The following is a 57,671-nucleotide window of genomic DNA, read 5'->3' as shown; positions in this document are numbered from 1 at the left end:
GAAAAGTGCAGTTGACGCCCTTTTCCCCGAGGAAGCCACAGGATGGCGCCCCGTTTCCGGTCATTCCCGTACTCGTTACCGTAAAAAACCGCTTTCCCAACCCAAAAATCAGTTACAGCTTGCGCCGGCTGAACTTCACCCCCCGTATACACTCCAACAACTTCGTCTACTCCGCAGGATTACTAGATTCATGCGCCTTTATCTCCCCTCACTGTCGCGCCAGCTGAAAGTTCTGCTTTTTTCCTCGTTCATCGCCTTCCAGGCCGGCGCCGCGACCGTGCCGGATGGCGTCACTGAAACCAGTACGGTAGAGGGGATATCCGAGTTTCGCCTCGGCAACGGCCTGCGCATCCTGCTGGCGCCGGACGATTCCAAGCCCACCACCACGGTCAACATGACCTATCTGGTGGGCTCGCGCATGGAGAACTATGGCGAAACCGGCATGGCCCACCTGCTGGAGCACATGCTGTTCAAGGGCACGCCGACCACCCGCAATGCCCTGGGCGAATTCAACCGCCGCGGCCTGCAGGCCAATGGCAGCACCTCGTCGGACCGCACCAACTTCTTCGCCAGCTTCGCGGCCAACCCCGACACCCTGAAGTGGTATCTGGGCTGGCAGGCCGACGCCATGGTCAATTCCTTGATCGCCCGCGCCGACCTGGACACCGAGATGCCGGTGGTGCGTAACGAGATGGAACGGGGCGAGAATTCCCCCTTCAACATCCTGATGCAGAAGATGCAAGGCGTCGCCTACCAGTGGCACAGCTACGGCAAGGTCACCATCGGCGCCCGCTCGGATGTGGAAAACGTCGATATCGACCAGTTGCGCGCTTTCTACCACCAGTACTACCAGCCTGATAACGCGGTGCTGATCGTGGCCGGCAAGTTCGATCCCGACAGCACCCTGCAGGCCATCAGCGAAACGCTGGGCAAGCTGCCCAAGCCCTCCCGCAAGCTGCGCCGCGAATACACCGTCGAGCCCGTGCAGGACGGCGAACGCGCCGTCACCCTGCGCCGCGTCGGCGGCACGCCCCTGGTGGCCGCGATGTATCACATCCCCGCCGCCGCCAGCCCGGACTTCGCGCCGCTGGACCTGGCCACCACCATCCTGTCGTCCGAACCGTCCGGCCGTCTCTACCATGACCTGGTCACGCGCAAGCTGGCCGCCGGCACCTTCGGCTTCACGATGGACCAGCTGGATCCCGGTATCGCCATGTTCGGCGCCCAGCTGGAACCGAGCATGAACCAGGACGTCGCCATGAAGACGCTGACGGCGACGCTGGAGTCCGTCAAGCAGAAGCCCTTCACGCAAGAAGAACTGGATCGGGCCCGCAGCCGTTGGCTGATCGACTGGGACCGCACTTATTCCGATCCTGAACGCATCGGGGTCGCGTTGTCGGAGGCCATCGCCTCCGGCGACTGGCGCCTGTTCTTCCTGGAACGCGACCGCGTGCGCGCCGCCAAGCTGCCCGACGTTCAGCGTGTGGCCGAACAGTACTTCCTGCGCAGCAATCGCATCGAGGGCCGCTACATCCCCACCACCGCGCTTGAGCGCGCGCCGGCCAACACCCGCGTCGACCTGAGCGCCGTACTCAAGGACTACAAGGGCGACCCGGCCAATTCCCAGGCCGCCGCCTTCGACGCCTCGCCGGCCAATATCAACCAGCAAACGCTGCGGCGTACCCTGGACCTGCCCAACGGCAAGGTCGACCTGGCGCTACTGTCCAAGCCCACGCGCGGCCACCGCGCGCATGCCAAGCTGCTGCTGCAGTTCGGCAATGAGCAGACCTTGCGGGGCCAGCGCACCGTGGCCGACGCGGTGGCCGACCTGCTTACCCGCGGTGCCGGCAAGCTGAGCCGCCAGGCCATCGACGACCGCTTCGACCAGCTCAAGGCGGACGTCCACTTCAGCGGCTCGGGCACCAATCTGTCGGTGGTCATTTCGACCACGCGCGAGAACCTGCCGGCGGCGGTGAGCCTGGCGCTGGAAGTGATCCGCAACGCCAACTTCCCCAAGGACCAGGTCGACGAATACAAGACCCAGGTCACCACCGCCATCCAGAACGCCATGACCGAACCGCCGGCCCTGGCCCTGCGCACCCTGGCACGGCACGACAATCCGTGGCCCAAGGACGACATCCGCTACGTGCCGACGTTCGATGAGTCGCTGGCATCCGTACGCGGCCTGACACGCGACAAGTTGGTGGCCTTCCACAAGAAGTTCTATGGCACCGGCACCATCGCCTTCTCGGCCGTGGGCGACTTCGATGCCGACGCCGTCCAGGCGGCGCTTAAGAAGAGCCTGGCAGGCTGGCAGCGCGGCGCGCCCTACACGCGCATCGCGACGCCTTATCACGCGGTGCCGGCCAAGGACTACAACCTGGAGACGCCGGACAAGGCCAATGCCTTCTTCGCGGCCTATCTGCCGTTGAAGGTGCAGGACACCGCGCCGGATTACCCCGCGCTGTACCTGGCGAACTATCTGCTGGGCTCCTCGGGTTCCTCGCGCCTGTGGGACCGTATCCGCGAGAAGGACGGCTTGTCCTATGACGTCGGCAGCACCCTGGACATCTCTTCCTTCGAGCCGCAAGGCAGCTGGACCATGCGCGCCATCTACGCGCCGCAGAACCGCGATCGCCTGCAGCAGGCGCTGTACGACGAGACCACCCGGGTGCTGAAGGATGGCTTCACCGCGCAAGAACTGAAGGACGGCGTCAACTCCCTGCACAACTACTTCCGTCTGGCGTACTCGCAGGACGGCGTGGTGGCTGACACCTGGATCCGCTACATCCGTCGCGGACGCGACTTCACCTGGGTCGCCGACATGGACCGCAAGATCGCCGGCTTGACGCTGGAGCAGGTGAACGAAGCCATGCGCAAGTATTTCGACCAGGCCGCTTTCACCACGGTGTACGCGGGTGATTTCGACAAGTACCAGGGCAAGGCCGAAGACAAGGCTGAAAAGCAGGACAAGAAGTAGCCTGGAAAGGAATCCCGGGGCGCGTCCCCAGGACATCCACCGACCAAGCCATGGGCCGCGCGAGCGGCCCATGGCTTTTTTACGTCCGCGGAGGCATCCGACGGGAACGCAGCGGGCCACTCCGACCACAGACGTGCCGCGTGCGGAGTCAGAACGCCGCGCCGCCGGTCAGCACTGCCGGTCCCCATAACATCCCAGGGATTCCCTTTATGCCTCTCGTTTTTTCGGGGCTGTCGCGCCGACTGCCCGCCCTGCTCTTCATGTCGTTCATCAGCTTGCAGGCCGACGCCGCCAGATTGCCGGAAGGCTTGGGCAAAGCCTATGGCAAGCCCATCACCGCCGAGGGCATCACCGAGTACCGGCTGGACAACGGCCTGCGCGTCGTGTTGGCACCCGACGCGGACCAGACGGTCACCGCCATCGACCTGACCTACCGGGTGGGTTCGCGCAACGAGCACGAAGGCCAGGGCGGGATGTCGCATCTGCTGGAGCACCTCGTGCTGGCAGGCACGCCCCGCCAGCCCGCCGTTGCCGACGAATTCCAGCGCCGTGGCATGGACGTCAAGGCCAGCACGTCGGCCGACCGCACCCGCTACGTCGCCACGTTCCAGGCCAACCACATGGACCTGGCCTGGTATCTGGGCTGGCACGCCGCCGCCATGCTGCACAGCGCTTGGCGGCGTGCGGACGTGGAAGCCGCGCTGCCCGTCATCTTCGCGGAACTGGAGGTCAGGGATAAGACTCCCGAACGGGTATTGCGGCAGAAGATGCGGGGCGCCGCCTTCCATTGGCATAGCTACGGCAACGATCCGATGGGCACGCATGCGGATATGGCGAATGTCCGCCTGGACCGGCTGCAGGCTTACCAGGCGGAGTACTACCAGCCGGACAACGCCGTGCTGACCATCGCCGGCAGGTTCGATGCCCCGCTCACGCTGTCGGCCATCGCCGATACGTTGGGCAAGCTGCCGCGGCCCCGCCGCAACGTGCCGGAGGATTACCGGGTCGAGCCGCTGCAGGACGGCAATCACGCCGTGACGCTGCGGCGCGTGGGTGGCTATCCGCTGGTGGCCACCATGTATCACGTGCCCGCTACCGGCAGCCGCGACCATACCCTGTTGCTGCTGGCCGCCGACATGCTGGCGGCGAGCGGCGCCCATCGGCTGCAGGATGAACTGGTGGCGACGGGACTGGCCGGCAAGGTGAGTACCCAGGCGCTGGGATGGCGCGACTACGGCCTGATCGAATTCCGCGCCGCCCTCAAGCCCGCCATGGATACGGAGAGCGCGCAGCGCGTCCTGAATCGTGTGGTGGAGACGTTGCGGCTGCATCCGTACACGCAGGAGGAACTGAACCAGGCCCGGCGCCGTTGGCTGGATACGCGGACGCGAACGTTGGCCGATCCGCAGGCGCTGACCGACGCGTTGTCCAAGGCGAGCGTGAACGGTGACTGGCGTCTGATCTTCCTGGAACGCGACCGGGTGCGGGATGCCACGCTGGTGGAGGTGCAGCGGGTGGCGGATCATTATCTGACGCGGGCCAATCGCAACCAGGGGCGGTATATACCCACTGCGTCGCCGGAACCGCAGCCTGCCAGCGCGCCGGTGGATCTGGGGCCTGAGCTGAGGCGCTACGAGACGGATGTCGATTGATGCGCCGTCGGGTAGTCAGTCGGGAAGCGGGGTGTCCGCCGATGCGTTGGGTGCGGGTGCGGGTGCGGGTGCGGGTGCAGCGGCCGTCGTGGGCATGCGGGCGACGCAGTCGAGCAGGGCCGGCACGGCCGGGTTGTCCTGCGGCATGCGCCAGGCCAGGTACATGTCGGCGCGCAATGCGCAGTCCTCCAGGTCGGTGAAATGCACGCCATCGAGGCGCAGTTCGCGTGCTGACGCGGGCACGATGCCCACGCCCAGGCCCGCGCGGACCAGCGCCAGCAGGGTGTGCGTCTGGCTGGCGTGCTGCACGACGTCGGGCCGCACGCCGGCCTGCCCCAATGCGGCGGAAATGCGTTCGTGGAAGTACTTGCCTTCGTTGGGCGAGTAGGAGATGAAAGGCTGGCCGTCGAGCGCCTGCAGGGGCACGGTCTTGAGCCGCGCCAGGGGCCAGCCGCGCGGGACCGCCAGCATCAGCGGCTCGCGTTCCAGCAGGCGGTGGCCCAGGCCGGCCACGCGCGGCAGGTGGCGGATCAGGACGAGATCCAGGTCGCCGGCCACCAGCAGACGGCCCAGGTCGATCGAGACCATTTCGCGTAACTGGATATCGACGTCGGGTAATTCACGGCGCGCCTGGGTGACGATGGCGGGCATCAGGCGGTAGGCCGCCACGGCGGTGAATCCCAGGGTGACATGTCCGGCCGTGCCGGTGGCGGTGCGGCGCGCCTGCAGGGCGGCGTGGCTGGAGAACTCCAGCAGATGGCGGGCGTCGCGCAGGAAGCTGCGGCCGGCGGCGGTAAGGGTGACCACGCGGCTGCTGCGTTCGAACAGGGTGACGGCCAGGCTGCGTTCGAGCATCTGGATCTGGCGGCTTAGTGGGGGTTGGGTCATGCGGAGACGGGCAGCCGCGCGGCCGAAATGCAGTTCTTCGGCGACTGCCACGAAGCATTCCAGTTGTCTCAGTTCCATGTCCTGCGTCTCCGATCGATTCATTTTTTATATTGATCTTTGCTATTTATAGCTGGATAGCATGCGCGCGTCGAATCGTTCCTATACTGGGTCGTGCCAGAGGCGTAGGGACATGAGGGGGCTGCGCCCCTTCAGACTCCCGCGGGGGAAAAAGGCGGGGGCTCCGCCCCACGCCCCCGAACCGGGAGCGCGAGGCGCCACCCCGCGTCCTCCATGGTGGGGGTGTGGGGGCAGCCCCGGGTCCTACCCGGTGGGGGTATGGGGCGTAGCCCCGTGTCCTTCCTGGAGGGGTTGGGGCGTAACGCCGTGTCCTACACGGAGGGGGTATGGGGCGTAGCCCCGTGTCCTAGCCGGTGGGGTATGAGGCGTAGCCCCATGTCCTACCCGGTGGGGTATGGGGCGTAGCCCCGTGTCCTTCCCGGGAGGGGGTACAGGGGGCGTAGCCCCTTGCACTCCAAAAACAATATTCATTATTCAAAAGAAAGGTGCGAGACATGGAGACGATCGATAAGGGGCGCAGGCGCTTGCTGGGCGCTGCGCTGACTACGCCGGTGCTGGCCGCGGGCCTGCCACTGACGACCTACGCGGCAGATGCCTACCCGGCGCGGCCCATCAGCCTGCTGGTGCCGTTTTCACCCGGCGGCGGTACGGACATCTCCGCCCGCCTGCTGGCCGCGGCACTGGGCCCCCAACTGAACGGCGCCTCCGTGGTGGTGGACAACCGGCCAGGCGCCGGCGGGCAGATCGCCGCCGACCTGGTGGCACGGTCCAACAACGACGGCTATACGCTGCTGTTCGCCAACTCCGGCATGCTGGCCGTGAACCCCTGGCTCTACAAGCTGCACAGCGATCCCGCCACCGCCTTCGCCCCCATCTCCATGTTCTCGGACCTGCCCTTCGCCCTGGTGGTCTCGCCGCAACTGGCAGCCCGCAATGTCCAGGAACTGGTCGAACTGGCGCGCAAGGAACCAGGCAAGCACACCTTCGCCAGCTCGGGCACCGGCGGTGCGCCCCACCTGGCCGGTGAAATCTTCCAGCAAGCCACCGGCACGCAGCTGACACACGTGCCCTACAAGGGCGGCGGCCCTGCCATGACGGACCTGATGGCAGGCCGCGTCGACATGCTGTTCGCATCCATCCTGGAAACGGTCACCTATGTGCAGGCCGGCAAGCTGCGCGCCCTGGCGGTCACCGGGCCGACCCGTTCCCCGGCCATGCCCGACGTGCCCACGCTGGACGAAGCCGGCGTGCACAATGCGCAGACGGGTTCATGGACGGCCGTCCTGGCGCCGGCCGGCACGCCGGCGGCGGTGGTCGACAAGCTGTCCGAGGCGATCCGCCGCGTGGCCGACAGCGCCGACGTGAAGAAGAAGCTGGAAGCACAGGGCGCGGTGGCGCACGGTTCGACGCCAGCCGAACTGGCCAAGATCGCCGCCAGCGAACGGGCCCGCTACGGCGACATCATCAAGACGCGCAACCTGCACGTCGAATGAGTCTGGCGCCCGCCGCGACGGCGTAGCGGCAACAGGCTCAGAAATGGACGGAGCACCGGATTCCCGCAGGGATCCGGTTGTTCTTGTTATCGACCTTCAACAGCACGACGAAGGTGCCGCTGGCGGCGTCCATGACCTTGTCGATGCGCCAGACGGTGGCCCGCAAGGGCTTGTCGCTGATCGCCGAATTGACGGTGACATCCGCGCCGGCGTCCATCTTGACCTGGCCATACAAGCCCTCGGGCACCACCACCTTGACCAGCAAGGGATCGATCTGCGCCAGCTTGACGATCTTGTTGTCGTTGATGCGATCGCCCGGCCCGGCATAGCGCTCGGCCACCACGCCGTCGAACGGACTGCGTATGCTGCGCTCGCCCAGGATGGCCTGCTGCAGCTCCACCTGCAACGCCGCCTGGCGGCTCTTGGAACTGATCTCGTCGTAGTCGCTGGCCGGCAGCAGCTTGCGCTGGTACATATCGCTATTGCGCTGCACGGCGCGCGCCAGGTACGCCGCTTCGCCCCGGCGCACGTTCAGCGTGGCCTCGTCCACCTTGCTATTGAGCGTGGCGACCACATCGCCCTTCTTCACCGTATCGCCACGCTGCACCGATATCTTGTCGATGACGCCGGCGATAGGGCTGCCCAGTTCCGACACCATGAACGGCTCGATCAGGCAGGCCATGGGCGTTTGCAGCGAGGCGGTCTCATGCCCCATCGAAGCGCCACCCGGCAGCGCGGTGGGCGACAGCGTATCCGCGAGCGGGGGCGGCGCCACGTTCTGCGCCTGGGCCACGCCAAAGCCGAGGCCGAGTCCCGCAACGCTCAGACGCAGCAACACGCCCGCGACCCAAACGCGCGAACGAGAAGCACCAGGCAAGCGGGCAGTCCATGCAGGGCTGGCGCGCAAAGCATCGTCGCACCGGCTCATTCCGATCATTTTCTTCATCATCAATCCCCCTGCCCGGAAAAGGACAAGGATTTCTCCAGTTGTTCATCGGCCGCCACCAAGCGTTTGCGATCGCGGGCCAAGGTGTTTTCGGTACGTTGCTGGGCATGGCGCAACCAGCGCGCACGCAGGCCAGGCAGGGCCGCCAGCACGGGCACCATCGCGCGCGCCATCCAGGTGCGGGCCACGCTGTCCAGCACCGCGTCTTCCAGCGACAAAATAGCCTGCGCATGGCCAGGATCGCCCTGGCGCGCGCTGCGCCCCTGCAATTGCCGGTCGATCCGGGCCGACTCATGCCGCTCGGTCAGGATCACATGCAGGCCGCCCGCGTCACGCGCCGCGTCCGACAGGGCGATATCCGTGCCGCGCCCGGCCATATTGGTGGCGATCATGATGCTGCCCGCCTGCCCCGCCTGCGCCACCATGTCGGCCTCGCCGGCATCCTGCTTGGCATTGAGGATCACCGGCGCCAGGCCGGCGGCTTCCAGATACGCGCCCACCGCTTCGGACGCCGCCACCGACCGTGTGCCGATCAATACGGGCACCCCGCGCGCATGCAGCTCCCGCGTTCGCTCGCACACCGCCGTCCATTTTTCGTGCAGCGTGCGCAGCACCACGTCGGGATCGTGCCGGCGCCGCGATTTACGGTGCGTGGGAATGGGCACCACCGGCAGGTTGTAGACGCGGCCAAGCTCGCCGCGTATTTCGGCCGCCGTGCCCGTCATCCCGGACAAACGCAGATAGTGCTTGAAAAAGCGTTGATAGCTGATGCTCTTGAGCGTCTGCCGTGGCTCGGTCAGCGCCAGGCCTTCCTTGTACTCGATCATCTGGTGCAGGCCCTGGCCCCACGAACGATCGGCCATGACGCGGCCGGTGAACTCGTCCACCACCATGATCTTGCCGTCGCGGATGATGTACTGCTCGTCCAGGTCGTAGAGATGCAGCACCGTCAGCGCGCTCAGGGCCAGCTCCTCACGGCGGAAAGGAATGTTCCACGGCGCCGGTAGCGCGGCGCATTGCGCCTGCAAGGCCACGCGCCCTTCCTCGGTCAGGCCCACGCGGCGCTCGTCGCGCAGCACCCGGTAGTGTTCCGGTTGCAGCCCGCGCGCCAGGTCCACGGCCTGGCGCGTGACGCTTTCGATGTCCTGCTCCTGCACGCCGGAAATGATGAGCGGCGTGCGCGCTTCGTCCACCAGCACGCTGTCGGCCTCGTCGACAATGGCATAGGACAGGCCGCGCAGATACAGTTCCGCCGTGCGCGCCTGGCCGCCGCGCAGGCGTTCCAGGCGCAGGGCGTCTTCGTCCTTGTCATCGTCCAGCACGATGAGGTCGCGCAGATAGTCGAACACCACCGTCTTGTTCGAGCAGTAGACAATGTCGGCCTGGTAGGCCAGCCTGCGCGTGGCGTTGTCCATCTCGGCCGTCACCGCGGCCACGGTCAGGCCCAGCGCCTCGTACACCGGCGCCATGATGGCCGCGTCGCGCTCCACCAGGTAATCGTTGGTGGTGATCACATGCACCGGCAGGCCGGCCAGGGCGGCCGTGGCGGCGGGCAGCGTGGCGGTCAGCGTCTTGCCCTCGCCCGTGTGCATTTCCGCGACCATGCCCTGCAGCATCACCCACCCGCCCAGGATCTGCACGTCGAAATGGGTCTTGCCCAGCGTCTGGCGCGACGCCTCCCGCACCAGTGCGAAAGCACGCGCGGCGGTCGCCAGGTCCATGCCATTGCGGCGCAGGTCGTAGGCCACGGCGGCCGCGCGTGCGCGGATTTCCGCCAGCGACGGCTGCCCCAGCAGCGCTGCTTCGCGATGCACGCGCGCCACGATGCGGCGGCTGCGCGCGACCGGCTGGCGCCACAGGCGCTGCAGGCGCCGCAAACCGCCCGTGCCCAAGGCCTCCAGGCGATTCGCATAGCGTTCGCTTTCTTTCTCGGGATATAGAGGATTGGGCTGCAGGACACCGGATAGCTGCATGTCACACCTGCAGCTGATGCAGCAGCACCTGGCGCAAGGCATCGTAGGCCTGGTACAGGATGGGACGCGGCGCGTGGTCGAACTTCACATAGACCCGGCCGCCCAGATACAGGCGCTCGATGCCCGGCGGCAGCGCCAGATCCATGACGAACAGGTTCTCGGCCGATTTGGCGGGACCGTCCTTGGACTTGCGCGTATCCACGCCGATGGTGCCGCCCCCTTGCAGGCTCAAGGCCATGCTGGGCAATTCATCGGTGGCGGCCGGCACCTCGCGCGCGATGGCGACGCGGTATTCCCGCGCAGTGTCCTGCGCCAGGCGCACGCGCACGCCCTCGTTGGACCGCTGGATCCGCTCCAGGCCCGATTGCGGCACCACCACGCGCACGTATTCCGCATGGGTCAGCACATAGCCCAGCAGCTCGCCGCGCTGCACGTAGCGGCCCACCATGTCGCCCGGATGCGCCGGAATGAAACGGCCCGCATGCTGGCTGCTGACCCGTTGCGCGTCGGCCTGGCCCTGCACGATGCGCCGCTCCGCCTGCAGGCTGGTCCATTGATGCTTCATGATGTCGGCCTGCACGCGGTTCTTGGCATAAGCCTCGACATAGCGCGCCTGGTATTCGTCGGACTGGGCTGCCAGGGTGGCCAGGCGCCGGCCCAGCTCGTCGTTCTCGATGACCACCAGGGGCGTGCCGGCGGCGACGCTGGCGTCATCCTCGCCCAGTGCCTGGCGGATGAAGCCGCTGACAGGGGCACGCAACTGCGCGCTGGGCGGCACCCATACCACCCCTTCGGTATTGGTCGAGGCCGGCAGCGGCACCAGGGCCAGCGCCCCCACCAGGCCCAGCAGGCCCAGGCCCGCCACCAGGTAGGACCGCGCGCGGCGCGCCTGGATCTGCGGATCGGTGACCAGATGGCGCCCGAGGTGCCACAAGGGCAGCACGATGGCCGTGTACAGCGACCACAGCGCCAGCAGGATGCCGAAGAAGAAAAACCGCTTGGCCACGATGAAGATCGCCAGGCCCATGATGAACAGGCGGTAGCAGAACGACAGCACCGCGTAGAACACGAACCACGTCTTTTCACCACCGCTCGCGTGCGGCGGCTCGGACGCCTGCAGCCACAGCACGTAGCGCTTGACCAGATACCCCACATAGCCGTTGGCGCGCTGGCCCAGGTTGGGGATCTCGATGGCGTCGGACAGGACGTAATAGCCGTCGTAGCGCAGCAGGGGATTGCCGTTCATCAGCAGCGTCGACACGCCGCAGATCAGCACCACGGTATAGGCGATCGACCGCAACGGGCCGGGATCGAGCTGCACCCAGGCCGCCATGGCCAGTCCCGCCAGGAACAGTTCCACCATGATGCCCGCCGCGCCCACCAGCATGCGCTGGCGCTTGTCGGCGAAAGCCGCCGCGGCGGACGCATCCACATAGGGAATGGGCACCAGCAGCAGGAACATCAGGCCGATCTCGTGCACCTCGCCGCCGCGCACCTTGATGGCGAACGCGTGCCCCAGTTCGTGGATGGCCTTGACGATGGGATACACCAGCAGCATGGTCACCACATTGCCCGTGGAGAAAACCTGGTCCCACACGTTGTGGGTCAAGGCCTGCCAATGCATCGCCCCCTGCACGGCGCCGTAGCCGACCACCGCCAGCCACAGCAAGGCGCCGAACCAGGTGAAGATCCACCGAACGAAGGGCAGGCCGCGATCCAGCAGGCGGTCCGGGTCCAGCACCGGCAGCTTCAAGGCGCTGGGATTGCCGATGTACTGCTTGAGTTTCTGGGTCCGCTGGCGGCGCCGCCGTTCCACCAGGTCGCGCACGTCCGGCGCCCGGTCGGTCAACAGCACGTCGGCGCGATGCAGTTGCGACATCAGCCGGATCACTTCGTCCTGCGGCATGGCGTCATCGGGCAGCTGGCCGCAGGCGATGTCCCAGATCTGCTGCACCGTGCGGCGGCCGTCCATCAGGCTGATCAGCAGGTTCGCTTCAGGGGTGTAGCGGTGGTACTCCCCATTGCTCTGGTCCTGCATCACGTACCAGATCTCGCCGCGATAGACGTGGCGGTGGATCCGCACATGCGAGCGCAGGCGCGGCCGCAGCTGGCTGACGCGGTGCCAGGCATTGCTATGGAGAGCGGTGACGGCCATGGTGTGCGGCGATCCGGCTACTGGAACCAGTCCCACCACTTCAGGCGGAACCACTCGACGAAGCCGTGGGTCCAGATCCAGAAGTAGCTGCGCCGGCCGATATCGATCTTGCCCACGCCTTCCATGCCGGGGCGCAAGGCCGGCAAGGCGTCGCCGTCCAGGCGCGCTTCCAGGCGGAACACGCTCTTGCCTTCCTGCACTTGCGCCAGCGGCACCACGCGCAGCACTGTGAACGCAATCTGCTGGTCGGGCATGGCCGCCAGCGCCACCCTGCCCGTCTGGCCGACCTGGATGTCGTCGATTTCGCGGTCGTCCACGTCCAGCCACAGGCGGTAGCGGTCCATGGGAGAGATCTTGAACAGCTCCTGGCCCCGCTTGACTGCCTCGCCCAACTGCTGGCTGAGGTCGCCGCTGACCAGGATGCCGTCGAAGGGAGCCTTCAAGGCCGCGCGGGCGATCTGTTCGCGGTAGAACTGGATCTGCGCCGAGGCCTGGCGCGCCTGGGCCTGGGCGATGGCCGCGGCGGCGCTATTGCCTTGCGCCATGGCTTCCTCGGCCTGGCGGCGGTACTGCACTTCCAGGTTGCCGGCGCGCAGCAGTTCCAGTTCCGTTTCGCGGGTGTCGAAGGTGGCCAGCACTTCGTCCTTCTTCACCACGTCGCCGGCGCGGTGCGCGGCATCGCCCACGTAGCCGTCGAAGGGCGCCGCCAGCGATCGCTGGATGATGCCCTGCACGGTGGCCGTGGCCGTGACACGGAACGGTCCCGGCACCGCCACGCCGAACAGCAGCACCAGCAACAACGCCAGCACCAGCAGCTTGCGGCCGATGTAGCGGGCGCCGAACAGGCGGCCGCATTCGCGCAGCACGGCGTCGCGCCCGCGGATCCAGAACGGACGCTCCTGCTGGCGGCGCTGGTACAGGATGCGTCCCACCAGCACCACGATGCTCTGGCACAACTCGATGTCCTGGGCGTCGAAGGGACGGTCGTCGGGACGCTCGAACACCATGGCGCCCTTGGCCTCGCCATCCGGCGTGAAGGGTATGGTCAGCAGGCTCTGGTTGCCGAACTCGCGGCCCAGCTTCTGGTGCGCGCGTGATTGCAGGGTGCGGTCGCGATCCTGCGGCAGGCAGATCAGGGTGTTCTGGTCGATGGCCTCGTCCATCGCCTCGGCGACGGCGTGGATCAGGTTGGTGTTGTGGACGAATTTGCTGCTGTGCGACAGCGCGTACACGCGCGCACGGCCATCGTTGCGAAAGCCGATGCTGACGCGGTCGCAGTCCAGCCGCGTCGCCAGGTCGGTCGCCAACGTCAGGGCGACATCCTTGGAGCCGCCCTCCTTCAGCGCCTTGGCCACGCTGTTGATGACGGTCATCAGGCGCTCGACGCTTTGCTCGCTGCCACGGTCGGCACGCTGCACCAGCCAGGATTCGAGGACGCCGACGCCCCAGCGCAGCTTCTGGATCAGCGGTTCGGGCGGCTGCGGCGCGGTCTGGAACGCGGCGACGCCGTGCAGGCGGCCCGCCAGCAGGACGGGATAGGCGATGACCAGACGCTGGCCGTCCAGGGTGACGGCCACTTCCCGGTCCGCCAGCGATTCATTGACGGTGTCGTACAAGGCCGCGGCGGCGGCGCCATCCTGGGGAAAGTGGGCGACCGGCTCGAAGGGGCCGGTATCGGGTTCGCCCAGCACCAGCACGGCATCGCGTACGCGCGGCAGCTGGCCCGCCTGCAAGGCCAGCCAGGCGCCCAGGAAAGCGGACTTGTCGCTGGTGTTCGACAACGCGGACCACCACGCCAGTTCGGCGCGGTTGACCAGGACCGACACGGCGGCATTGCCTGCCTCATTCATCCGCGCTCACTTCCTCCACGACCTGCTCAGTCTGCGTTTCATCCGATTGCGCGGCACCGACCGTCGGTCCGCGCTTGCGCTTGCCCTTCGTATCCCAGGTATGGGTCCTGGAATTGAAGACCACCGTGCCGCCCTTGCCGCCCGTCGTGCCCAGCACGCAGGACAAGCCCAGCAACGCCACGCCCGCGGCCAGGGCTGCGTGGTCGTGCTGGCCGCCCTGCTCTGCCGTGGCGCCGGCGCCTGCGTGAGGCGTCGCGCTGGACCGCGCCTGGCCTTGCGGACCCTGCGCGCCGCGATCGGTATCGAGCCCGGCATGCGGCAGGGCCGTATTGTCGGCATCTTCCGGCACCGTGTCAGCCGGCGTTACAGGTACTGTGGTTTTGCCGCGATTTTCCCCTGCCGCGGGACGCTTGCGTCCGCCATCGGCGGCGTCGCTCCTGCCGTTGCCGTTGCCTGCGATGGCGCTGTCGGTAGCCTGGCCGCCCCCGCCTGCCCAGGACGTGTTGCCCGGGACGGAGACTTGGCCTTCGACCTGGCCACCGCCGTCGGCGATGTCCTCGTCGTGCCTGCCGATGACGATGTCCGGCTGGCGCGGCGCCAGGCTGATGCGGGCTTCCTGGGGATCGCTGGAACTGCCCAGCATGGCGAAGGCATTGCGCTCGGCCCAACCGTTGCCGTTGGACGTCGGGCTGGCCATGCGCGGAATCGCCGGCGACTCCATGTTCCAGTGCCAGGTGTAGAGGTCTTCCAGCACCCGCGTGATCAGGTCCGGCCGGTTGCCGCCGGGGCCGAAGCGGGTCAGGTTGGTGGCGACGCCGTTCTCGTCCAGGGTGATGGCGGCATAGTCGCCCACCATCACGTCCTTGCTCAGGCTGCCCTTGAACAGGTCGTCGCCCTTACCGCCAAGCATGATGTTGGAGCCCGGGCCGGCCCACAGCGTGTCGCCGTCGCCGTAGGCGATATCGGTGGTGGCGACCAGGCGCGGCTTGTCGTCGATGAACTGCACCATGCCGTTGTCGCCCAGCATGATGTTATTGCCGGCGCCGCTCTCGATGTAGTCGGCGCCCGCGCCGCCTATCATCACGCCCGTGCCGTTGTTGTACAACTTGTCGTTGCCGCCGGTCGCCGACGAGATGGACGCGAAGGTGGCGATGTGGCCGTTGGTGAAGTAAGAGGCCAGCACGCCATCGCCGGCGATCAGGTTGTAGCCCGCGCCATTGGCGCGGATGACGTCATCGCCCATGCCGCCGAACAGGACGTTGCGGCCGCCGCCCACGGTAATAGTGTTGACCCCGCCCGCCGACGGCAGGTCTATCGTGCCCAAGGCCAGCAGGCCCGCGCCGGACAGGTGGCGCACGGTGCCGCCAGGCGCCGCGCCGTCGATGAAGTCGCCACGGTCGCGCAGCCAGTTGACCGGCGCCGCCGTGGTGATGCTGCCGTAGTTGGCGAAGATGATGTTGTTGCCGTCCTGCGCGTCGATGGTGTTGTTGCCCACAGCCAGGCGGTCGGCCGCCGCGCCTGCCGCGGCTTGCGCCGCCAGCGCGGGCGTCAGCACCAGGCTGAGCGAGTACAGCGACTGCTGGTCGACGCCCGGCGCGGCCACGCCCATGTCCATCGGCGCGGTCAGGCTGACGTTCATGCCGGCATTGCCGAACACGATGTTGTTGCCCTGCCCGGCGTGGATGACGTTGCTGCCGCCGCCACCGGCGATCAGGTCATTGCCCGTGCCGCCGATGAGGGTGTCGTTGCCGGCACCGCCATACAGGATCACGCCCTGGCTGGTGGCGCTGGCGTCGAGGGTGTTGTTGCCAACCCCATTTCCCGTGTTACCGAAGGCCAATGCCTGGCCGGCCACGCGCTGGCCGGCGCTGGCGGTGTAGTAGGCATCGTCCTGGCTGGTCGAACCGAACAACAGCACGGGGCGGGTATTGCCGCCCACGGTGTCGCCCTGGGCGATCAGCAGGTTGTCGCCCCCGCCGCCCTGCACCAGGGTGACGGTGCCGACGGTCGCGTGCTTGACCGTGTAGACATCGTTGCCGGTGCCCAGCATGGTGTTGACCGACTCGACGCCATGGAAGACCACGCCGCTGTCGTAGACGTGGGTGGTGCCCGCATGGCCGGTCTGGATGATGGCGGCGGCGTTGGAATCGACGCCGGTGGTCATGCCCAGGCCGGTCAGCCAGCCGAAGTTGGCTGCCTGCGGATCGTTGTAGACCTGGCCCAGGCCGTCGGTGCTGCGCACCTGGCTTTGCATGCCGGTCTGGCCGGTGCTGGTGCCGTCATCGAACACGCGGATGCGGTCGTTGGTGGCCGTGGGCGTGGGAACGCCCGAGGCGCGCGGCGCCAGCGGGCCGTCGCTTTCGCTGGGCAGGTGGATGGCCTGGTGCAGCGTGCCGTCGTAGTCCGGCGTGTCCAGGACATCGCCTTCGACCAGCAGGCCGCCCTGGATGGCGGACACGTCGTGTGGCTGGTTGGCGAAGTTGGCGTAGCTGATGCCCGTGGCGGGGTCCACCACGATGGCCGGCTGGTCGGTCTGGCGCGGGTTGCGCACCTTGTCGACGTTGTTGGCCGGGCCGGCATAGTTGGGTTGCGCCACCGTGACGACGATGGGTGCCAGCGCCACGTCGCGCAGGCCGGGCAGCGTGGTGAAAAGCGACGCCGCCAGGTGCAGGTCCATGCCGGACAGATCGGCCGCGGACAGGCCCACGCCGGTGCCGTTCTCGACCTTGACCAGCACTTGCTGCGTGGCGGTCCAGGCGTTGGCGCCGGTGCCATTGGCATCGAAGGTCAGCACGACGCTTTGATGCCACGTCAGGCCGCCGTCGGTGGACAGCAGCAGGCCGCGGCCGTCCAGGCTGTCCAGTGCCTGCGCCAGGGTGCTGTTGGCCGCCAGGCCGGTGCCCTGGGTCAGGGAGCCGTACAGGGCCGACGACAGCATGGCGCTGCTCAGCGACACATAGGCCTGGCCGCTGGCCGGACGCGGCAGGATGCTGCCGGCCAGGCTGACCGAGACCGACAGCGCGTTGCTGCCGTCGCTGTTCAGCTGGCCGGCCTGGGTGGTGATGGCCACCGGGCTCTGGCCGTCGCGGGTATCGCGCGAGGCCGAGCGGCCCGTGACGATGGTGTTGGGCGCCACATCGCCGGCCAGGTCGAAGGTGTCGCTGTCGCGGCCGCCGATCAGGGTGGTGATGGCGTTGCTGCGGGTGGACAGCACGTAGATGTGGTCATTGCCTTCGCGGGCATCCAGGTTGACGCGCTGGATGTTCTGGTAGCTGGTGTTCAGCCCCGCGCCACGGATGGCTTCCTGGGTGATGGCGAAATCGTCTTCGTCTTCGGAGCCCAGGGCCGTGAAGGTGTTGACACCGCCGCCGCCGTCGATGGCGACCGGGCCGTTGAGCACATAGTCGCGTCCGCCGCTGGCGTTGGTGGCGGCCTGCTTGAAGGCGTAGACCATGAACTGGTCGTCGGCATTGCCGCCATACAGGGCCAGGGGAGCCGCGTTGCTGTACACGCGGAAGATGTTCGCGTTGTCGGCCGCGCCGTAGATGGTGGTGGCGAAGCTGTTGCCGCGCGACAGGTAGCCTTGGGTGGTCAGGACCGTGTCCACCGTATCGCCAGTGGCGACGTTGGGGAACTGGGGCGCCTGGCCGTACAGCTGGCCGATCTGGAACTCGTTGTGCTTGGCCGGGTCGCTGCCCAGGCCGGCATCGATCACCACGGTGGTGCTGCTGTCGTCCAGGTAGAAACGGTTGCCGCCATCGACTGCGTTCAGGCGCAGGCCGCCGGTCATCGTGCGATCGTAGTTGATGCGCTGGATGGCCGGGTCGTAGGCGCCCGCGGTGCCTTGCGGGGTCAGCAGGGCGACGAAGTTTTCGCGCAGCAGGAAGGTCTGGTCCTGGGCGTTGCCGTTGATGGTCAGGGTGTTCACGTCGGCCAGGTTCTCGGCGCCGTGGTCGTCGGTGTCGCGGACGTTGACGTTGATGGCGGTGAGGACGCTGTTCAGGTTGACGATGACGCGGTCGTTGCCCGTGCCGCCATCGACGTCGATGGTGTCCGGTTTGCCTGCGATCGCCTGCTGGCTGGTCAGGGACGGCAACTGGTCCAGGATGATCAGGTCGTTGCCGGCGTTGCCGTGCAGGGTGATGTGGCCGGCCAAGGTGCGGGCGGACAGGTAGATGTAGTCGTCGTCCGTGCCGGCGGACACGTCGGCACCGGCCCGCAGGATGATGCGTTCGATGCGTATCGTGTCGTTGCCCGCGCCGGTGTCCATGGTCAGGCGGCCTTGCATTTCCGTGTCGGTGACGGTGACCAGGTCGGCACCGTTGCCGGTGGTGACCGCGGACGTGGCGCCGACACTGACGCGCGTCAGGGTGACGCTGTCACGGACCGGTGCGTCGCCGGTGCGCACTGTCAGCGCGCCGCCGATGTCGGTGTCGGTAGCGGAGACCGCGTCGTTGCCGTTGCCGGTGATGAGATCCGTGTACAGGCCGACCGAGACGAAGCCCAGCCTGATGGTGTTGTCGCCGTCGCCGGCGTTGATGGTCATCGAGCCGGTGTTGGTCACGTGGCGCAGGGTGATGCTGTCGTTGCCGCCACCGGTGGTGAGATTGGTGTCGCCGCCGACGGTGAGGTCGGAGAGCGCGATCTCCACGGTGTCCATGACGATGGTGTTGTTGCCCTCATGGGCGGCGATGGACAGCACCCCTGCGGCGGTCACGCGTTCCAGGGTGATGAAGTCGTCGCCGTCGCCGCTGGTGATGGTGGCGGCGGCGCCCAGGGCGACGTCGGTCAGGGTGATGGTATCGCCCGTGATGGCGTCGCCGCTGGTGATGGTGACGGCGCCGGTCAGGATGGAGCTGTCGATGAGGATCTGGTCGTCGCCGGCACCGGTGGTGATGTTCGTGGCCAGGGCCATCGAGACGTCATCCAGGGTGATGGTGTTGTTGCCTTCGTTGGCGGCGATGACCAGGGCGCCTGCGCTGGTGACGTGATGCAGGGTGATGAAGTCGTCGCCCGTGCCGCTGGTGATGCTGGTGTCCGCGCCCAGGGTGATGTTGGTCAGCTTGACCGTATCCGCCGTGTTGGCGTCGCCGCTGTCGATAGTCAGCACACCGGTGATGGTGGAGTCGACCAGGGTAATCAGGTCGTCGCCACTACCGGAGGTGATGTCGGCGGTCAGATCGACGGTCACCGTATCCAGGCTGACCGCGTTGTCGCCGTTGCCGGCGTCGATCGCCAGTGCGCCGGCCTGGGCCACACGCAGCAGCGTGATGCTGTCGTTGCCGCTACCGCTGGTGACGCTGGCATCCGCGCCCAGTGTGATGTCGGTCAGGTTGACCGTATCCGCCGTCGCTGCGTCGCCGCTGTCGATGGTCAGCGCGCCCGTGACGGTCGAGCTGGTCAACGTGATCGAGTCATCGCCACTGCCGGTCGTCATATCGGCCGTCAAATCGACCGTCACTGTATCCAGGCTGACCGTATTGTCGCCGTTGCCGGCGTCGATCGTCAGTGCGCCGGCCTGGGCCACACGCAGCAGGGAGATGCTGTCGTTGCCGCTACCGCTGGTGATGCTGGCGTCCGCGCTCAGCGTGATGTCGGTCAGATTGACCGTATCCGCCGTCGCCGCGTCGCCGCTGGCTATCGTCAGCGTACCGGTGACCGTGGAGTTGACCAGATCAATCAGGTCGTCGCCACTGCCGGTGGTAATGTCAGCCGTCAGATCGACCGTCACCGTATCCAGGCTGACCGTGTTGTCGCCGTTGCCGGCATCGATCGTCAGTGCGCCGGCCTGGCCCACACGCAGCAGCGTGACGCTGTCATCACCGCTACCGCTGGTGATGCTGGCGTCCGCGCCCAGCGTGATGTCGGTCAGATTGACCGTATCCGCCGTCGCCGCGTCGCCGCTGGCTATCGTCAGCGTAACGGTGACCGTGGAGTTGACCAGATCAATCAGGTCGTCGCCACTGCCGGTGGTGATGTCGGCGGTCAGATCGACCGTCACCGTATCCAGGCTGACGGTGTTGTTGCCGTTGCCGGCATCAATCGTCAACGCGCCAGTCTGGCCCACACGCAGCAGCGTGATGCTGTCATTGCCGCTACCGCTGGTGATGCTGGCGTCGCCGCCCAGCGCCATGTCGGCCACCGATACCGAATTCGTGCCCTCGCCCGCGTCGATCACGATAGAACCGGTGGACATCGTCGAGTGGAAATCGATGACGTCGTCGCCCGCCAAGGTAGCGACGGTGAACGTTACCGTATCCAGCGTCAAGGCCGCGACGGTAATGTTATCCACAGCCGAGCCGCCAGTCACGGTCACTGCCGTACCTTGCACCAAGCCGCCGACACCATCCACCGAACCGGCGATTTCCGCGGTGTCGGAGAACGTGATCATGTTCACCCCACCGCTGCTGCCGTCGATGAACAGCTCCGGCGCCAGCAGGCGGCCGGAAATGGCGATAGTGCTGGCCTTCCCATACCCGGCAGCCCCGGAACGATCATCCCGGTCGCTGCGCAAGTACATCTGCTGCCCCGCCTGCACCACCGACCCGGCAACCTGGTTGATATTGTTGCCAGCCAGCAGGCTCAAGGTTCCCATCGCACCGACGACCGAAGCCGCCGACATGACGATATCCCCGGTCGTTCCGCTGGCGGCAGCGTCATGGCGCGCCACCAGCCAGGCATTATCCGCCTGCACCGTGCCCACATTCAGCACCAGCGCCTGCGTGACACCGGCGGCGTCCTTGGCACTGGCTACCTGCACCAGCGCCGCATCGCCGACCGCATCGACATTGATCGTGGCGCCACTGCCCACCGCCGCCACCACCAGCGCGTCGTTGACCGCGATCCCCGGCACCTGGGCCTGTGAATACCCACCCACCGAACCGCCGGCGGTGAAGTACAAGCTGCCGCCGACGACCACCGGCGCATCCCGGTCCACCGACAAGCCGGCCTGCGCCGTCTTGTCATTCACGATGCTCGTGGCACTGGAAAGATGAACCTCGGCCCTGTCGCGCGACTCGACCTGCGCCAACGCCAGATCATGCGCCCCGACCTGGCTCAAATAGATCGCCTCCTGCGCGGACGCCTTCAGCCAACCCGACAGGTCGGTCAACAGCGCTTCCCCGGCGATGCCTATCGTGCCGTTCAGGGTCTTTAAATACGCATTGCGCGCCACCAGCGCCGCGGCGCCGCTGGCCGAACCGTTCAGGATGCTGTCCACCGCATAGATGCGCACATCTCCCGCCGCGCCGCCCGTACCCGTGGTGTCCACGGTACCCAGGCGCAAGGAATTGAAGCTGTACAGGTTCACGCCGCCCGAGCCATAGGCACTCACGGTCGCCAGGGTATCCAGCGGCGACACGCGTATCAGCAACGGCGTTCCGTCCTGCGTCAGGTCGGTACCCAACGTGCCCACGGTCGTGCCGGCCCTCAGCACGATCTGGCGCGTATAGCCCAGGGCATCCAGGTCTACCTGATCGAGATCCGACAGCACCACGTTGGCGTACTGCAACTGCCCATCCGGCGTGTTGTTCAGGATGGCCTGGCCCGCCTCCAGCGTCAGGTTGCCCGCTGCCGAAATCTGGCCCACCAGCAGATTGGCACCCGCCTTGAACAGCGAGGCGCTTTCCTGCGTGCCGGCCATCGTCGCCAGCACCACGTTCAGGTCCACGCTGCCCTGTTGCTCGACCCGCGCGATCCCGCCCGTTTCGACATACAGCGAGTGTCCCGCCTTCAGGTTCAACTGCAGATTCTTGTTGCCATCGGCCTGATAGACGCCGCTGCCATCCAGCGTGCCGCCGGTGATGTCGCCCTTGGCCACCAGGCTGACCTGACCGCTGCTTTCTATCGTTCCCGCAGCGGTCCCGATGATCGAGGCTCCCGTGCCCGACGCATCGATGCTGATATAGCCGGCCGCATGGATATCGCCCAGGCGGATGCTGCCATTGGGCGAATCCAGGCCTATGGTCGTATCGCTATAGGCCGACACCACGCCATGGTCCGCGTCCACCGCCAGCGAACGCGTCAAGCGCAGCGTCAGGTAGCGCGGATCGCGGATGTCGCCCACCAGCATGCCCGTGTCCAAGGCCTGGCTGCTGTCGCCGTCGTGGCTGACATAAGGCACGTCCACCTTCGTGAACACCGCATCGCGAAAGCCGCTGCCGATGTCCACGACCTGCTCGCCGCGCGCCCTGGCGGCCTCCACGCTTGCCAACTGCGCGGTCTTCTCCGCCAACGTGCCGTTCTCCACCAGCTTGCTGTTGTAGACGAAGACCGAGCGCGTCGTCTTGTACAGGTTGAAGTCGTCGGAGAACAGGAACTGCACCATGGTGCCCGCGGCCAGCGTCTGGCCGTTCAGCAGGCCCGCATCGCTGGAGAACACCGGCTGAACTTGATGCCACAGCGACGTGTCGCTGAAGTCTATCGTGGTGCGATCCAGGCTGACCGAGCCCGACGGCCCGACGTATTCATACAGCGTGTGGTAAACCCCCGCCAGGTTGACCGCATTGGCGCGCGAGAGCACCGCCTGGTCGGCTTCCGGCAGATAGTTGAACGCGTTGGCGCGGTCGGCGTCGCTGAGGATCTGGCTCAGGTCCGGCAGCTTCAGCGTGTAGTCGCCCAGGGACGCACCGATGGTGCCCTGCCCCGACGTGCGCAGCACGATGTCCTTGCCGGCCTTGATGTTCAGGAAGCGGTCGCCGCTGGTCGCGCCGGTGGAGTCCGCCTGCACCCCGAACACCGTCTCGTTGATGGCGGCCGACACCGGATACAGCAGGTTGTTGGCGATGTCGCTCAACTCGCCGCCGTAGATATAGGCGAAGTACGACGCCACATACGACGTGCCGTAGCGCGCCTTCTCGGCGTCGGTCTGCGCCGGCGCATCGGCCTTCGCCGTATAGACGCGCGAGTACGCCGTGACGCCCGTGCCGTTCAGGCTGGACGCATCGAAGGTGACGGTCACCGCCGTTCCCATTTCGGGATACAGCGCCAGCAGGTCGCCGTTCTGGTCGCTGCCCGTCTGGTACAGCATGGCATCGGCCAGCGTGGCCGCCAGGCGTATCGTGCCGTCGCTACCGACGATGGCGTAGTAGGCCGTGTTGGCCTGGATGCCGCCGGTCGAGTAATTGAACAGGATCTGGTCGCCCGTGCGCAGCGCGCGCATCGTACCGGTGCCCGTCCCGTCATCGACGATGTTCATATTGGACAGCTTGAAGCTGCTCTGCCCGACACTGGCCAAGGTCGACGTCACCGACCCATTGGCCACGTCCACGCGTTGGCTCCAGTAATTCTGGTATTCCGTGGTCGCCGTGGTTTCCTGCGCGACGACATAGTCGTACACCGGCTGGTTGCGCACCGACTTCACCACATTGCCCGCGGCCGTTGCGCTGAGCACCGGCGGCAGGTAATTGGGATCGTAGGCCTGGTTCTTCAGCAACTGATCCAGCGCCTGCAGATCCGGGCTCAGTGCCGCCACGTTGGTGGCCGCCGAGCTGGTGAACAGATGGGTGGAAACCGTGAAGCGCCCCGCCAGATCCGTCGCCGCGAAGCCGGCCACCATGGCCGGGGTCAGGCCCTGGTCGGTGAACAGCGTCTTCACCAACGCCTGGCCGTCCGTCGTCTTGTTCAGTTCCTGGATCTGCTTGTACAGCATCGCGTCTTCGCGCGTGGCGAACAGGCGAATGTTGTTGGTACCGCTATCGACCAGCACGTAGTAGGCGACGTTGTTCTGCAGGCTGACGAACTTGCCGCTGGCGGCCGTCACGTCGTTCAGGTACACGCGGTCGTAGTTCTGCAGATTGCGGTACGAGGTCACGTTGCCCGCGGCATCGGTGACCGGCACGATGTTCAGCGTGGTCAAGGTGATGACGCCGGTGTTCTGCACGCTGGCGCCGCTGGCGGCGGCATCCAGCAGTTTCACCGTCACCGCGCCCAGCGACGTGCCGGCGGCCTGGAACAGCTGGTCCACCGACAAGGTGCTGGCGGCATTACCGTCGAAGGCCCCATTGGCGGTTGCCGCCAGGGTGACGACACGGCCGCTGACGCTCTTGATGTAGTACACCAGGACCTGCGCGGAATTGCTGAAGCTCAGCTCCACACGCTGGCCCTGGCTCAGGGCGTCGCTGCCGTCGATGCGCAGCGCCACGTTGCCCGACTGGGCCAGGGACTGCTGCACGAAGCCCTGGTCCTGCAGGCGGATGCCGGCGTTCACCGTCATGCCGCCGATGCTGGGCGTATAGGCCGCGCCGGCGGCGCTGTCATAGATATTGGTCTCCTGGTAGACATTCATGTCTTTCAGGGCCTGCTCCTGCGCGTAGACGCTGCCGCTGAACGTCAGCGTGCCCGACAGCCAGGCGCTGTCCGGGCTGCTGGCGGTCAGCGCATGGCCCTGGCTGTCGGTCAGCGTCACGATGCTCAGCTTGCCGTTGTCGTAGACGCCCAGGTCGTGGCCGACCAGGTTGCCGCCGCTATTGGTCAGGTACAGGTCCAGGCCGGTCAAGGAAATATTCGCCCCCGACGTGAGCAGCGCCTTCAACTGGTTCATCATCTGCAGCTTGGCGTCGGCGCTCAGCGTCGACGAACTCAGGTCCCAGCTGATGCTGTTGCCAAGGCTGACGTAGTCGGTGTAATCCGCACCCGTCTCGTGGTAGGTGGCGAAGGGCAGCACGCTGCCGAAGGACCAGCCCCAGTAGTAGCTGGGCGCGTCCTGGGTCTGCACCCCCTGCTTCAGCGCGGTGGCCGTGAAGCCATTGCGGAAGGTGTAGGTGATCTTGTCGCTGGCGCTCGTGCCGGCGGCCAGGCCCGTGAGCCCATATTTGATCTGGCTCGGCAGCGTGGCGTCGCTGAGCACGCCCGCATTGCTGCGGACATAGTAGTTCTTGAGGGCGATGGCGCTGCCATCCACCGTCACTTTCAGGTAAGCGCCAGTGCGATTGCTCATCGACGCGAACGCCGACCCATCCGCGTTGACCAGGCTGACCGCCGTGATGGTGCGCGTGTAGGACACGCCATCGATGACGAAGGTCAGCTTGGTGCCGACGATGCTGTTGGCCGTGTTGTTGAGCCACTGGTTGTAGGCCGACACGGACGCGAACGAGCCTATGCTCCAGCCCAGCGTATCGCCCGCCAGCATCAGGTTATTGCTGACCGACGTACGCTCGATGACGGCCGCGCCGGTGGCCGTGATGTCCTTGAGCTTGGCGTAGAAGCTGCCTGCGCCGGTGTCGATCGTGTCGCTGTGGGCGCCGTTATACGTGTCGATGGCATCGATGACGGACTGGCTGATGTTCAACTCGCCCAGGCCCAGCACGATGCCTACGTTCGATCCGGAACCGTTGGGGACCGACGGCTTGACGGTATCCACGGTCGCGGTGGTGCTGCCCAGCGCCAGTTGCGAGCCGTCGGCCTTTTCAAGCACGACGTTGAGCGACTGGTGGCCCGAGCTGTCCAGGTTGTCGAACTGCCCGACATAGGGCGACTTCAACGTGATCAGGATGGTGCTGAAGTTGGCCTGGCCCAGCCAGCCCGACGGTCCCGCCACCGGCGAGATCGAATCGATGGCCAGCTTCTGGCCGTCCACGACGACATAGCCGAATTCGCGCAGGTGGCTCAGGATGTCCTGATAGGCATTCGTATTGAACAGGCTGCCGCCCGCCAGCATCTGCAGCGTGCTGTCGTTGAACGTCAGCTGCAGGGTGTCCGAGCCCTTCTTCACCGTCAACGTGCCGGAAGGCACGGTGAAGGACACCGGCAGGCTGGTCGAAGAGGCGTCGCCGCCCTGGGCCAGGCTGTAGACCGGCCCATACAGCACACCCTGGCTTCCCAGCGTGTAGCCGATCGAACCCAGGTCGGCCACCGTGGCGGCCGTACCGGTGGCCGGGTTGTACAGGGAGAAGGAGAAACGGTAGAAACCGTCCGCCGCGCCGCTGGCAACCGTCAGGTAACCCAGCACTTCCTTGCGCTTGCCGCCGTCCAGGCTGTCGTTGTAGGCCAGGCGCACCAGCTGATGCCCCTCGACCGACGCGCGGATGGAGGCGCCGTACTGATCCGCCGTCATCTGCACCGACAGGTACTGGCCGCTGTCGCTCTGCGTGGTCAGATAGGTGCCGCTGCCGTTCAAGGTCACCGTGGCCATCTGCAGCGAGCGCACGCCCGCCCAGTAGCTGTCGTACAGCGCCGATTGGCTTTCCAGCCCGGATACGATCTGCGCCGTGACCTCCGGATAGGCCTTCTCGGTGGCGGTGCGGGTATCGGCCAGTTCGCCGTCCAGCAGCGAGCCGCCGTTCAGGGTCAGCGTCACGCCGCCCTGTGCGGAGTACACGGACGCCTGGGGGTTGCTCCACGACGTCGGCTTGACCAGCGTCAGGTCGCTGCCGGCCGTGACCTGCGACACGTAGATGCTCTTGTCCAGGCCGGCGGGACCGCCCGCCAGGCCCGCCTGGGCCGCGAAGCCCTGGCGCGCGTTGATGTTCAGCGCCTGGGTGGAGGTGCCGATGGCGCCGAAGCCGGCGTTCAGTTCGACCCGGTTGCCCGCCACCGCAACGGTGGTGGTCGATGCGGTGTAGTTGAAAATGCCGTTCACGGCGGTAACGTAGACGTTGCCCGCCGACGACGCCACATTCTTCAGGTACAGCCAGGAACTGAGGCCGCCGTCCGAGAAGGTATTCAAGGTAATGTCGTTGCGTGCCTGGGCGCTGGTGGCGCCGTGCGAGCCCATCACGTTCAGGCTGATGGCGCCGCCATTGGCGACCGCGCTGACGTTCAGGTTGGCATTCGCCGCCGTGGGCATGGTGCCGTCAGTGCCGCGCGCCATGATGCCGGCATTGGCCGCCATGGTGATGGACGCCGCCCCCGCCACGGAATTGGCTTCCAGGTAGACGCTCTTGCCGTTGCCGACGATCAGGTTGCCGACCACCGAGATGCTGCTGTTGCTGCGAATGTAGATGGCGTTATCCGCCGTGCTCGATCCCTGGAAGGTCACCGTGATCGGCTGCGAAGCGGGCACGTAGAACGTGAACAGTTCCTGCTGCTTCTTCTGCACGACCTGGGTCAGCGTGGTCGTCTTGTAGCGCAGCCAGCCGCCGCCCGACGTATGCGGACCGTCATTGTTCACCACCACGCCGGTGTTGAACTTGCGATAGGCCACGGTGAATACCGTGGGATCGATGGAGGTACCGCCACTGGACTGCAGCACATAGGTCTTGCCGTCCGGTCCGACGATGGTGCCGCCGGCCTGTTCCACCAGGGTCTGGGTGCCGCTGCCTTCGACCACCGAGGGCACCAGCGCATTCGACAGTTCGCCCGCGGCATTCAACTGGCCTGCCAGCACGTCAGGCACGCTGGAGGAATTGGCGTAGGCCACCACGGTGGATACCAGCACCGGGCGCGGGGTTTCCATGACGGTCACCGGGCCGGTCTTGGTGGTATTGCTGCTGGTCAGCCAGCCCAGGGGATCGACGCCGTCGCCGATCAGGTTCAGGTTCTTGGTCGTGTAGGTAGTGGTGGTGGTCTCGCCCGAGCTCCAGCCCATCACCCACACCATTACCTGGCCCGCCTGCGGCGCGTAGCTGAAGCTGACGGTGCCGCCCGCGGTCAGCGTCTTGCTGTCCACCTGATGGCCTGCCGTGCTCTGCGCGCCGTTGCTGTCCTTGTACATCCAGACGTAGTCCGGCCCCGTGCCGGCGTTGGTCACCTGGACGAAGGCGTTCCATACGGTGTGCACCACCTGGTCGGTGCCGTTCAGCTCGTACAGGTCCTTCTGGCCGCGCGCCGTGTCGATGATCTGGATGCGGCCCTTGCGGTAGGTGCTGACGTCGATGTCATGCACGATCAGGGCATAGGTCGACTGGTTGTCGATATGTACCGACGGATAGCCGTTGGCGACGATCAGGTTGCCGTTGCCCACGGACACGATCTGCCCGGTCAGCGTAATGCTGCCGCCGGCCAGGCGCACGGGATCCAGCACGATGCTCTGGGTGGCGTAGTCGAAGTAGCCGGTGATGCCGCCATAGCGGGTCACGCTGCCGTCGGCGCTATACGCCACGCCGGTGATGGCGTAGCCGTTGGCGTCCTGCAGCTGCTTGGTCTGGTCGCCCTTGAAGCTGCTGTCGATACGCAGGTAGGCATCGGTGATGCCGCTCTGGATCTTGCCGTCGATGTTCAGCGTCAGCGCGGAGATGTTGATCGCGCCCAGGGCGAAGATGCGCGAGTCGCGCGCCTGCGTGTTCTGGTTCAGGTAGGTCGAGAAGGAACTGAGCGTGGTGGAATTCCAGCTCAGCAGCGCATTGGTCAGCTGGTCGCTGACGCCCGTGCTCTTGGCCCCGCTCTTGAGGCTGTTGATGACGTCGGTCCAGCTGTTGTTCAGCACCGTGGGATCCGTGCCGGTGTTGAACCAGCCGTCGCTCATCAGGCTGAAGTTGCCTTTCGCGGCGATATCCAGGCTTTCGGCGTCGATGCTGCCGGTGACGTTGATGCTGCCCAGGGAGTTGGACACGCCCACATGGCCCAGCGGATTGACCACCGCGCCCAGCAGGCTCAGGTCCACCGGCGCGTTCATCAGCAGCGCCGTCATGTCCGAATCCAGCGCGCCGCCATACGGATCGGCGGCCCAGCCGCTCTTGAACTGGCTGATCGTGATCTCGGCCGTGTCGGCGCCGGCCGTGCCGCGCACGGACTGGTCGTTGACGTAGACGAAACCGGACTTGAAGACCTTCAACTGGCCATCGGTGCCCGGACGGATGATGGTACCGTCCAGCACCACCGCATCGTTCACGTTCATCAGCATCGGCGAATCGTTGACGATGTTGATCTGCGTGTTCGAGCGCGCCTGGATATTGCCATCCAGCGCGTGATCGGTATTGGTGGCGTTCACATACACCGAACCGCCCGCCGCGTACAGATTGGGTACGTTCAGGTAGAAAGTGCTGAAGGAATCCAGGTACACCAGCTGGCCGTTGACCACCTGGGTCATCTGCACGCTCTGCAGCTGTTGTTGCAGGGCGGCGATATTGGCCTCGTAGCGCGCCACGGCCTGCGCATCCGAGATGTGCTCGGTCTTCATCTTCGTCAGCGTGCGGATCTGCTCGCTGATGATGTTCGACTGGTTGGCATACAGCAGCGTCGGCCGGTCGATGTCCACCGTCTTCAGCACGTAGTAGGCGCCGCCGATATTGCTCATCGCCGTGGTACCGAAATTCGAGCCCAGGGCCTCGGCCTTCTGCTCGTCGGTGGGCGACCCCAGGCGCACCCAGCGCGACGTATTGCCGTAGTTCTCCGTGGCCAGGTTCAGGTTCGCGCTGTCCGCCTGGTTGTAGTAGTAATAGCTGCCGCCGTTCTGGATGATCATGCCGGTCGTGACGTTGACCAGCACGTCCGACGCCTGGAACGCCGTCAGTTCATACTTGACATCGATGTTGACGGTGCCGGAGGCGCCGTCCGTGCTGGTCTTGCCCGCGCCCAGCAGCGCTTCAAGGATGGCCTTGACGATGGCCGAGTTGGCATTGAAGGAGACCGTCGGGCTACCCTGCGTGGGCAAGGTCAGGCCGGCGATCGTGGCCAGAAGGCCCGCCGGGATCACGAACAGATTGGACGCGTTATTGGTGCCGGCAATGATCTGCGTGGCGCTGCTGGTGCTGACCGTGTTGCCGCTAGTGTCGACCACGCCCGTGGACAGGCTCATGGACGGATTCAGGTTCAGGCCGATGACCTGGACCGTGCCATTGACGTGGGCCTGGTCCAGCGTGGCGGGATTGGCTTCCAGGCGCACATTGCGCTGGGCCTTCAGCAGCGAACCGCCGGCACTGACGCCGTCGATGACGATGGTGTTGATCTGCTTGGACTTGGCGCCGCTGTCCACCAGGGGCACGGTGCCGATGCCGACCAGGGTGATCGAGACGTTGTCGTTGGCCAGCAGATAGCCGGTGGGCGCCGCATCGGTGGCCGCGCCGCTGCCGGCCAGCAGGATGATGCTGTCGCCTTCGATGGACGTGTTGTCCACCGCCACCGAGTTGTTCACCGTCAGGTTGTTGTTGCTGGCCGATTTGTTGACCGACGCCACCGCCACCACCAGCATGTCGCTCATGGTGGTGGTGACGCCCAGCGTGATCGTGCCCACGGTAACGTCGCCGAAGGTGTTCTTGACGAAGGCGCCGCTCATGCCGACCTTGGCCAGCGTGCCGTCGGTGCTCAGCTTGTTGGTGGAGATGGTCGCGCTGAGGCCCGACACGCCTTTGATCTTGTTGCTCGACGTGTAGATGAGGTCGTTGGTCGCCACCAGGTTCAGCGTCGCGGGCGTATCGTAATTGCCCGTGGCCAGCAGCACGGTCATGCCGCTGCTGTCGATGGTGGAGTTGGCGCCGCGGCTGCCGGCGATGTTGATGACCGACTGCGGACGGATGTTGACCGTCTGCGAGCTGGCGTCCACATTGGCCAGGGACACCGAGAAGCTGCTCAGCGCGGACGTGCCGCGTACCTTGTTGTAGGTGCGGATGTCCAGCTTGTTGCCGCTGACGTAGGCACCACCATCGATGGTGACGGCCGACGTGCCGCCGATATCGACGCTGACGGTGCCCTTGCGCCCGGATACCCCGGCGATGGTGCCGGCGTCCATGATGGCGTCGGTGTACAGGTCCTGGTCGGCGCCGATGTTGATCATGGTGCCCGTGATGCGGGCGCCGCTGGTGACGGTGACGCCGGAATCGAGGCGGGTGGTCAGGGCGGCCGTATCGACCTGCACCGTGCCCACGCCGACTTCGAGCGAGCGCGAGTCGACCGTCAGGCCGGCCGTGCCGTTGTGGTCCGTCTTCGTGGACGTATTGATGTTGACCAGGTCCGCCTGCACGGTGGCACTGTCCACGCGCGCCTTCAAGGAGCCTTCCAGGGTGGTCTCGGCGCGCATGACGCCGACGTTCACCACGCCCAGGGTGATGGACTTGGCGGCTGCCTGGCCGTAGTACGTGCCCAGGGCCTGGACGTTGACCACGCCCGGTGTCACGGAGCCGTCGATATTGGTGGTGGTCGGGCCTTGCAGCGTGGCGCCGGCCACGGCTTCGGCCAGGGTGGTGGTCGCAATGTCCACCACGGCCTGGTTGACGTTCACCGACAGGCCGGTGGCGGCGGCCACGCCGGCCGTCTTGGTGTTGCTGAAATCGATCTGGGTGTTGGCCACCAGGTCGACCACCGGTGCCGCCACCGTGGCGCCGGACACGCGCGCCGTGTTGGTGTCGGTGGCGGTGTTCTTGGCGATGCCGACGCCGATGGCGGCGCCTACCGTGCCGACCGCCACGCTGACCTGGGTCAGGTCGATGGAGGACTGCACTTCGGTGTTGGCATGGATCTGCACGCCGTCCAGGGCGCCGACCTTGCCGGCGCCGGTCACCTCGGAGGTCACCTGGCTGTTGGTGGTCGTCGTCACGGTGACGCCGGCACCGGCGGCCGAGAGGCCGCCACCCACCGCGACGGACGCCGTCACGGCATCCATGCCGCCGAAGGTGGTTTTCTCGTGCGCCAACACGGCTACGCCGTTGTAGGCGCCGACGTTGTAGTCATTGGTGGCGGTGGCGGCGGCGGTGCCGATATAGGCATGGACGATGTTGTCCGTGCGGTTGTCGACCAGCGTCACGGCCAGCGCCAGGTTGATCGAATTGCCGGGAATAGGCAGCGATGCGGAGACCGCCACGCCATAGGTGCCGGACTTCAGGATGGTGCTGCTGTCGTCCGCATCGACCAGTACCGAGCCCATCTGGCCGGCAACGCCGGCCACGACATTGGACTTGTTGCCGATATAGGCCGTGGTCTGGGTGGCGAAGCGATTGGTCGTCTGCGCGCCCGCGCCGGCCGCCGTCAGGCCGCCCGCCGCGGCGATGGCCACCGAGCCGGCGAAGTTCACCGAAGTGAGCGTTTCGGTGGACGTGGCGGTCACATCGACGTCGCCCTTGTTCACCGTCACTGTGCTGCTGTCGATATATGCCTTGGCGCTGTTGGTCGTCGTGCCGTTGGAACCGAAGGTGTTGTGCGCCAGCGATACGCCGATGCTGGCCGCCAGGCCCGCGCCGGTCGCCGCCACCGAGGCGGCGCCCGTCACCGTGCTGATGGTGGACGTGTTGGTGGCGTCCACGGTCAGCCCCGTGCCCGCGTTCAGGGTCGATCCCTTGACGCCGGCCGTGACGGCATCGGCGACGGTGTTCTCGGTGGAGGCGCCTGAACCGGACACGCTCACGCCGGTGAAACCGGCCGCCACCGAGGCGGCGATGGCCACGCCGTCCAGCTTGCTGGTTTCGGTCGCGGTGACGGAAATAGTGTCCGAGACCGAGATACTGGAATCGGCGACCGTCGCGCTGACGCTGTTGCCCGCGACGTTCTTCAGCGTCGCCGCGCCTACCGCCAGCGAACCGCCGCTCATGGCGAAGCCCAGCGAAGCGCCCACCGACTTCCCGGTCAAGGTGGTGGTATCGACCGCGCTGACGATGACCTTGGCCATCTGCGCGCCGGTGGTGGCGTTCAGGGTCGAGCCGGAGATGTGCGCATCGACGCTGCCCAGCGCCTCGTTGTCCGCCAGCGATACGCCCACCGCGATGGCCACGCTGCCGGTGGTGCCCGCCAGGCTGGCGCCCGCCGCGGTGGCGGTCAGGACGGACGTATTCGTGGCCTTGACGCTGAGGCTGTCGGCCACCCTGCCCGTGCTGATGCCACTAAGCCCTTCCACATAGGCCTTGGTGGTCGCACGGGTGGTATTGCTGGTGGATGAGCCCGCCGCCGCCAGGGCGTAGCCGTTGTAGGCCACGCCGACGGCGCCGGCCACCACGATGCTCTTGAGGGTCTGCGAGGTGGTGGCATCGACCGAGATCGCGCCCAGGTTGTCCGCCTTGGTATTGCTGATGCCGGCACTGGCGCCGGCCGTTGCCGTGATGTCGTTTTCCGACGTGGACGCCCCGATGGCCAGCGATGCGCCGCCGGCGGTCAGGGCCAGGCTGGCCACCACCACCGTCGCGTCTATGCTGCCCGTCATCGACGCCTTGACCGTCAGCGCATCGCTGCCCGATCCCTGCACCTTGGAGTTGGCCACCAGCGCGCTGGCCGAGGACCCGATGGTGTTGTTGGCATTGGCGCCGCCGCCCGCAATGGCGGCACCGCCCAGGCCGATGGCGGCGCCGACGGACACGGCCACCGACACCGTCTTGATGCTGGCTTCGCTGGTGGCTTCCACCGTGATGGACGGGGTGCTGACGAAACTCACGCCGTCCACGCCGGCCGTCACCGTATTGGCCACGGCATTCTGCGCCAGCGAGGCCGCCACGGACAGGCTGGCAGCCACGCCCAGAGACACCGCCACGCTGATCGCCACCGCGGCGATGGTGCTGTTGACGTCGGCATGGTCGCCCGCCGCCACGTCCACGCTGGACGCCTGCCAGCCATGGGCCTGGCTGGCGTCGGTAATCCTGGCGCTGATGGAGGTCTGGATCTTGTTCACCGCCTGCGCGCCGGCACCCGCGCCGGCCAGGCCTACGCTGAGGCCATCGACGATGGGCGGCGCGTAAGCCACCGACACCGCCACGGCGCCAGCCACCACCACCGAGTGAATGCTTTGCTGCTGGTCAATGTCGCCATTGGAATTCAGCGTGTAGTTGCGCGCCGTGACCGCGACCGCGCCGGCGGTCATCGTGGTGGTATCGACCAGCGCCTGGATGGCGTTGACCGGTCTGTCCGCGCCCAGCGTGACCACGCTGCCGCCGCCGTCGACGTCGTAGCCGATGACGTTCTGCGCGACCGACACGCCGATGGCCGCCGCCACCGAGCCGTACTGGCTGACCGAGACGGCCGCCGACATGCCCAGCACCACGGCATCGATCTGCGACAGGCCCAGGGCGCTGACTTCGACCGCGCCCTTGGTGGTACCGCTGACGGTATTGATGACGGAACCGGTCACCGTGGCGGTGACGTGTCCGGAGATGACGTTGCGCGCCAGGGCGCCGCCACCGCCGATGGCCGCATTGACGGCGCCCCCGGCGGACACGGCCACCGACGCGCCCAGCACCACCGTGGTGATCGCTGCCTGCTGCACGGCCTCTACCGTCACGGCCTGGCCGGCGGTTTCGAGGGTGCTGCCGGACACGCCGGCCGCCACGGTATTGAATACCTTGTTGACCGCGGCGCTGACGCCCACGGCCAGCGCCACGCCGGCGTCGCCCGCCTGCACGGCCACCGCGCCGCCCACGGCGACGGTGGTGATGTTGGAATGATCGACGGCGGAAACCGTGATCGTCGCGCCCGTTCCGGTGACACGCAGCTTGGAATTGTCGACATGCGCGGAAACCGAGGTGGTGATGTTCGCCATCGCCACCGAAACACCGATCGACGCACCCATGCCCACCGCGCCGGCGGACACCGCCACGCTCAAGGCACCGGCCACCGTGACGATCTCGGCGTCATTGCTGGCCGTCACATTGACCGCCCCCTTGTTGCGTTCGTCTATGGTGCTGGTCGCGGTGTCGTCGGCGGGCGTGTCGACGTTGTTGACGTAGGCCTCGACGCTGCCGCTGATGTTGTTGCCGCTGCCCGCGCCCGCGGCCGAGCCGGCGAAGCCCTGCCCCGCCGCCACCGCGGCCGCCACGCCGATCGACACCGATACGATGCGCGATTCGTTATTGGCGGAAACACTGACGCCATTGGCGGTGTTCAGCGTGGTGCGCTTGGTCGCGTCACTGGTGCTGGAGCCGTCGATATAGGCGTGCGTCTCGTTGCCCACGTCGTTCTGCGTGGCCGACACGCCGGCCGCGATGGCCGCGCCATTGCCCGGCGATACCGCCACGCCCAGGCCACCTGCCACGGCCATGATGTAGCCGTGATCGTCGGCCTTGACCACGATGCCCGGCGTGTTGTCGGTGGCCAGCGCCTTGACCAGGCGCGCATTGCGGATGGAAGCCTCGTTCTTGCCACCGATGCGGTTCACCGACACGGCGCCCCCCACCGACACGGCGACGGTGCCGACGGCCAGGCTGCCGGCCACGGTGACGTTGTTGACCTTGCCGCTGAACAGCGACGCCACCTGGACGTGATTACCCTGTACCAGGCCTTCGGTATCGTGGATGCTGGCCGATACGCTGTGCGTACGCGAGGTACCCAGCGGCGCGCCGCCCAGGTAGTTATAGGACAGGCTGGCGCCTACCGCCACGCCGACGCCCTGCGAGCCCAGGCCGAAGGCGACGGCGCCCGCCAGGCTGTTGATGACGGACGTATCGTTGGCCTGCACGACGATGTCGCCGTCGGCCTTGACCGCCTGCGTGCTGCTGGTATTGCCTATCTCCGCGCTGATGCCGGTGGCGATCCAGTTCAATGACGCCGAGCCGCCGAAGCCCACATTGGCGCCGGTGGCGCCGGCCGCTACCGCGCCGCTGACCGCCATGGCGGCGATCTGGGCATTCATGCCGGGAGGCAGATTGTCCGGCTTGGCGAAATCCGCCAGCACATACAGATTGCCCGCGGAGGTCAGGGTCGAACCGATGGCGCCCGCATAGATGGTGTCGAACACCATGTTGACCGCGAAGGCCATGCCGCCCGCCCCGCGTCCGCCCACCGATACTGCCACGTTGCCGGCCAGCGTATCCAGATTGGCCGTGTCCAGCGCGGCAATGCGAATGTCGCCATCGGTCGCCGTGACGGTGGCGCCGGTGATCCGCGCCGACACCGTGTTCTGCAGCTGGCTCACCGCCACCGATCCGCTGATGGCCACGCCGGCACCGCCGGCCAGGCCGACCGCAATGTTGTAGATGCTGGCGCTTTCCGTCGCCAGCACCTGCACCGACGACGCCGTCACCGTGGCGTTCTTGATGCTGGCCTCCACCGTGTTGCGCATGTCGGCCACGCTGACCGCGGCGCCCAGCGCCAGCGACTTGGTCTGGTCCAGCGCGACACCCAGTGCGCCTGCCGCCGACACGATCTGGCTGTTGTCCTGCGCGGACACGGCAACGCTGCCGTCGTCCGCCAGCACGGAAGTGCCCGCCGCCGCGCCGGTATTGTCGATATAGGCCGTGACGTTGGCGCGCGACAGGTTCACCGCGATGGCGCCCGCGCCACCGAAGGACTTGCCGCCGGCACCGGCCACCGTGATGGCCAGCATGTTGTTGGTCAGGCTGTAGCCCTTGGTCAGATCGGCGATATCCACCGCAAGCAGGCCATCGACCGAACTCACGCTGCTGACCGTCTTCTGCAGCTTGATGCCGCCCGTGCCGGTCACCGCGCCCAGGTGGATGGCGATGCCGTCCTTGGCGTCGTCCAGCGAGTTCGCCAGTTGGTAGCTATACGTGGTGGCGCCCGCGGCGGTCGTATCAATGACGTAGTAACGCTGGCCGTCGACCAGGCCGGCCACGGTCGAGCCGTTGCCGTGGTAGACGACGATGTCGCCGGTGGCCAGGCCGGGGTTTGCCGCGAAGCTGAAGGTGTTCTCGTTGGCGACCTGGTTCTTGGCACTGCCGGCGACGACCGTGGCGCTGGTGGCCGTGCCCTGGCTCACCGTGGTGGTCTGGGCGCCATTGCTATCGGTGGTGGTCTGCGTGCTCGACTGCGCATGGGCCAGGTCGATGCGCGTGAAAGACAGCATCGCATCCGGGTTGACCGTGATGGGATTGCCTTGCGCGTCCAGCGCTTTCTGGCCGTTGCTGTCTTTCAGGTAATAGGTGTACGTGCGGGTGGCGCTATCGAACACGCTCAGGTACGGCAGCGTGGACAGCGTCACGGCGCTGCCGTCGACGTTCTTCAGGATCAGCGTGTTGGCGTCCACCTTTTCAACCACGTACACGTGATTGTCGGCGACGCCTTGGACTACGCCATTGGTGCCCAGGTTGACCACCACCTTGTCACCCGTATCCAGGCCATGGGCCTTGGGCAAGGTGATGCTGCCATCGGCATTGACCAAGGCACCAGCGCTGTTCTGCACGGAGAAGCGTTGCAGCGACGTGCCCACGGTGGCGCCGCCGAGGTTGACCAGGTTGCCCGCCGCATCGCGCAGCTGGAAAGAGGTCTGGTCCGCGCTGAGGTTCACCACATAGTAGGCCACGCCTACCTGCAGGGCGTCGGCACCGCTCTTGACGATGCGGTTGGCGACGACGTCCTCCAGCTTGCCGTCCTTCAGCGAGCCGCTATAGACGATGGCGGCGCCTTCCTGCAGGCCGGCGAAGGCCGAGCCCAGCTGGATGCGGTTGTTGGCGGTATCCACGGTGACCGTGGCATCCACGCCGTGGTACGGCTGCAGATTGACGCTGGTGGCTTCCTGCATGCGCACGTGCGCGAACTGGATGCCGGACAGGCTGGTGACGCTGGCGAACTGCAACGCCAGGCCGCGCATGGCGTTTTCCTGCGTGTCGGCCAGCCGGATCGAGGCCGAGCCGTCCGGCGCGGCGACGCGGATGATGTAGTAGATGCGGTCTGCGCGCAGCTTGCTGCCGTCGGCCAGGGTGATGTTGGTGGCGCCGGCATTCACATAGATACCGTCGCCCGTGCTCCAGCCGGCGAACTCGTCGCTGGACGAGCCGCCTGCCGTACCCGCCGGCAAACCGGCGCTGCCGGTGTTGTCCTGCGTGCCGTTGATGATGGCCGCCGCCGTGCCGGTGAAGGTCAGCGTGCTGCCGCCCTGATCCACGTGGATGTCGCTGGCGCCGACCGCCAACTGCGCGCCGTCGCTCAGTTGCGCGTTGCCGCCCGCCGCCAGCGGATCGACCAGGCCGGCGAACACATTGACATTGCCCTTGGTGGCGTGGACGTCGCTCTTGTACACGTACGCCGTGATGGACGGATTGGTGGCGGCGGTGCCGTTGTCGTTGACACCCACCGTCTGCACGGTGGCGCCCGAGTCGGCCAATTGGCCATTGTTGACGCTGAGCAGGTCGCGATCGAACGGATCGTTGCCACCCATCTGGTTGACGGCCAGGGCCAGGCCCACGGCGCCGTCTTCGGTGGCGATGCCCACGCCTACCGTGATGGCATACATCGCCGCCGCGTTGGAGGCATTGATGCGCACCGCGTCGGCGCTGTTGGAGAAACTGGCCGACTGGCCGGCCTTCACCGTGCTGTTGCTGATGTGGGCATCGACCGCGCCCTTCATCACGTTGACATTGACGGCGCCGGCCAGCGCGAATTTCTCGGCCAGCGCGCCGGCCGCGCTGATGGACACCAGCAAGGGCGCCGAATGGGCGTGCAGGTCCACGGCGCCGGCAACGTCGACATCGGAGGACTCGACGATGGCAGCGACGTGCGAGGACGTTTCGTTGTAGCTGACCGATGCGCCCACGGCGGCGCTGCCGTCGAGCGTGCCGGCCACGCCGCCGGTGACGGCCACCAGGGTGGTGTCGTCGCTGGCGTCCATGTTCAAGGCCGAAGCCGTGATGCTGCTGCGCTTGGAGACGGCGCCCGCGCCGTCGTACAGGGGCAGCACGTAGGCGGCCATCGCCGTGTCGACGATATTGACCTGGATGGAACCGGCGCCGGCGAAAGTCGACTCGCCCAGTCCGATGCCCACGCCCAGGGCGCCGCCGCCCAGCGTCGCGTCATCGGACGCGTTGATGTTGACCGCGCCCGCCTTGCCGGTATCCACGGTCGAGCCCTGGATGCCCGCCATGATGGCGTTGCCGATCTCGCTGTAGCTGATGGCGATGCCGGCGCTGATCTTCTTGCCGACCCCGACCGCGCCGGTGACCGCCACCAGCGTGGTCTTGTCGTGCGCGCCGACGGTGACGTCATGGCTGCCCGTCACGCCCGTCTTGGCCACATACTTGACGGTGCTGTTGAGCAGATAGCTGTTGATCTGGTTGGCGACGATGTTGACCGAGATGGTCCCCGCCCCCGCACTGCCGTCCTTGGCCATGCCGAAGGCGCCGGCAAAGCCGACCACGGTCTGGCTGGACGTGGCGTCCACGGTCAGGTTGCCGTTGTAGGACACATCCGGCGCGTTGGCGACGCCGGCTTCGACGGTGGCGGAACTCAGGTTCAGGGCCAGGGCCGCGCCCACGGCGGCCTTGCCTTGCGAGCTCGCGGCCGAACCGGCCACGGTGGCCAGCACGGTGCTGTCGCCCGCCGTGACGCTGATGTTGCGCGCGCTGACCTTGTCGCCGCCCAGGCGGGCGATATTGGCGTAGCTGACATCCGCGACCGCCACCGAACCGGCCACGGCCACGCCCTTCTGGCCTTTCGCGCCGGCCAGGCCAGCGGCGATGGTCACGGTAACGCCGCTGCGCTTGGCGCTGATCGACAGGTCGGTGCCCACCAGCAGTTGCGCGGCCGCGGCCACTTCGGCCAGGGCCTGGCCGCCCAGCATATTCATGCTGAAGGCGCCGGCGATACCCAGGTTGCCCTTGCTGCTGTCCGTATTGGCGAAAGCCGCCGAACCGGTCAGGGCCAGCGTCACCGCGTCGTTATGCGCCTCGATGGTGGCCGTCTTGCCGATGGTGATCGTCAGGCCCGCGGCGTTGATATAGGACTTCGCGGTGTCGTTGGAGACGTTCACCGCCACCGAGCCGGAGATCGCCAGGCCGGCGCTTTCCTTGGTCGGGCTGACCGAGGTGGACGTGCCGCCCGTACCGCCCGTACCGCCCGTACCGCCAGTGCCACCGGTGCCGCCGGATGCAGCGCCGGAGTCCGAATCCTGCGTCAGCTCGGACGTCTTGCCGCTGAGTTCCTGCAGGATTTCGCTCAGGCTCAGCAATTCGTCCGGATCGGAAGCCGATGTCGCCGTGCCCGCGCCCGGCAGCGTCGATCCCTTGCTGGAAGGCACCACGGTGTCCAGGACGTTGCTCGAATCGGTGCTGCCGCCGCTGTCGCCCGATCCGCCCGTACCGCCGCTGCCGCCCGTGCCACCGCTGCCACCGGTACCGCCGGCATCGGCGCCGGCCGTCGCACCCGTGCTCGCGGTCGACACCTGCGAACCGGCGATGCTGAAACTTCCGACGAAGCCCTTGTTCTGGCTGTTCAAGTCCAGTGTATCCGCGCCGAAGGAACCCGCCGGCGCCGCGCTGGCGCTGCTGCCCAGCAGATCGCCGATAACCGCCTGCGTGTCTCGATTCAGGACATTGATGCCTATGCTCATGCCCACGCCCATCGCTTCGGACGCGGCAACCGCCCCGGCGAGGGTGCCCAGATAGCTGGCATCCACCGCGGAGATGGTCGCCGCGCCGGTGGCCAGCACCGTGGCACCGCGTCCCACCTGGGCAATGGTGGTGCTGGAGATGACGTCGATCAGCAGCACGCCATTGACCGCCGTTTCCTTGGCCTTGCCGCCGGACGTGCCGGCGTCCACGGCGATCACTTCATTGTCGGCGGTGACGTTCAGCGCGCCCGAATAGATAGTGGCGCCATCCCCGATCACGGCTTGCGTATCGTGGGAGGCGACGTTCAGGTACAGCGACACGCCGATGGCCGAGCCTTCCTTCGACTCGCTACCGTATTCGAAACCGGCGAACGTAGGCGCGGCAAAGCCCTTGGCGGCGTTCTTGGCCGTACTCATGCGGCTGGTCGAACCGTCCGTGGGCGCGGTCGCCGCTCCCTTCTGCAGGGACGCAGCCGCGCCCGAGGCGCCTCCGACGGACACCAACCCGGGCAGGATGATGTTGCCGACGAAGTTCATGCGCTGCGTCGAATTCACCGCCGCCACGGTTACCGCCCCGGCAGCACCGGAGGTCGGGCGGGTATCGATAGTGCCGTTGACCGTGGCATGGGTGTCGGTGTTCTGCACCTGCACGGTGAAGGCGCCGGCCAGGGCCAGCTTCTTGCTCTTGGACGTAGCCGAGGACCATGTGGTGAAGCTGTTGGCCACGCCGCCGCTGCTGTTGTCGATAGTGGACAACAGGTTCTTCAAGAAAGCCGTGCCATCCGTCTTCAGCACGCCCAGCTTGCCCGTCAGCCCGCTGGCCGCGCTCCATTCGCTGCCGATATTCTGGAAAGGCGTGTACAGGTTGTACAGCCACAGCTTGTCGGGATCGATCTGGTTCAGTGTGCTGGCATTGACATTAGCCGCGCCGCCATGGGTGTTGATGGTGGCATTGCCGTTGACCGTCGCCGTCGTGTTGACGGTATCGATGTCGATGACGACCGCCGCCGCCGCGCCCAGCTTGGACGAATCGCCGCCCTCCGCCGCCGCCGTCTGGTCGGTGGTGGCGGCATTTTTCTTCTTGAGGAAATCCTGCTTGCCCTTGATGGCGCTTTCGTCGACGCCCGACTGCACGATCAGCTTGGGATCGTACTTGGTCTGCGCCGTCACCGTGACGGCGCCGCCGTCGGTGGACACGGTGGCCACATCGCCCGTCACGCCGGAGCCGATGCGGGCCGTGGTGGTCAGCGCATTCATCGACATGCCGATGGCGCCGCCGACCTGGAAATCGATGGACGGCTTGTCGATCTCGTCCTGGATCTTCTTGTCGCTGGCCGCCTTGTCGTCGGCGTCCATCTTGGTCTTGGTGTCGCTGACCTGGTCCTTGAAGCTCTTGTCGCTGGATTCGACCAGGGACTTGAAGAAAGCCAGGGTGTACTGCGAGCCGGTGCCCAGCCCCTTCTTGGCTCCCGTGGTGGCCGGCGTCACCGTCTTGGCCACGGCCGCCGACTTGGCTTCCTTGATCATCGTATCGCTGTAGCTGGGCGCTGCTGCCGGGCGCCCGCCCAGGATGGTGCTGACCGTCAGCAGGCTGCCTTCGTCGAGGGTCTGCGCGTTGACCGTGATGGCACCGCTGCCGTGTACCGTTGCCTTGCCGTCCAGGAAAGCTTCGGTGGTCAGCTGGTTGTAGACGAAGCCCACACCCACGCCGACCTTGGCATAGCCGGCGCTGTAGGTGCCCTTCTCGCCCTTGGGCGCCGTGCTGGCTGCCGGCGGCTGGCTGGAAGGATCGCTGGCATCGACCGTCTTGGTGTCGTCCGAGGTCGAGGTATCGCCCGACGCGAATATCTGGATCTTGCTCTTCTGGTGCGTGACGGCGGAGATGTCGATGGCGCCGCCCGTGGCCAGCGCGGTGCCGGCCCCCGTCAGCGACGTCGTGTACTTGACGCCCGTCTCCAGCGTGGCATTGGCGTTCACATGCACGGTCGATTCGCTGATCACCACGCCCACGCCCACCGAGATGGTCGCCGGCACGGCGTCCAGCTGGCTGGGCTTGAGCTTGATGCTGAAATCGTTGGTGGCGTCCGACGTGATGGAGATCTTGCCTTGCGCCTGGATGGTGCCGCTGATACCGACGTGCGAATAGTTCTGGATGACGCCGACGCCGAAGCTGGCGACCAGGGAGATCAGGGGGCTGAGTTCGACCTTGGCCACCGTCTTGGACGAGATGGTCACGTCCGCGGCCGAGACCAGGCGCGCAGCGTTCGAGATGTCGATGCTGGATTGATAGGTCACGCCAGCGAACGACACCAGCAGGCCGGCGTTATCGACGAAATTCTGCGCTGCCAGCAGGGCTGAGTTGGTGCCGCTGGCCAACGTTCCCAGGATGCCCGATTGGCCCGTGGGCACAATGTCCGGGAACTTGTCGCCATCGATTTCGCTGGACAGCGTGATGCCGGCGCCGCCGGTATCCTTGGCCCACAGGGTGGCCTTGTTGATGGTGATCGAGGTGTTCAGCGTATAGACCTGCGCGAACGCCGAACGGAAAGGCCGGTACAGCTGCACCGCCAGCTGGATGGCGCCGGCCTGCAGGGTCACCAGCGCGGCCGCCGCGTCGGATGCGCCCACGGTGATGTTCTGTCCCGCGATGCGCAGGGTCTTGCCGGCGTCGACCGTGATGTCCTTGAGGATGGTCAGCGTGCCGCCGGTGATGGTCACGTTGCGGCCGGCGACAACCCAGGCCTGGTCCAGCGTGCCGCTGCTGCCCAGGTCCAGGTTGTAGTCCAGCGAACCCGTGTTGGCGCCGAAGTTGATGGCGTTGACCGTGCCGCCGCTGCTGATCATGCTGGACAGGTTGGTGCTGCCCGCCGTGGAAATCAGGTTCAGGACGTTGCCCGTGCCGCCTGCATGCGCCAGCGACAACGTCGCCTTGTCGCCGCTGGTCGCGGGCATGACGACGGCGAAGGTCACATTGCTGGTATTGCCCTTGAGGGTATCCGCGCCGCCGCTGGTGGCCAGCGTCACCGCCTTGCTCCAGGTCGTGGCATCCAGCGTGGTGGTACCGCTGGTGTTGGTGGCATTGACCGTGGCCGCCGACATGCCGGCGCCGGCCAGGGTCACGTCACCCACCTTGGTCGAGCCCGACAGGCTGTTGTACAGCAGGCCATCGGCCAGCACCGCGCCGGACGCCGAATTGACCGTCAGGGCATTGCTGCCGGCCGTGGCGCTGGTGACGATCTTGTTGCCGCTGCCGGTGTTCTCGCCGGCCTGGCCGTAGTTCACCACGAAGGTGTTGTCGCCGCTGCCGGAATTGATGGTGGCATTGGCGCCCGCCAGCACGAACTGGGTACTGTGCACGATGCCCAGCGCACTGCCGGTGAACACGCCCGCGCTGGAAGAATTGGCTTGCACGGCGCCGGTGCCGAGCAGCCCTAGCTGATAGGCCGCGGACGACACGATGACGCTGGAAGCGTTGACCGTGCCGTCGGCATTCAGCTGGGTCTGCAGCCCCGGCGTCAGCGCGAACTGGCCGGTCATGCCGGCGGCGATGGCCTGCTGGCTATAGGCGATGCGCAGGCTGCCGTCGGTGTTCAAGGTCGCCGTCAGGGCATACAGGTAGTCCCAGGGCGTGGTGGTGTCAGTGGCGGCCAGCAGCTTGCCGTCGTTGGCGCCGCCCACGGCGATGCGCAAGGCAACGCCAGCGGCATCGGTGGCGATGCTGCCGTTGATGGCCAGCAGCACGTCCTGCACGGTTTCCACGGCATCCAGGCCGACGTTGACGCGGGCATCGAATGCCGTCGCCGGCATCACGAACGACAGCGCCGTGCCGGTGACATCCTCGTAGCCGGAGCTGAGCGCCGACAGATAGGTCTTGGTGGTGACGCCGCTGAAGGCCGTGGTATCCACGGTGCTGGCCGCCGTGCCCTGCACCACGAAACGGAAATCGTTGACGTTGGTGAAGGTGCTCTGGACGTTGCCTATGGTCAGCTTGGCGTTGTCCAGGGCAACGTTCTTGCCGCCGGTGGAAAGCTGCAGCGTATTGGCCAGGGACGAGCCGATCACCGTCGTCGCATTGGCATTGCTGATGACGAAATAGTTCGATTGCCCGGTGCTGCCGTCCAGGGTGGCCGTGCCCAGGAACGCGGACGTGTCCAGGTAATTGGCGAACGCGCCGCCCAGCACCTGCACGCTGTCGATATTGCTGTAGTGGGAACGGCTGGAGCCGTTCGCGGCGCGATCGAACCAGGTGTCGCCGCCGGTGGCGCCGAACATCACATAGGCCGTGTTGTTCGAGGCAGTCATCTGGCTGGCGTACTGGCTGCCGTCGATGCCGGTGTAGCCGTCCGCCACCACCACCAGTTCGGTGTGGGCGCCGCTGCCGGTGCCGCCGGCCAGGGTGTAGTTGCCACCCATCAGGATGATCTGGTTCTGCGTGTTGGCGCCGTTGCCGGACTTGATCGTCCCGCCGCTCATCAATCCGCTTACCAATACCGTATAGCCGCTGAAGGCCGACGCGTCTATGCTGCTGGATCCCAGTCCGCCGTTCAGGCGCGCACCGGTGAAGTTGTGCGCCGCGCCGTCGTCGAACGTAATGGTGTTCTGCAGCACCGGGGTGGGTGCGCCCGCTTCCAGCGCGGTGCCATCCGTTGCGTAGGTCCCGGCCAGGCCGGTATTGGTAAGCAGAAAGTTCCACTGCCCGTCTTCATCCAGCACGTTGCTCGCGGCATCGTGCCGCGCCACCAGGGTGTTGCTGCCCTGGTAGCCGGTGAAGGTGTTGTTGCCGCTGCCGCCCTTGAGGACGTTGTTCCCCACGCTGCCGATCAGGGTCAGGTCGCCCGTGTAGGCGCTGCCGTCCAGCGTCACCACGGTGGCGCGGTTATAGGCCGAGCCCGCAACCGAGGTATCGTCTATCGTGCGGTAGTCCTGCATGGTGACCGCGCCGACGTTGACCAGGGTCACGGTCGATACGGTGCTGCCGGCGGCCGGCGGCGTATTGGTGATGGTCGCGCTGGTGGCCGAGCCCGCCAGGACGGCATTGCTTTCGTAGCCGCCGATGTATTCGGTGCTGGCGCCCACGGCGGCGCCGAAGTTGCCGACGATCCAGTCGTTGCCGCCGCCGCCGCTGACACGGTTGGTGCCGGTGCTGGCGGCAACCGTGATGATGTTGTCGCCTTCGCTGCCGACGATGTCGTTGTCATGCCCGCCGCTGGCGCCGATCACGTTGGTGATGTTGCGCACGCCTTCCATGCCGCTGGCGTCGTACAGCAGCGTGTCGTCGTCGAGGTAGTTCAGGTTGACCGTGACGTTGTCGTCGTAGGCCGAGTAGTCCAGGGTGGTGCGGCCGGCATAGCCCACCAGAACTTGCACGTCCAGGTTGTCGACCAGGGCGCTGGCGCCCGCCAGCGAATTGGCGGCGCCGCCGGCGCTGACGCCGGCACCCAGGTAGACGCTGATGCCGCCGTCGGTATGCACCTGCGCGGTGAAATCGGCGTTGTAGAGGGAAAGATCGAGCGTATTGCCGCTCTGGCCGGCTTCCTGGGTCAGGGAGAAGCCGCTGACGCCGTTGGCGACGACATAGACGTTGTCGCCGCCGGTGCCCTTGATGATGTCGTTTTTGTTGTCGATGTAGACCGTGGTGCCACCAACCACCGTAATCCGGTTGCCGCCCGCCGTGGATCCCTTCACGGCGCCGACGTCGCGCACATAGCCGAAGCCGGTCGGTGCCGCCGGCGGCACCTCGTCGCCGTTGCTGTCCGCCGTGGGCCCGGACAGGTCCACGGTGACCCCCGTTGCGTACGCGCTGTAGTCGAGTATCGTCTTGCCGCTGATGGCAGTGCCGATCAGGTTGAAAGTCTTGTCGCCTATCTTCAGGCTCTGCGAGCCGTCCGCGGACTTGAACACGACATCCACGCTATGGCTGGTGGCCGTGCCAGCCGTATCCACCGTGGAGTAGGTGATGTGGTAGCTGTCGTTGTTGCTGATGGTGACGGTGACGTCGCCCCGCACCGCGGAGAAGTCCAGGGTATTTCCGGTATTGGTGTCGTCGTCGTTCTTGACCCAGACCCCGTTCTCCTGCTTCATGCCCTGGCGCAGCTCAATGGTGGTCGAGGCCGCGGTGGAGCTGTTGTCGAAGACGAAGGTGTTGTTGCTGCCGTAAGCCGTCAGCAGCGGGTTGGTCGCCACCGCCTGCAGGGTGGCACCGCCGGTCTGCACGCCAGTGGCGTCGGCCATCACGCTGTTCCAGCTGGCGACGGTCAACGTAGTCGCCTCGATGGCGCCTGTATGGTAATCCAGCGTCCAGTCACCGCCCAGGGCGGCGCTGCCTACCGTGTGCGTGGCGGCCGCGACATCGGCGCGGGTGATTGCCGACAGGCTGTTGATGAACTCGGTGCCGCCCTTGGTGCCGGCCACGCCGCAGCCGTACAGCAGGATGTCGCCTTGCACGTTCAGCGCGTCGCCCCAGGCCTTGAGGCTGTCCTTGTAGGTCGACAGGTCGTTCTTGTCGAGCACGGTGGTGCCCAGTTCCAGGGAGCCGGCGCTGCCGTGGCTCATGATCTGCACGGCGTTCAGATCGTGGTGCTGGCCGAGGATCTGCGTGATCTGCGCCACGCCGTCGTAACGGCTGTCGAGCACGATGATCTCGGTGTCGTGGCTGCGCAGCACCTGCAGCTGCGGGCCGTCGCCGGTGGGCGTGGCCAGCGTATTGCCCAGGCCTTCGGTCTTGCCGCTGATCAGGCTGTACAGCCCCTGCACCAGCTGGGCCGCGTTGTCGACGGAGGGGTCGACGAAGATGATCTGCTTGATCGCCGTGTCGGCGGCGTTGCGCGTGTAGCCGGCCAGGGAAATCGGCGCGGCGCTCTTCGCGGCGTCGGGCGTCGGTGCCGGAACCGCCTGCACCTGCGACGCGTCCTGGCCGGGCAGCAAGGCCTTGGCGTCGCCGTGGCGCGCGGCGGTTTCTTTCTGGTACTGCGCCAGCGTCATGGACTTGCCCAGCTGCTTCGCCGTGCTGTAGGCCTCGCGCTCGACCAGATAGGGGTGGTTGCCCGGCCCGGAGGCCTTGGCATTCTGCGCCGACTTGGCGCCGTGATGATCGTTGGGCGCCACCACCGGCGCGTCCTGCTGGTTGGTGGGCGGAGGCGGCGGCACCAGTTCGGCCGACATCAGGTAGCGCCGCTCAAGCGCTTCGAACAAGGGACGACGACGGAACAACGATCGCTGGACTTCGCGCGCACCACGGCCCAGGCCCAGCTGGCGTCCCAGATTGCGCATTGTTTTCTTGATGGTCATGTCGTTGCTCTTGTCGTTGTCTTGTTCTTACAGCACTGCGCTGCTGATCGCCGCGATGTCCATGCCGCTCAATACGCCGGCCGCCTGCTTCAGCTTCAGCGTATCCAGCAGGTAGTTGTAGCGAGCTTCCGCTTCCTGGCGCTTGGCGTTGTACAAGTTGCGGGTGGCGTCCAGCACCGCGACGATGTCGTTCAGTCCGGACTTGTAGCCCGCCTGCTTCAGGTCCAGGGCCTGCTGGAAGGCCTGCACCGAACTGCCCAGCGCCTTGATCCGGTCCACGCTGGCCAGAATGCTTTGCAGCGAGGTCAGCACCTGGCGCTGCACCTTGCGCCGCGTCAGGCTCAGTTGCGTCTGCGCCGTACCCAGGCGGCTGGCCGCCGCGTGGGTCATGCCGTAGGTGTAGCCGCCCTGGAACACGGGGATGATCAGGTTCAGCTGGGCGCGCGTGTCCTGCACCGTGCTGCCCCCACCGAAGAGGGAGCCGCCCGTTTCATTACGGCCGCTGGAAACCTTCATGTTCAGGCTGGGCAGATAGCCCGCCTTCTGCACCGACACCTCGCGCTCGGCCACCGACACGGCGGCCGCCGCCGCGCGGATGGACCAGTTTTGTTCCAGCGACTTCTGCACCCAGGCATCGGGATTCAGCGGCTGCGGCACCACGGGGCGCAGGTCCTTGCGTATCGGCAGCAAGGGCACATCGCCATAACCGATGATTTCCTGCAAGGCCTGTTGCTTGTCGAACAGGTCGTTCTTCACCAGCAGATAGTTGGCGTCCTGCACGTCAAGCCGGCCTTGTACTTCGCTGACGCCCACCTGGGTCACCTGGCCGGCGCGGAACTTGGCCTGCACCAGTTCCATCTGGCTGCGCGTCATGCTGCGTTCGGCCTCGGTCAATTCGATCTGGTCCTGCGCGGCCAGTATGCTCAGGTACGCGGTGGCCGTGCGCAGCATCAGGTCCTGTTGCGCGTAGGCAAAGTTGGCGACTTCCTTGCGCTCGGTGTCCTGCGCCTGGCGCCACTTCTGGAAGGCAGCCGGATCGTAGATGGGTTGCGTCAGGGTCAAGGCATAGCCGTTGTCGCCCCAGGAGGCACGGCCCTGCTGGTAGACCGAGTTCTCGCTCTTGACGACGTTCTGGCTTTCGCGCGCGTAGTTGGCTTCGACGTTCACATTGGGCAGCAAGGCCGCGCGTGCGGCGGTCACGCCGTAACCCACGGCCTGCATTTCGCCGTAGGCGCCGCGCAGCGTGGGATCATTGTCCAGCGCCATCGCGAACACCTGCTGCAAGGACAAGGGACCGTCGGCGGGCAGCTTGGCGCTGTCGTAAGCCTTCATCTTTTCCGGATCGATGTCGGCGGGTGCCGGCATGACCAGGGTCTGGTCCAGGCGCGGCGCCGGCTTGGTCGGCACGCTGTCCAACTGCTCGCCGGCGCGCGGCTTGAGGGGCGGCGTGCTGCCCGGCTTGTTGGAGATGGTGTCGCTGGCGCCCTTGAACACGCCATCGCCGGCAGCGGGCTCGCCACCCATGACGAGTTCGCCGGAAGCGGTCTTGATACCCGAAGACGCTTGCTGCTTGTCACCGGCCTTGCCGGCCTGCGCGGCGTTGGCTACCGTGTCGGCGTCCTGCTCCGACTCGACTCGCGAGCCGATGTAGTCCTTGCCTGGATCGCTGCGCGGCGGCGCCGACGGCAGGCCAGTGCAGCCAGCCAGGCCGACGATGGCTGCCAACATGGCCGGCGCAAGCGCCACGCGGCGCTCGGCTTGCACAGGTTGCTGCGTGCTCGTGTTTTTCTTGTTCTTAGTCATAGTAGACCGTCATAAATTCATTGCCGTCCCTGGCACTGCCAGCGGCCAGGCTATAGATGCTGCGAGGTTCGTCTGGTACGAAAAATTCCAGCACGCCGGCCGGTGGCAGCGCGAAGCTGGAAGCCACGCGCAGCAGGTCGGGGATGTGCGATCGCAGCGGCAGGTCGGCGCCACGGAACGTCACGGTGAAGGATTCCCGGCGCGTATCGGCTTCATCCACTTCCAGGAACATGAAGCCGGCCGGGTCAGCGGCTGCGCTCGCCGCGCCGATGATGTCCGCCGCCACGTGGCGCGCCACCGGATTGGCAAGGCTGGCCAGATAGGGCTGCAGGTGCCGGTCGAAAGCCGCGCGGTTGTCCAGGTGGCGCATGCGATATGTGGTGATGGCCGCTTCACGGCCCGTCGCGGGATGCCATTTGTAGCCGCAGCCCAGCGGCAACACCCCATGCTGGCGCAACGCGTCGGGCGTGGGCATGAACTCCACATAGACGCGATAAGTCCCCGCGCCCATGCCCTCCTCCGGTTCATAGGCGAAGAAGATGGCGCGCGCGTGATCCATGTCCTGCAGGATGCGCAGCCACAGCCCTTGCGGTATGGCCAGCAGGCGGGGCAACGCCGCGAAGACGATGCCGTCCCAGTTCTGCCGGGCGATGCCCAGCAAAAAGCGGTTGCCCACCAGGCCGGCCATGGAAAACTTCAGCGACCACTCCACGCCATCGATCTGGCGGCCATGAAACGCCGAAATCAGGCGGTCGGCCCACACGCGCTGCTCGCCCCTGAGCGTGTGCAGCGGGATGTGTTGCTCCGCCCCGGTGTCCGCTGGCGTCGCGCCGGAAGACGCCGCCGCGGCTGCGGGAACGACGGGAGGAGTCAGGATCGCAGTCGTCGGCATGGCGTCGTTCGCGAGGTGATCAAGTGGCGGGGGACACCCGCGGTCAACCCATGCCGGGCATTCACGCCGGCGCAGGGCCTTTCGGTGCGACGTCGGTGGAGGATTCGATGTCCTTGCGGCTCTGTTCCTGCTGGCGGCGGCGCTCATCCAGGCGTGCGGCCAGGCGCTGCACATTGCCCAGCGAGGCGCGATGCAGCTCGATCAGGCGCAGCAGTCCCGAACGGAACAGTTCGACGACGCGCTGGTCGTCCAGGCCGGCCAGCTTCTGGTCGTCCACCACCCAGAAGCCGCTGAGGTAGTGGTCACGGCCACCCTGCGAGATGGTGATCGACTTCGAGACGATCAGGCCCAGCTCGTGCAGGCGGTTGGCCATCTTCTTCGTCACTTCCATTTCGTCCTGGAAGGCGCGCAGGAACTCCATCATCTGGGCCAGATAAGGGGTTTCCTTGTCGCCGTCGAACAGGGCGACACCATCCTGCTGATTCAAGCCGGGATAGGACTCGTCGATGCAGACGGCCAGCCGGCTTTCATCGTTGGTCGTGCCCAGGACGAAGGGGTAGCGGCGCGCGAACGCCGGCACATAGCATTCGGCAGCCCACGTGCCCTGGTCGGTGACGAACAGATTGCTCTTGTCTTCCAGGCCCAGCAGCACGGCCACGTGAAAGGAGCCGGGCGCATCGCCGACGAACACGATGGGATAGTGGCGGCCAGCATCGGCGAATTCGCTGGCAGAGATCGGCAGCGCGTTGGTTTCCCGGGCAAATGCGTAGTGGTCGGGCTGGATCTGAATGCGGGTTTCGCGATGCGTAGACCGGTCCAGCGCTACTGCGCGCTCATAGAAAACGGCTGCTGACATATGCTTACTCTCCACCAAATAATTGTGTCATTGCGGCACATTTAATCATGAAGATGTTGCACATTACGAACTTGCTCAGGGTGATTTGGTATCCATTCTGAAAAGAAACGACTTAATTTCAAAATATGTTATAGATGAGTAGAAATTCTCCGGGGAGTTTGATCGAGCGTCTCAAATCACTCACTTATTTACGGAGAATTTCCCTCTAGAACTAGCGATTTCCCTGAGGTAAAAAACCAACGGCCGAGCACGAAGGGATGAGGGTCGGACGATCGCAATATTGCGACATCTCGGTCAGCGGAAGACCATCCGGGGCGCTGATCGACCCGCCGAACAATCGATTTATTTCGAAATATTAGACGAAATTATTTGAAATACGAGGTTTCCGCAATCGTGATGGGAATTGCAACAGACAGGGCTGGCTGGCCTGCCGGTTCGAACGACTCGAACGCTGGCCCTGGTTGAAGTCGCCCCGCGCCGCCGGCGTCCTCGCGGACGCTCAGGCGGCCCCTTCCCGCAGACGCGCGGCATTCAGGGGCGTGTCGTGCAGCCGGCGCCCCAGGGCATTGGCCAGCGCATTGGCCAATGCCGCCGAGGCCGGCCCCTGCGATGCCTCGCCGGCGCCCAGGAAAGGCTGGCCCGGCTGGTCGATCAGGTTCACTTCCACCCGTGCGGGCACGCCGGAGAAACGCAGGATGGGATACGTGCTCCAATCGTAGCTGTTGACGCGCCGCCGGTCGAAGCGCAGCTGTTCATGCAGCGTCCAGCTGAAGGACTGCAGGATGCCGCCCTCGACCTGGTTGCGCACACCATCCGGGTTGACGATCTGGCCGCAGTCCACCGCGGCGATGACACGATGGACGCGCACCGCGCCGGTTTCGCGCTGCACTTCCAGTTCCACCGCCAGCGCCATATAGGCCATCAGGTTCTTGTACTGGGCGAAGGCAAAGCCCACGCCATGTCCGGGCGTGCGCGGCGCCGTCATCGGCCAGTCGAATTGCCGTGCGGCCAGTTCCACCACCGCGCGGGCGCGCGGATCCTTCAGGTGGCGCAGGCGGAACTGGACCGGGTCGGTCCCGGCCGCCTGCGCCAGTTCGTCCATGAAGCTTTCTATCGTGAAGATGTTCATGTACGCGCCCAGCGAGCGCATGGCCGATACGCGCAAAGGCATGTCGGGCAGGAAGTGATGGCGCACCAGCATCCGGGGCAGGTCGTACAGCGGGATGCTGTTGCGGTCGCCCCCGCCCTCGGGCATGGGAATCGGCTTGGGCGGCGCCGGCGTGAACGGTTGCGCCAAGGCCCACGTCGGCATCAGGCGGCCGGCGTTGTCGATGCGCTGGTTATGCGAATTGCTCCAGACCTGGTAGTCCCAGTCGACGATCTTGCCGTCCGGGTCCAGCGTCGCCGACACGTCGGTGATCATGGCCGGGCCGGACGGCTCCCAGGTGTGCTCCTGCTCGCGCATCCACTGCACGCGTACCGGCTGGCCCGGCACGGCATGCGCGATCAGGGCGGCGTCGGCGGCCACATCGTCGGCGCCGTTGTGGCCGTAGCAACCGGAGCCCTCGACGTGGACGCAGCGGACGTGCTCCGGCGGCAGGCCCAGCATCTCCGCCAGGCCGCCGCGCAAGGGGAAGACGCCCTGCGTGTGGGTCCAGACCGTAAGCTGGCCATCGATGAATTGCGCCAGCGCGCAGGACGGGCCGATCGAGCCGTGGGTCAGGTAGGGCTTGGTGTAGCGGGCCGTCAGCCTGCGGCCGGCCGGCGCGGCGCCATTGCGCTTGTCCGTCACCAGGATCTCGCGTGCGGGCAAACGCATCAGGTAGGCGTGGATGTCCTCGGCGGGCGGCAGGCTGGCGCTTTCCTCCCAGCGCGCGGCGGCGGCCAGGGCGCGCATCGCCACGATGGCCTGCCACTCATCGCGTGCCACCACGGCCAGGTAGCTGCCGTTGCGCACCACCTGCACGACACCGGGCAAGGCCCGTACGGCGGCCTCGTCCAGCGAGACCAGGCGCGCGCCGTAGGACGGCTGGCGCACGACGCGCGCGTGCAGCATGCCGGGCAGGCGCATGTCCTGCACATAGCTGGCACCGCCGGCAACCTTGCCGGGGATGTCGACGCGCGGCAGGGACGCGCCGATCACCTGGAATTGGCGCGGATCCTTCAAGGGCGAAACGGGGCTGGCGGCGCGATGCAGGTCCAGGCCGGCGATGGCCGCGCCGTATCCCAGCTTGCGGCCATCGGCGGCCAGCACCTGGCCGTTCTCCGTGCGCAAGGTGTCGCGCGATACGTTCAGCTGCGTGGCGGCGGCCTGCAGCAGCAGGTCGCGCACCTGGGCGGCCGCGTTGAGGATGGCGGTACCGCTGTCGGCCAGGGAATGGCTGCCCGCCGTATAGCCTTCGTTGGGCGTGCGCGCGGTATCCGCGGTGATCAGGGTGATGGCCGATGGGACCACGTCCAGTTGCTCGGCGGCGATCTGGATGAAGGCCGTGCGCACGCCGGTGCCCAGTTCGGCTTTGCCCGTGCAGACTGTCACCCGGCCGGTGGGCTCCAGGCGGATCCAGGCGTCCAGCATGGGGGTGCTGTTCAAGCTGCCGGGGAGCTTGGCGGCCGCCTGGGCTGGCGGCGATGGTGTCGGTGTCCCGGCGGCGGCCGCCGCCTTGCCTTTGCCCGGTCCCGCGGCCTGCGCCATGGCTGCCGCGGGGATCAAGGAAAAGCCGACCGTGATGGCGCCCGATACCAGCACGCGCCGGCGCCCCAGGTCTACCCGCTTGCCTGTCCATTGCTGGCTCATTGCCGTTTCCTCCTGGCATGGGAGACTGCCGCCGTGGGCGCCTGTTCGACCAGCTCGGCCGGCCGCAGCGAGGACAGATGCGCCTTGCCGCCGGCTTGCGCGCGTATGCCTTCGGCGGCGTCCACGATGGCGGCGACGATGCGCATATGCGTGCCGCAGCGGCACAGATTCGGCTCCATATGCGCGACCACTTCGGCGCGGGTGGGTGCCGGATTGTGCTCCAGCAAGGCCTGGGCGCGCATGACCATGCCGGCAATACAGTATCCGCACTGGGCGGCTTGATGATTGATGAAGGATTGCTGCAGCGGGCCGGGCTGCTGCGGCGTGCCCAGGCCCTCCACGGTGCGCACCGGCCTTGCGCCGACCGCGGCGAGCGGCACCTGGCAGGAGAACATCGGCGCATCGCCGACGATGACGGTACAGGCGCCGCACTGGCCCAGTCCGCAGCCGTATTTGGCGCCGTTGAGTTCCAGCTGGTTGCGCAATACGTAAAGCAGAGGCGTGGCCGGATCGACATCCAGCTCGTGCGCCTTGCCGTTGACAGTCAACGTGATCATGGCTGATGAGCCTCCTTGCCCTGCACCTGCGGTTGCGCTTGCGGGGACGGCTGCGCTGCGGGCTGCATCGGCTGCGCTGCGGGTTGAGCCTGCGGGGCTGGCTTCGTTTTGGGTTGGGACTTCGAATGGCTTTTCGGTGACGCTTCGGGCTGCGTTTGTGGCGGCTCCTGCTCCTGCGCCTTCAGCGGGGCCTGTGCCGTAACGGCTTCCTTGCGCACGGCGGTGACGGCGTCCTGCAAGTTGGGCCACGCAGGACGGTGCGCGATCTGCACGCGCATGTAGTCCAGTACCTGGGCCACTTGCGCGTCGTCCAGCACGGCGCCGAATGACGGCATGTAAGGCGTCGCGGCGCTGCCTTCCTGCGGGATGCCGTGCAGCACCATATTGATGGCGTTGCGCGGATCGTCGGCCGTTGCCGCGCGGCTCAAGGCCAGCGAGGGGCGGCCGCCGATGCGCATCATCGGCGCGCCTTGGTCGTGGCAGGCGGCACAGGTAGACGCGAAGATTGTCGCGCCCAGCGTGGTTTGTAGCGCCGGCTGCGTGATCGGACCTGCCGGGGTCGGCGGCGCGGCCGCATTCTCCGCAAGGACGGCCGCCCCTTGCCCTTGCCCTTGCCCTTGCCCTTGCCCTTGCCCTTGCCCTTGCCCTTGCCCGCCGCCGGATGCGGTGACGGCGGCTTTGGAGCCAGGCCCTGTGCCCTGCATATCCAACAGATAAACGGCCATGGCCCGTACATCGGCTTCGGGCAAATTGGCCAATTGCCGGGTCACGTCGCGCATCGGGCCTGCGGCGGCGCCGTGTTCACTGGCCAGGCCAGTACGCAAATAGGTGGTCAACTGATCGACGGTCCAGGGCAGCACGCCAGACGCCGACGCGCCGGCTGCATTTCCCGCATTACCCGCATTACCCGCATTACCTGCATTACCCGCGCCCAACGCGTTCAGCGCTGGAGCTTCCCAGCCTTCGATGACGGCGCCGGCATAGGCGCGGTCGCTGGCGGGCGCGCCCAGTGCGTTCAAGGGCGTATGACAGGCCGCGCAGTGACCGGCGCCTTCCACCAGATAGCGCCCGCGCAACCATGCGTCGCTCCGCCCCGCCTGCGTGGGCAAGGGACCATCCGGCAGGTACAGCAGGTTCCACAATGCCAGCAGCGGCCGGACGGAATACGGGAAAGACAGATCGTTATCCGGCGGCTTGGTCGCGACCGGCGTGCGCGTCATCAGATAGGCGTACAGGTCCTGCACGTCCTGGTCGGACAGATGCGTGAAGTGGGGATAGGGAAACGCCGGATACAGCAGCGTGCCGTCACGCGCCACGCCCGTGCGTAGCGCACGGTCGAACGCCGGCAGGGACCAGCGGCCGATACCACTGTCGGGGTCGGGCGTGATGTTGCTGCTGTAGAGCGTGCCGAAAGGTGTACGCAGCGGCGCGCCGCCGGCATAGACCGGGCCACCGCGCGTGGTGTGACAGGAGATACAGTCCCCCGCCGCCGCCACGCGCAGGCCGCGGTCCACGGCGGCGCGGTCAAAAGATGAAGCGGCTGGCGGTGTGATCTCCGCGATCGTGGCGCGCCACATCGTCGCGCCCAGGGCCACGATGCCCACTATCACCACGCCGGCCAACGTCGCCGCGATAGTTCTGCCTCGCATTCAGGCCTCCGAAACCTATATTTCGCAGAACTGTAACTTTACGAGGCTGACAAGGGATTTAAAAACTGCCCGGCGCTACCGCCGCTTACAGCTCTCCAAGATCGGCTTACCAATAAGAGGGGATGTCCTACACCAGCCGGATGAGAAACCCGGCCATGGCCTGACCGCAAGGAACGCGTTCCCGTGCCGGCCAAGAGGGTAAAAAAAGGGGAAATTCCTTCGGGAATTCCCCCTTTGCCCAGCCATCAGCCCTTGGGCACTTCCCGTGGCGGGTGGCCGTCGTATACCGGGATGTATTGGCGCGGAATCGGCCCCTTGTTGCGGCCGCCCTGGCCGGTCTGCTCCCACGCATGGGCAAGGATGCCGACCGAGCGCGACAGGCAGAACAGCCCGCGCGCCAACGGCGCCGGAAAGCCCAGCTCGGCATAGATCACCGCCGTCGCCCCATCGATGTTCATGGGAATCGCCTTGCCCTTGCGCGCCGCCAGCTCGGCCTCGATGGCCCGCGCGATCACCGCATAACGCCCTGACACGGCACCCGCCGCCGCCGCTTCATCGACCAGCTGCAGCAGGCGCGGCGCACGCGGGTCCAGATGATGGAAGCGATGGCCGAAACCCGACACGAACTTGCCGTGCAGATCGATGAAGGCATCCAGGCCGGCCCGTACCGCCTCGTCCTGGCTGGCGCCGCCATCGATGCGCGCCGCCACGTCCAGGTACAACTCGACAGCCTGCTCGCCCGCGCCGCCATGCACATCGCCCAGCACATTGACGGCCGACGCCATCGCATTGTTCAACCCGACGCCGCAAGTGGCCGCCATGCGCGCGATGGCAATGCTGGGCGCCTGCGGACCATGGTCCACCGCCGCCATCAGCGCCGCTTCCAGCAACTTGCCCTGCCGCTCGGACGGCAGTTCGCCACGCAACATCAACCACGCCATTTGGGCGAAGCCGACATTGCCGATCAGATCCTGGATGGCATAGCCGTGATAGCGGATCGACCCCGGCTTCATATCAATGATGGACGTGTGCCACCACTGCCGGCTGGCCTGCCCGGCATCCTGGTCAGCGAGGCCGGAGCCGCGCCCCAATCCCGCCGCCGCGTTACCGCCGTCCTTGGCCGATCCGCCGACGTTGCCCGTTTCCTTCTCGCTCATATCGCTCGCTCCTCTTTCAGGCCACGAATCTGCTCGGCGTCGTAGCCCAGCTCACGCAGCAACTCATCGTTGTGTTGTCCCAATTGCGGCGGCGGCGTGTCCACCGCGGGCGCCTCGCCATCCAGCTTGAAACCCGTGCGCACCACACGCACATCGCGGCCCACGCCCGGCACGTCCGGGAAGGTGGCCACCATGCCGCGTTCGGCCACCTGCGGATGCGCCAATGCCTGCTCGACGCTATACACCGGCCCGGTCGGCACCCCGGCCTCGGTCAGCAAGGGCCACCATTGCAGCGCCGACCGCGCCGCCAGGGCCTGCTCCAGCTCCGCTTTCAAGGCATCGCGATGACGCAGGCGCGCCTGGCGTTCAGCGTAATCCGCATGCACGATCAGGTCCTCGCGCCCCACCACCCGGCACAGCGCCTCGAACTGCTCCTGCTTGTTGGCGGCAATGTTCAGCAGGCCATCGCCGGTACGAAACGTCCCGGAAGGGCTGGCGGTGACGTTGTCGTTGCCCATGGGCGTCGGCGTGCGGCCGGCCACCAGGTAGTTCGATACGGCCCAGCCCATGGTGGCCATGGTGGCCTCCAGCATGGA

At 66.5% G+C, this 57,671-nt stretch carries 17 protein-coding genes (1 of these 17 cut by a window edge); 3 read left to right on the top strand and 14 right to left on the bottom strand.

What is annotated here, in order from left to right:
- Positions 1–190 precede the first annotated feature (190 nt).
- Positions 191–2,980: a pitrilysin family protein gene (locus CEY05_RS23345; RefSeq protein WP_088599656.1), complete on the top strand. Its 2,790-nt coding sequence runs from the start codon at positions 191–193 to the stop codon at positions 2,978–2,980.
- A gap of 209 nt (positions 2,981–3,189) precedes the next feature.
- Positions 3,190–4,632, top strand: a complete 1,443-nt coding sequence (locus CEY05_RS23340) for a pitrilysin family protein (RefSeq protein WP_158219402.1) — start codon at positions 3,190–3,192, stop codon at positions 4,630–4,632.
- A gap of 15 nt (positions 4,633–4,647) precedes the next feature.
- On the opposite strand, the gene CEY05_RS23335 is transcribed toward CEY05_RS23340, so the two are convergent.
- A complete protein-coding gene (locus CEY05_RS23335) occupies positions 4,648–5,598 on the bottom strand; it encodes a LysR family transcriptional regulator (protein ID WP_088607542.1) in 951 nt (316 codons plus the stop codon).
- Positions 5,599–6,092: 494 nt separating this feature from the next.
- Here CEY05_RS23335 and CEY05_RS23330 point away from each other — a divergent pair, with 494 nt between their 5' ends.
- Positions 6,093–7,091 carry a tripartite tricarboxylate transporter substrate binding protein gene (locus tag CEY05_RS23330; RefSeq protein ID WP_088599653.1) on the top strand — a complete coding sequence of 333 codons (999 nt, stop codon included), beginning with the start codon at positions 6,093–6,095 and terminating at the stop codon, positions 7,089–7,091.
- Positions 7,092–7,128: 37 nt separating this feature from the next.
- Here CEY05_RS23330 and CEY05_RS23325 read toward each other — a convergent pair whose 3' ends face one another.
- The 13 genes from CEY05_RS23325 to CEY05_RS23265 form a co-directional block, all read right to left on the bottom strand.
- Entirely contained in the window at positions 7,129–7,929 is an 801-nt protein-coding gene (locus CEY05_RS23325; protein ID WP_233161674.1) for an efflux RND transporter periplasmic adaptor subunit, read from the bottom strand.
- A 110-nt stretch (positions 7,930–8,039) separates the two neighbouring features.
- Positions 8,040–10,010: a preprotein translocase subunit SecA gene (locus CEY05_RS23320; RefSeq protein ID WP_088599652.1), complete on the bottom strand. Its 1,971-nt coding sequence runs from the start codon at positions 10,008–10,010 to the stop codon at positions 8,040–8,042.
- Position 10,011: 1 nt separating this feature from the next.
- On the bottom strand, positions 10,012–12,165 hold the full coding sequence (locus CEY05_RS23315) for a hypothetical protein (RefSeq protein ID WP_088599651.1): 2,154 nt from the start codon (positions 12,163–12,165) through the stop codon (positions 10,012–10,014).
- A gap of 17 nt (positions 12,166–12,182) precedes the next feature.
- The gene (locus CEY05_RS23310) at positions 12,183–14,015 is read right to left on the bottom strand and encodes an HlyD family efflux transporter periplasmic adaptor subunit (protein WP_088599650.1); all 1,833 of its coding nucleotides are present in this window, start codon (positions 14,013–14,015) and stop codon (positions 12,183–12,185) included.
- On the bottom strand, positions 14,008–47,367 hold the full coding sequence (locus CEY05_RS23305) for a DUF4347 domain-containing protein (RefSeq protein ID WP_088599649.1): 33,360 nt from the start codon (positions 47,365–47,367) through the stop codon (positions 14,008–14,010). The genes CEY05_RS23310 and CEY05_RS23305 overlap by 8 nt, the downstream gene beginning before the upstream one ends.
- A 27-nt stretch (positions 47,368–47,394) precedes the next feature.
- Positions 47,395–49,170, bottom strand: a complete 1,776-nt coding sequence (locus CEY05_RS23300; RefSeq protein ID WP_233161673.1) for a TolC family outer membrane protein — start codon at positions 49,168–49,170, stop codon at positions 47,395–47,397.
- Positions 49,163–50,062 carry a hypothetical protein gene (locus tag CEY05_RS23295; RefSeq protein ID WP_233161672.1) on the bottom strand — a complete coding sequence of 300 codons (900 nt, stop codon included), beginning with the start codon at positions 50,060–50,062 and terminating at the stop codon, positions 49,163–49,165. Before CEY05_RS23295 ends, CEY05_RS23300 begins: the two co-directional genes overlap by 8 nt.
- A 61-nt stretch (positions 50,063–50,123) precedes the next feature.
- The gene (locus tag CEY05_RS23290; RefSeq protein ID WP_088599648.1) at positions 50,124–50,918 is read right to left on the bottom strand and encodes a SapC family protein; all 795 of its coding nucleotides are present in this window, start codon (positions 50,916–50,918) and stop codon (positions 50,124–50,126) included.
- Between the two features lie 499 nt (positions 50,919–51,417).
- The gene (locus CEY05_RS23285; protein ID WP_088599647.1) at positions 51,418–53,712 is read right to left on the bottom strand and encodes a molybdopterin cofactor-binding domain-containing protein; all 2,295 of its coding nucleotides are present in this window, start codon (positions 53,710–53,712) and stop codon (positions 51,418–51,420) included.
- Positions 53,709–54,269: a (2Fe-2S)-binding protein gene (locus CEY05_RS23280; protein ID WP_088599646.1), complete on the bottom strand. Its 561-nt coding sequence runs from the start codon at positions 54,267–54,269 to the stop codon at positions 53,709–53,711. Before CEY05_RS23280 ends, CEY05_RS23285 begins: the two co-directional genes overlap by 4 nt.
- Positions 54,266–55,918 carry a cytochrome c gene (locus CEY05_RS23275; protein WP_088607541.1) on the bottom strand — a complete coding sequence of 551 codons (1,653 nt, stop codon included), beginning with the start codon at positions 55,916–55,918 and terminating at the stop codon, positions 54,266–54,268. The genes CEY05_RS23280 and CEY05_RS23275 overlap by 4 nt, the downstream gene beginning before the upstream one ends.
- Positions 55,919–56,163: 245 nt before the next feature.
- Positions 56,164–57,075 (bottom strand): citryl-CoA lyase, encoded by a 912-nt coding sequence (locus CEY05_RS23270; RefSeq protein ID WP_088599645.1) that lies wholly within the window; start codon positions 57,073–57,075, stop codon positions 56,164–56,166.
- Positions 57,072–57,671, bottom strand: the 3' end of a protein-coding gene (locus tag CEY05_RS23265; protein ID WP_088599644.1) for a CaiB/BaiF CoA-transferase family protein. The gene runs 600 nt beyond the window's last position; 600 of the gene's 1,200 nt are visible here — the last part of the coding sequence; the start codon falls outside the window, past its right edge; its stop codon occupies positions 57,072–57,074. The genes CEY05_RS23270 and CEY05_RS23265 overlap by 4 nt, the downstream gene beginning before the upstream one ends.

It is taken from the genome of Achromobacter sp. HZ34, assembly GCF_002209485.1.
Taxonomy (GTDB): domain Bacteria; phylum Pseudomonadota; class Gammaproteobacteria; order Burkholderiales; family Burkholderiaceae_B; genus Bordetella_C.
The sequence above is the reverse complement of the archived record's forward strand: the minus strand, read 5'-3'. Positions and strand labels throughout refer to the sequence as shown.

What these genes read in the sequence shown, in the direction of transcription:
- CEY05_RS23345 (WP_088599656.1), top strand. Translation starts at nt 191, where the DNA reads ATGCGCCTTTATCTCCCCTCACTGTCGCGCCAGCTGAAAGTTCTGCTT.
- CEY05_RS23340 (WP_158219402.1), top strand. Translation starts at nt 3,190, where the DNA reads ATGCCTCTCGTTTTTTCGGGGCTGTCGCGCCGACTGCCCGCCCTGCTC.
- CEY05_RS23335 (WP_088607542.1), bottom strand. Translation starts at nt 5,598, where the DNA reads ATGGAACTGAGACAACTGGAATGCTTCGTGGCAGTCGCCGAAGAACTG.
- CEY05_RS23330 (WP_088599653.1), top strand. Translation starts at nt 6,093, where the DNA reads ATGGAGACGATCGATAAGGGGCGCAGGCGCTTGCTGGGCGCTGCGCTG.
- CEY05_RS23320 (WP_088599652.1), bottom strand. Translation starts at nt 10,010, where the DNA reads ATGCAGCTATCCGGTGTCCTGCAGCCCAATCCTCTATATCCCGAGAAA.
- CEY05_RS23315 (WP_088599651.1), bottom strand. Translation starts at nt 12,165, where the DNA reads ATGGCCGTCACCGCTCTCCATAGCAATGCCTGGCACCGCGTCAGCCAG.
- CEY05_RS23310 (WP_088599650.1), bottom strand. Translation starts at nt 14,015, where the DNA reads ATGAATGAGGCAGGCAATGCCGCCGTGTCGGTCCTGGTCAACCGCGCC.
- CEY05_RS23305 (WP_088599649.1), bottom strand. Translation starts at nt 47,367, where the DNA reads ATGACCATCAAGAAAACAATGCGCAATCTGGGACGCCAGCTGGGCCTG.
- CEY05_RS23300 (WP_233161673.1), bottom strand. Translation starts at nt 49,170, where the DNA reads ATGACTAAGAACAAGAAAAACACGAGCACGCAGCAACCTGTGCAAGCC.
- CEY05_RS23295 (WP_233161672.1), bottom strand. Translation starts at nt 50,062, where the DNA reads ATGCCGACGACTGCGATCCTGACTCCTCCCGTCGTTCCCGCAGCCGCG.
- CEY05_RS23290 (WP_088599648.1), bottom strand. Translation starts at nt 50,918, where the DNA reads ATGTCAGCAGCCGTTTTCTATGAGCGCGCAGTAGCGCTGGACCGGTCT.
- CEY05_RS23285 (WP_088599647.1), bottom strand. Translation starts at nt 53,712, where the DNA reads ATGAGCCAGCAATGGACAGGCAAGCGGGTAGACCTGGGGCGCCGGCGC.
- CEY05_RS23280 (WP_088599646.1), bottom strand. Translation starts at nt 54,269, where the DNA reads ATGATCACGTTGACTGTCAACGGCAAGGCGCACGAGCTGGATGTCGAT.
- CEY05_RS23275 (WP_088607541.1), bottom strand. Translation starts at nt 55,918, where the DNA reads ATGCGAGGCAGAACTATCGCGGCGACGTTGGCCGGCGTGGTGATAGTG.
- CEY05_RS23270 (WP_088599645.1), bottom strand. Translation starts at nt 57,075, where the DNA reads ATGAGCGAGAAGGAAACGGGCAACGTCGGCGGATCGGCCAAGGACGGC.